This is a genomic window from Blautia sp. MCC269, from assembly GCF_018785655.1.
Taxonomy (GTDB): Bacteria; Bacillota; Clostridia; order Lachnospirales; family Lachnospiraceae; genus Blautia_A.
In genome coordinates this window covers 173,014-230,684 of record NZ_WQQE01000013.1, presented here as the reverse complement: position 1 = coordinate 230,684, position 57,671 = coordinate 173,014, and the positions used below count along the sequence as shown (strand labels likewise).

The 57,671-nt window shown below is 45.2% G+C and carries 48 protein-coding genes, 1 tRNA gene and 1 riboswitch (2 of these 50 only partly in view); of the genes, 8 read left to right on the top strand and 41 right to left on the bottom strand.

Annotated elements, in window-relative coordinates:
* The 12 genes from GPK88_RS05880 to GPK88_RS05825 all read right to left on the bottom strand — a co-directional run.
* Nucleotides 1–2,285, bottom strand: partial view of a C1 family peptidase gene (locus tag GPK88_RS05880; protein WP_215707590.1) — the 5' portion only. Its footprint begins 556 nt before the window's first position; 2,285 of the gene's 2,841 nt are visible here — the first part of the coding sequence; the start codon lies at nt 2,283–2,285; its stop codon lies off the left edge, out of view.
* A gap of 18 nt (nt 2,286–2,303) precedes the next feature.
* Nucleotides 2,304–3,026, bottom strand: coding sequence for a flagellar motor protein MotB (locus GPK88_RS05875; protein WP_215707589.1), 723 nt, complete (start codon nt 3,024–3,026; stop codon nt 2,304–2,306).
* A gap of 126 nt (nt 3,027–3,152) precedes the next feature.
* The gene (glf, locus tag GPK88_RS05870; protein WP_148444955.1) at nt 3,153–4,268 is read right to left on the bottom strand and encodes a UDP-galactopyranose mutase; all 1,116 of its coding nucleotides are present in this window, start codon (nt 4,266–4,268) and stop codon (nt 3,153–3,155) included.
* Nucleotides 4,269–4,435: 167 nt separating this feature from the next.
* Complete coding sequence (galE, locus tag GPK88_RS05865; protein ID WP_173761825.1) at nt 4,436–5,452, bottom strand: UDP-glucose 4-epimerase GalE; 1,017 nt, start codon at nt 5,450–5,452, stop codon at nt 4,436–4,438.
* 135 nt (nt 5,453–5,587) lie between these two features.
* Nucleotides 5,588–6,511, bottom strand: a complete 924-nt coding sequence (locus GPK88_RS05860; RefSeq protein ID WP_177290005.1) for a sugar phosphate nucleotidyltransferase — start codon at nt 6,509–6,511, stop codon at nt 5,588–5,590.
* 143 nt (nt 6,512–6,654) lie between these two features.
* Entirely contained in the window at nt 6,655–8,010 is a 1,356-nt protein-coding gene (locus GPK88_RS05855) for a sensor histidine kinase (RefSeq protein WP_215707588.1), read from the bottom strand.
* Nucleotides 8,007–8,681, bottom strand: coding sequence for a winged helix-turn-helix domain-containing protein (locus tag GPK88_RS05850; protein WP_215707587.1), 675 nt, complete (start codon nt 8,679–8,681; stop codon nt 8,007–8,009). The genes GPK88_RS05855 and GPK88_RS05850 overlap by 4 nt, the downstream gene beginning before the upstream one ends.
* A gap of 178 nt (nt 8,682–8,859) precedes the next feature.
* A complete protein-coding gene (locus GPK88_RS05845) occupies nt 8,860–10,680 on the bottom strand; it encodes a Na/Pi cotransporter family protein (RefSeq protein WP_215707586.1) in 1,821 nt (606 codons plus the stop codon).
* A 165-nt stretch (nt 10,681–10,845) separates the two neighbouring features.
* Nucleotides 10,846–11,346 carry a transcription elongation factor GreA gene (greA, locus tag GPK88_RS05840; RefSeq protein ID WP_215707585.1) on the bottom strand — a complete coding sequence of 167 codons (501 nt, stop codon included), beginning with the start codon at nt 11,344–11,346 and terminating at the stop codon, nt 10,846–10,848.
* A 125-nt stretch (nt 11,347–11,471) separates the two neighbouring features.
* Nucleotides 11,472–12,005, bottom strand: a complete 534-nt coding sequence (locus GPK88_RS05835; RefSeq protein ID WP_244092611.1) for a CarD family transcriptional regulator — start codon at nt 12,003–12,005, stop codon at nt 11,472–11,474.
* Between the two features lie 345 nt (nt 12,006–12,350).
* Entirely contained in the window at nt 12,351–15,290 is a 2,940-nt protein-coding gene (locus GPK88_RS05830; protein WP_215707584.1) for a translation factor GTPase family protein, read from the bottom strand.
* 35 nt (nt 15,291–15,325) lie between these two features.
* Entirely contained in the window at nt 15,326–16,882 is a 1,557-nt protein-coding gene (locus GPK88_RS05825) for an ABC-F family ATP-binding cassette domain-containing protein (RefSeq protein ID WP_118169371.1), read from the bottom strand.
* 225 nt (nt 16,883–17,107) lie between these two features.
* Here GPK88_RS05825 and GPK88_RS05820 point away from each other — a divergent pair, with 225 nt between their 5' ends.
* On the top strand, nt 17,108–17,449 hold the full coding sequence (locus GPK88_RS05820) for a VOC family protein (protein ID WP_148444960.1): 342 nt from the start codon (nt 17,108–17,110) through the stop codon (nt 17,447–17,449).
* A 145-nt stretch (nt 17,450–17,594) separates the two neighbouring features.
* Here the strand turns inward: GPK88_RS05820 and GPK88_RS05815 are convergent, their stop codons facing one another.
* The 21 genes from GPK88_RS05815 to GPK88_RS05715 all read right to left on the bottom strand — a co-directional run bounded on the left by GPK88_RS05815 (nt 17,595) and on the right by GPK88_RS05715 (nt 43,483).
* Nucleotides 17,595–18,983: a sodium-dependent transporter gene (locus GPK88_RS05815; protein WP_177291093.1), complete on the bottom strand. Its 1,389-nt coding sequence runs from the start codon at nt 18,981–18,983 to the stop codon at nt 17,595–17,597.
* A gap of 200 nt (nt 18,984–19,183) precedes the next feature.
* Nucleotides 19,184–19,576 carry a 30S ribosomal protein S9 gene (gene rpsI / locus GPK88_RS05810; protein WP_021977820.1) on the bottom strand — a complete coding sequence of 131 codons (393 nt, stop codon included), beginning with the start codon at nt 19,574–19,576 and terminating at the stop codon, nt 19,184–19,186.
* Between the two features lie 16 nt (nt 19,577–19,592).
* Nucleotides 19,593–20,021: a 50S ribosomal protein L13 gene (gene rplM / locus GPK88_RS05805; RefSeq protein ID WP_021650595.1), complete on the bottom strand. Its 429-nt coding sequence runs from the start codon at nt 20,019–20,021 to the stop codon at nt 19,593–19,595.
* Nucleotides 20,022–20,289: 268 nt separating this feature from the next.
* Nucleotides 20,290–21,609, bottom strand: a complete 1,320-nt coding sequence (locus tag GPK88_RS05800; protein ID WP_148444962.1) for an ATP-binding protein — start codon at nt 21,607–21,609, stop codon at nt 20,290–20,292.
* Nucleotides 21,606–22,334, bottom strand: coding sequence for a LytR/AlgR family response regulator transcription factor (locus tag GPK88_RS05795; protein ID WP_330384873.1), 729 nt, complete (start codon nt 22,332–22,334; stop codon nt 21,606–21,608). Before GPK88_RS05795 ends, GPK88_RS05800 begins: the two co-directional genes overlap by 4 nt.
* A gap of 83 nt (nt 22,335–22,417) precedes the next feature.
* Nucleotides 22,418–23,998, bottom strand: coding sequence for an MFS transporter (locus GPK88_RS05790; RefSeq protein ID WP_148444963.1), 1,581 nt, complete (start codon nt 23,996–23,998; stop codon nt 22,418–22,420).
* A gap of 13 nt (nt 23,999–24,011) precedes the next feature.
* The gene (locus GPK88_RS05785; protein WP_148444964.1) at nt 24,012–25,463 is read right to left on the bottom strand and encodes a family 43 glycosylhydrolase; all 1,452 of its coding nucleotides are present in this window, start codon (nt 25,461–25,463) and stop codon (nt 24,012–24,014) included.
* Between the two features lie 35 nt (nt 25,464–25,498).
* Nucleotides 25,499–25,918 (bottom strand): hypothetical protein, encoded by a 420-nt coding sequence (locus GPK88_RS05780; protein WP_148444965.1) that lies wholly within the window; start codon nt 25,916–25,918, stop codon nt 25,499–25,501.
* A gap of 12 nt (nt 25,919–25,930) precedes the next feature.
* Nucleotides 25,931–28,960 (bottom strand): glycoside hydrolase family 3 protein, encoded by a 3,030-nt coding sequence (locus tag GPK88_RS05775; RefSeq protein ID WP_173761817.1) that lies wholly within the window; start codon nt 28,958–28,960, stop codon nt 25,931–25,933.
* Nucleotides 28,961–29,186: 226 nt separating this feature from the next.
* Nucleotides 29,187–31,598: a glycoside hydrolase family 2 TIM barrel-domain containing protein gene (locus tag GPK88_RS05770; RefSeq protein ID WP_173761816.1), complete on the bottom strand. Its 2,412-nt coding sequence runs from the start codon at nt 31,596–31,598 to the stop codon at nt 29,187–29,189.
* Nucleotides 31,599–31,764: 166 nt separating this feature from the next.
* Nucleotides 31,765–33,099 carry an MATE family efflux transporter gene (locus GPK88_RS05765; protein WP_148444968.1) on the bottom strand — a complete coding sequence of 445 codons (1,335 nt, stop codon included), beginning with the start codon at nt 33,097–33,099 and terminating at the stop codon, nt 31,765–31,767.
* Between the two features lie 26 nt (nt 33,100–33,125).
* Nucleotides 33,126–33,863, bottom strand: coding sequence for a tRNA pseudouridine(38-40) synthase TruA (gene truA / locus GPK88_RS05760; protein WP_148444969.1), 738 nt, complete (start codon nt 33,861–33,863; stop codon nt 33,126–33,128).
* Nucleotides 33,864–33,884: 21 nt separating this feature from the next.
* Entirely contained in the window at nt 33,885–34,688 is an 804-nt protein-coding gene (locus GPK88_RS05755; protein WP_148444970.1) for an energy-coupling factor transporter transmembrane component T family protein, read from the bottom strand.
* Entirely contained in the window at nt 34,685–35,572 is an 888-nt protein-coding gene (locus tag GPK88_RS05750; RefSeq protein ID WP_173761815.1) for an energy-coupling factor transporter ATPase, read from the bottom strand. The genes GPK88_RS05755 and GPK88_RS05750 overlap by 4 nt, the downstream gene beginning before the upstream one ends.
* Entirely contained in the window at nt 35,557–36,408 is an 852-nt protein-coding gene (locus GPK88_RS05745; protein WP_148444972.1) for an energy-coupling factor transporter ATPase, read from the bottom strand. The genes GPK88_RS05750 and GPK88_RS05745 overlap by 16 nt, the downstream gene beginning before the upstream one ends.
* 13 nt (nt 36,409–36,421) lie before the next feature.
* Nucleotides 36,422–37,033, bottom strand: coding sequence for a ribosome biogenesis GTP-binding protein YihA/YsxC (yihA, locus tag GPK88_RS05740; protein WP_148444973.1), 612 nt, complete (start codon nt 37,031–37,033; stop codon nt 36,422–36,424).
* Between the two features lie 69 nt (nt 37,034–37,102).
* Complete coding sequence (gene lon, locus GPK88_RS05735) at nt 37,103–39,415, bottom strand: endopeptidase La (RefSeq protein ID WP_148445160.1); 2,313 nt, start codon at nt 39,413–39,415, stop codon at nt 37,103–37,105.
* Between the two features lie 17 nt (nt 39,416–39,432).
* Complete coding sequence (clpX, locus tag GPK88_RS05730; protein WP_173761814.1) at nt 39,433–40,746, bottom strand: ATP-dependent Clp protease ATP-binding subunit ClpX; 1,314 nt, start codon at nt 40,744–40,746, stop codon at nt 39,433–39,435.
* A gap of 111 nt (nt 40,747–40,857) precedes the next feature.
* Nucleotides 40,858–41,439: an ATP-dependent Clp endopeptidase proteolytic subunit ClpP gene (gene clpP / locus GPK88_RS05725; protein WP_015527365.1), complete on the bottom strand. Its 582-nt coding sequence runs from the start codon at nt 41,437–41,439 to the stop codon at nt 40,858–40,860.
* Between the two features lie 24 nt (nt 41,440–41,463).
* Nucleotides 41,464–42,750, bottom strand: coding sequence for a trigger factor (tig, locus tag GPK88_RS05720; RefSeq protein ID WP_173761813.1), 1,287 nt, complete (start codon nt 42,748–42,750; stop codon nt 41,464–41,466).
* Between the two features lie 166 nt (nt 42,751–42,916).
* Nucleotides 42,917–43,483, bottom strand: coding sequence for a DJ-1 family glyoxalase III (locus GPK88_RS05715; RefSeq protein WP_173761884.1), 567 nt, complete (start codon nt 43,481–43,483; stop codon nt 42,917–42,919).
* A 173-nt stretch (nt 43,484–43,656) separates the two neighbouring features.
* On the opposite strand from GPK88_RS05715, the gene GPK88_RS05710 reads away from it, so the two are divergent.
* The 3 genes from GPK88_RS05710 (at nt 43,657) to proC (ending at nt 45,091) form a co-directional block, all read left to right on the top strand.
* A complete protein-coding gene (locus GPK88_RS05710) occupies nt 43,657–44,109 on the top strand; it encodes a CYTH domain-containing protein (protein ID WP_148444977.1) in 453 nt (150 codons plus the stop codon).
* 46 nt (nt 44,110–44,155) lie between these two features.
* Nucleotides 44,156–44,226: transfer RNA gene (locus GPK88_RS05705), tRNA-Gly, on the top strand.
* Nucleotides 44,227–44,296: 70 nt separating this feature from the next.
* Complete coding sequence (proC, locus tag GPK88_RS05700) at nt 44,297–45,091, top strand: pyrroline-5-carboxylate reductase (RefSeq protein ID WP_148444978.1); 795 nt, start codon at nt 44,297–44,299, stop codon at nt 45,089–45,091.
* Between the two features lie 89 nt (nt 45,092–45,180).
* On the opposite strand, the gene GPK88_RS05695 is transcribed toward proC, so the two are convergent.
* The 8 genes from GPK88_RS05695 to GPK88_RS05660 all read right to left on the bottom strand — a co-directional run bounded on the left by GPK88_RS05695 (nt 45,181) and on the right by GPK88_RS05660 (nt 53,920).
* A complete protein-coding gene (locus tag GPK88_RS05695; protein WP_148444979.1) occupies nt 45,181–46,203 on the bottom strand; it encodes a threonine aldolase family protein in 1,023 nt (340 codons plus the stop codon).
* Nucleotides 46,204–46,232: 29 nt separating this feature from the next.
* Nucleotides 46,233–47,261 (bottom strand): LacI family DNA-binding transcriptional regulator, encoded by a 1,029-nt coding sequence (locus GPK88_RS05690; RefSeq protein WP_173761812.1) that lies wholly within the window; start codon nt 47,259–47,261, stop codon nt 46,233–46,235.
* 100 nt (nt 47,262–47,361) lie between these two features.
* Entirely contained in the window at nt 47,362–48,888 is a 1,527-nt protein-coding gene (locus GPK88_RS05685; protein WP_173761811.1) for a DUF5605 domain-containing protein, read from the bottom strand.
* A 42-nt stretch (nt 48,889–48,930) separates the two neighbouring features.
* The gene (locus tag GPK88_RS05680; protein ID WP_148444982.1) at nt 48,931–49,770 is read right to left on the bottom strand and encodes a carbohydrate ABC transporter permease; all 840 of its coding nucleotides are present in this window, start codon (nt 49,768–49,770) and stop codon (nt 48,931–48,933) included.
* A gap of 12 nt (nt 49,771–49,782) precedes the next feature.
* On the bottom strand, nt 49,783–50,655 hold the full coding sequence (locus GPK88_RS05675) for a carbohydrate ABC transporter permease (protein WP_173761810.1): 873 nt from the start codon (nt 50,653–50,655) through the stop codon (nt 49,783–49,785).
* 77 nt (nt 50,656–50,732) lie between these two features.
* Nucleotides 50,733–51,971 carry an ABC transporter substrate-binding protein gene (locus tag GPK88_RS05670; RefSeq protein WP_173771133.1) on the bottom strand — a complete coding sequence of 413 codons (1,239 nt, stop codon included), beginning with the start codon at nt 51,969–51,971 and terminating at the stop codon, nt 50,733–50,735.
* A 434-nt stretch (nt 51,972–52,405) separates the two neighbouring features.
* Nucleotides 52,406–53,428, bottom strand: coding sequence for an ABC transporter substrate-binding protein (locus GPK88_RS05665; protein WP_173761808.1), 1,023 nt, complete (start codon nt 53,426–53,428; stop codon nt 52,406–52,408).
* Between the two features lie 141 nt (nt 53,429–53,569).
* Nucleotides 53,570–53,920 (bottom strand): transporter substrate-binding domain-containing protein, encoded by a 351-nt coding sequence (locus tag GPK88_RS05660; protein ID WP_173761807.1) that lies wholly within the window; start codon nt 53,918–53,920, stop codon nt 53,570–53,572.
* A 149-nt stretch (nt 53,921–54,069) separates the two neighbouring features.
* Nucleotides 54,070–54,114: riboswitch (PreQ1 riboswitch) on the top strand.
* A gap of 117 nt (nt 54,115–54,231) precedes the next feature.
* Between GPK88_RS05660 and GPK88_RS05655 the strand changes: the two genes are divergently transcribed.
* The 4 genes from GPK88_RS05655 to GPK88_RS05640 form a co-directional block, all read left to right on the top strand.
* The gene (locus GPK88_RS05655; RefSeq protein ID WP_173761806.1) at nt 54,232–55,206 is read left to right on the top strand and encodes a nucleoside hydrolase; all 975 of its coding nucleotides are present in this window, start codon (nt 54,232–54,234) and stop codon (nt 55,204–55,206) included.
* Nucleotides 55,207–55,219: 13 nt separating this feature from the next.
* Nucleotides 55,220–55,780, top strand: coding sequence for an ECF transporter S component (locus GPK88_RS05650; RefSeq protein WP_173761805.1), 561 nt, complete (start codon nt 55,220–55,222; stop codon nt 55,778–55,780).
* The gene (locus GPK88_RS05645; protein ID WP_148444987.1) at nt 55,777–56,436 is read left to right on the top strand and encodes an SDR family NAD(P)-dependent oxidoreductase; all 660 of its coding nucleotides are present in this window, start codon (nt 55,777–55,779) and stop codon (nt 56,434–56,436) included. Before GPK88_RS05650 ends, GPK88_RS05645 begins: the two co-directional genes overlap by 4 nt.
* Before the next feature lie 92 nt (nt 56,437–56,528).
* A protein-coding gene (locus tag GPK88_RS05640) for a M20 family metallopeptidase (protein ID WP_148444988.1) crosses the window boundary here: on the top strand, nt 56,529–57,671 show its 5' portion. It continues 216 nt past the right edge of the window; only the first 1,143 of its 1,359 coding nucleotides appear in the window; the start codon lies at nt 56,529–56,531; its stop codon lies off the right edge, out of view.

Genomic DNA, 57,671 nt, shown 5'->3' with positions numbered 1-57,671 from the left:
TCCGCCTTTCCGGATACCGTTGTGGAAAAAGCTCCGTAAAGCGTTGTTTTTCCGGTATAGACATATGCTGCCCTGACACTATAAGCATATACGTTTCCAGTTTTTACTGTGGTATCTGTATAGCCTGGTGTATCGGATTTAATGGTTGCCAGTTTTACTTTTTTTCCACCGTTTTCTCCCCGGTAGATCACATACCGGTTGCAACCGGATACTGAATCCCAGGTTATTTTTATTTTGTTGTAGGCACTGTAGGAAACCTTCAGGCCTGTGGTCTGTTTCAGCTTCACAGTAATCTTGCAGGAAGCTTTGATTCCTTTGGCATTGTTGCCACTGCAGGATATGGTTGCCGTTCCCGGATGCTTCGCTGTAATGGTTCCTGTTACACTGACAGTTGCAACATTGGTATCCGAACTCTTCCAGCTGATTCCGGAAGCTGTCATTTCTGAATTTGTAACAGTAGCTGTAAGAGTTTCCATATCTCCTACATACATTTCCATGGATGTTTTGGAGAGCTGTATTTCGGCCTCGTTATTCAGAGTTCTGGTATGTGCCTTGATTCTTGGTGTCAACGGTCTGCTGTAGATAGAAGTATCATCCCAGCTATTATCGTCCGTATAATAAATAAATCCCTGGCCTTTCAGAACGAATGCCTCGAATTTACACCATCCATAATTTGCACTTGCTTCCACGCAGTACTGCACGATACTGTTTCCTGCGTTTGTCACCACAATGGAGTACAGACTGTTCTGTCGGATCACAACTTTCGGAATCTGAACCGTCATAACTCCAGCCATGGACTGTGTACAGGAAAACGGCGTTGCATAAGCCGGTGTTCCGCTGGTGGGATCACCGGAATCCTGAAGATCGGTATACACCTGTATGGTATAGGAATTGTTGCCTGACATCGCTGCGAGAGTTACTTCTCCAAGCTGTTCCGCCTTTCCGTTACCTGCAGTGGCTTTATAAATATTCGCAACTTTTTCCCCTTCGTACAGTTTCATACTTGTAAGACCGGAGGATCCGTCATAAAAATAGTTATTGGAGTATTCCGGATTCCGTGACGCAGTAGCAGAAACCAGTTCACAGAGAGAACCATCTTCATAGGACATATAAAAATATCCGTCTTTTCCCCAGTTCGCTCCCCAGCTGTTTTTTACAATCCATGCGCCATTGTTCTTCACATTGGAGGACGCATTGAAATTCTTTGCGGAATAATTATCATCCCATCCCACAACCGTAACCACATGATTCACATCATCGGTTTCTTCCGGATAAGAATATGCAGCTGTATTTGCATTATAATAAGCATTCTGTGCATTATACATCACAGCAACTGCCTTGTTGGCTGTCAGAAGACTTTTCAATGCGTTCACGGAGTAATCTGAAAAATATGCATTTTTCAAATATGCCACTGCATCATATTCCTTGGAGGCATCCGGAATTACTCCGGTTTTCTGGGTATGTGTGGAATCTGTTGCCAGGGGAACGTCTTCCTCCGTTGTCATTCCTGACCAGGTACTCAAAAATATGGATGCCAGGAGATCATTTCCCCCTTCATGATAGTCCACATTTCCATAATCATCGGTTCCGTAATGATGATTGACATCACCGGCAGTATTTCCCAACGGGTCATTGTTTCTGTTTGCAAAAAAATATGCCAGATGCTCCTCAGACAGATCGTAAGTGCCAGCTCCCTGTGTCAGCAGAGAGGTTTCCAGAACGGCGGCCATCGCAAATGCCCAGCACATTCCATATGGATTCTGATCTTTGACGGAGGTTACATACCCCTGCTGTGCCGCATTATAATAAGATGGATAGGAAACAGCTCTTCCCATAGGGATTTCCGAAGTATCGTTGCCAATCTCAACGGCTTTTGAATAGGCGGGCAGATTATCGAAGGGAGCCAGCTGTTCCTGCTCTTCTTCCTCTGTAAGAGGGCGTCCCTTGATATATTCGATTCCCTCTTCATCAGTTTCACTGTTTCCGTCTCCGAATGTATCATCCTGGGAATCAGAAAACTCTTCTGCTGTCCCCTCCTCGGAAAGCTCCAGATCGCTGTCCGGAGAAGGAGCTTCGATTTCGTCTGCTTCCTCTGTAATTTCCGTAACTTCACTTTCGGAAATATTCTCTTCTTCATCAGATTCCCCGGAAGATACCGCGGCAATACTTTCTTTTGTTTCTTCTGCATCAAAGTCTCCGGCCATAACCGGAACCTGACTTCCTATAACTGCCACACTCAGAAGCAGCGGCAGTAACTTTTTTCTTATGAGCTGTAAGTACTTCACCTGATCCTCCTGTATTCTCTAACGTTTTTTAAGATGGTATCCAAAAATTCCAATTACCGCAAGTACTGTTACCACTCCGATCCACAGGAACGGGCTGGAATACCAGTTTTTGTCCTCTTTAAAGGATGTTGCCGCTGTTCCATTTACAGGTTTGGATTCTTTCTGTGCGGCGTCTTCAGAAGGTACCGGTGAAATTTTTACTACCTGTTGTGTTACGGACGGTTCCTGTGTTACTGATGGAATCTGTGTCTCTGACGGAGTTTCTGTTGCTGATGAATTTTCTGTTGCCGATGGAGCCTCTGTTGCGGACGGAGTCTCTGTTGCGGACGGGGTCTCTGTTGCGGATGGGGTCTCTGTTGCGGATGGGGTCTGCTGTTCTTCTGCTGTTTCTTTTCCGGCCTGGGCAAGTTCTTCATCCTTGGACGGTCTCAGCTCATCAAGCGGCACATAACCATATCCGCCTTTATATTCTGTATATCCCCAGTTTTCTCCGTTCTTCTCCGTTTCTCCTTCTATATGAAGAACCGTTCCGTCTTCTATGGTTGTTCCGTTGAGTTTTTCACTTTTTGAATCTGTTTCCGGATAGATATCCACTCCCACTCCGCCGGAATCCACCGTCATATAATAATCCGTGGTTTCCGCCGGCAGTTCCGTTTTTGCGGATTTATCTGCATATACCGAAACACTTAAGCTAAGTATCAGTGCCCCGGCAGCAGCCAGCCTTATGAATCCTTTCATCATACTCCTCCATCTCCCAGTTGTACCTCTGTGTTTTTCTGATATGCAAAATCCCCCTATATTTCTTTTCTGATTTTGATGTGAAATATAAGAGGATTTTATCATTTGTTATGTTACCTGATCATGTTTTTATGCAAGCTGTTTCTCACACATATCCAGTGCGGAAGCGATAACCGCATCCATGTCATAATATTTGTACTCACCGAGACGTCCGCCAAAGATTACTTTCGGTTCCTTCTCAGCCAGCTCTTTATACTGTGCATAGAGCTGTCCGTTCTTCTCATCATTAACCGGATAATACGGCTCATCTCCAGGTTTCCACTCGGAGCTGTACTCACGGCTGATTACTGTCTTCGGAAGATCATTGCCTTCCTCATCTTTACCGAACTCGAACCATTTATGCTCAATGATACGTGTCCACGGTGTCTCAACGTCTGTGTAGTTTACTGCTGCATTGCCCTGGAAATTCGGTTTGTCAAGAGTCTCATTCTCAAAACGGACAGAACGGTACTCCAGTGTTCCAAGTTTGTAGTCAAAGTATGCGTCAATTGCACCTGTGTAGATGACCTTCTCAGCCATTGCGTCATATTCTGCCTTCTTCTCAAGATAATCCTCGTTCAGGCGAACTTCAATGCCATCCAGAAGGTTGGCTACCATCTTCGTATAACCGCCAACCGGAATTCCCTGATAAAGAGCATTAAAATAGTTATTATCAAAAGTCAGACGAACCGGAAGTCTCTTAATGATAAAGGAAGGAAGCTCTGTGCATGGACGGCCCCACTGCTTCTCTGTGTAACCCTTAATCAGTTTCTCATAGATATCGGTTCCCACAAGACTGATTGCCTGCTCTTCCAGGTTCTTCGGTTCTGTAATTCCGGCTGCCTTGCGCTGCTCCTCGATCTTATCCGCAGCTTCCTCCGGAGTTACAACTCCCCACATTTTATTGAAGGTGTACATATTAAACGGAAGGCTGTACAGCTCTCCATGATAGTTTGCAACCGGGCTGTTTGTAAAACGGTTGAACTCTGCAAACTGTGTGATATAATTCCAGACTTTCTTATTATTGGTGTGGAAAATATGTGCTCCGTATTTATGTACGTTGATTCCCTCAACCTTCTCTGTGTATACGTTTCCTGCAATATTCGGGCGTTTGTCGATCACGAGAACAGATTTGCCCGCCTTCTTCGCCTCATGAGCGAAGACAGCACCGTAGAGTCCGGCGCCTACGATAAGATAATCGTACATTTCGTTTTCTCCTTGTTATTTGATGTGATTATTCTAACACCTGTGCTGTATGTCTGGCAAGTATTCTTTTTTCACCCTTGAGGAAAGCAGACATTTACACAAAAAGATGGCAGACAACCCGGAAAGCTGTCTGCCATTATCTCACTTTTTTATGTATTTACCGATTTTTAATCCTCATATCCATTCGGATTCTGGCTCTGCCATTTCCAGGAGTCTGCACACATCTCGCGGATTCCGTTCTCTGCCTTCCAGCCAAGTTCTTTCTCAGCTTTGGATGCATCGGAGTAGCAGGTTGCGATATCTCCAGGGCGGCGTGCTTTGATCACGTATGGGATCTTAACGCCTGTAGCTGCCTCGAAGTTCTTAACGATATCGAGAACGCTGTAGCCTTTACCTGTTCCAAGGTTGTAAATGCTTAATCCGGATTTGTCTTCCAGTTTCTTGAGGGCTTTTACATGGCCTTTGGCAAGGTCTACTACGTGGATGTAGTCACGGACACCTGTTCCATCCGGTGTATCGTAATCGTTTCCGAATACGCCGAGCTCTTTCAGTTTGCCTACTGCAACCTGTGTGATGTATGGCATCAGGTTGTTCGGGATACCGTTCGGGTTCTCACCGATGGTTCCGCTCTTATGAGCACCGATCGGGTTGAAGTAACGAAGAAGAACTACATTCCACTCCGGATCTGCCTTCTGGATATCTGTAAGGATCTGTTCCAGCATGGATTTCGTCCAGCCATATGGGTTGGTGCACTGTCCTTTCGGGCACTCCTCTGTGATCGGGATGATTGCCGGATCTCCGTATACGGTCGCTGAGGAAGAGAAAATAATATTCTTGACATTATGTTTTCTCATCACATCCACAAGTGTCAGGGTTCCTGCGATATTATTCTCATAATATTCCCACGGTTTGGCAACGGATTCACCTACTGCTTTCAGTCCTGCGAAATGAATACAGGAGTCGATCTCTTCTTTGTCAAAAACTTCATTCATTGCGTCACGATCCAGGATGTCTGCTTTATAGAATTTCACCGGTTTGCCTGTGATCTTGGATACTCTGTCCAGAGCCTTCTCACTGGAATTACATAAATTGTCAACTACTACAACATCATATCCTGCATTCTGCAGTTCTACAACGGTATGACTTCCAATGTATCCTGCTCCACCTGTTACTAAAATTGCCATAGTTTTTCTCCTCCTCTATTGGATCTAACTGTTCCTGTTTATTTTAGCACTGTTCCACTGTTTCCACAATAGCTGAAACCCAGGTTTACTACCTGACTTTTCCCATATCTATCGAAGTTTCTCAGAAATTTCCGGTTAATCCCACAGTCCCTGCGGATAAAGTCCCTGATCTTTCAGTTTCTGGATTGCCGCAACTACTACCGGTTTGTCTTCTTTATAGGTGACTCCGTACCATTTATCCTGTGTGGTAAGGACTTTGACGGTTGCTTTCTTTTCCTTTAAAAGTTCATCCACTACAAACGGAAGGAAATATTCACATTTCAGAGGATTCTCAGGAATGCTCTTCTCAAGGAATACAGGGAAACGTTTTACCAGCTCTTTCATAAAACCGCCGGTAAAGCCCCACATGTTCATGGATACCGGTGTATCTCCCGGAAGGCTGGTCCATGTTTTTCCGTCGTCTTCTGTGTAGGCTGCTCCGCCATCACGTTTCTCGATATGAGTTCTCTCATTGATGTCCGCAAGGTATCCGTCTGAATCTGTCTCGCAGACACCACGGGATACATAGCCATTGTCTGTCAGTGTATTCTCCAGGCGATAGCCTACCATCATATACTGGGCTGGAACAGTATCTTCCTGTGCCTGGGTCAGAAAATCATATGCCATCTGAAAAGCATGTGTTCCATAATAATCATCTGCATTGATCACCACAAACGGGCCGTCAATAACCTCTGCACAGCTTAATACGGCATGTCCCGTTCCCCACGGTTTTACACGCCCTTCCGGGACCTTAAATCCTTCCGGAATATTATTCAGATCCTGATGGACATACACGATCTCCACCTTATCACTTAAACGGTCACCGATGGCATCGCGGAAATCCTGCTCGTTTTCTTTTTTTATGATAAATATTACTTTTTTAAAGCCTGCACGTACTGCATCATAAATGGAAAAGTCCATGATGATATGACCTTCCTGATCTACAGGATCGATCTGCTTCAGTCCGCCGTAGCGGCTTCCCATTCCTGCTGCCATTACTACCAGAACCGGCTCTTTCATAATCTTGTTCCTCCTGATATTTTAGAGATTCGGGGATTTCCCCCTTACATAGTTCAGGCCGGTCAGATTCTCATCCGGCCGGCCTTTGAACCTCGTTCTATTATACTACACTTCCTCTGGAAATCCTACTGCTTCTTTCCACTTTATGCCCGGGCCTGATCTTTTCCAGGAAAAACGATCTCCATTCTGGTTCCCTCACCCTGCTCACTTTCCACATGGATCTGTGCATGATGAAGGGTTGCGCCATGTTTTACAATGGAAAGTCCAAGTCCTGTTCCACCAGTCTGCCTGGAATGGCTTTTGTCCACCCTGTAAAAACGCTCAAAGATCCTGCCCTGTTCACTTTTTGGAATGCCGATTCCATCGTCTACCACACAGTAAAACGGATGTCCCTTACGGTTTCCGACCATGATACGCACATGCCCATTCTGTTCTGTATAACGGACCGCATTATCCGCAATGTTAAAAAACATTTCATACAGTACATGGCGGACGCCCTGGATTTTCTCGGAATTTCCAGTAAGTTCCAGGGATATATTTTTCTTTTCCGCAGGATGACGGAGATTGTTCTGTACATCTTCCGCAAGCTCATAAAGGTCCACTTCCTCAAAAGGAACTTCACTGTTGCTTTCATCCAGTCTGGACAGCTGTATGATATCTGCTACCAGATTGGACAGACGCACAGCCTCATGATAAATCCTTCCGGAAAATTCCTGTACATGATCTGCCGGAACCATTCCGTTCATCATCAGCTCCGCATATCCGGAAATGGACATCAGAGGCGTTTTCAGCTCATGGGATACATTGGCAGAAAACTCCTTCCGGATTTCTTCGGCTTCTTTCAGTTCTTTTACCTGCTGCCGGATCTGGCGGTTCTGATCGTCCACCCGCACAAGAAGGGGACGTAATTCTTCGTAGCACACATTTTTCAGCGGATGCTCCAGGTCCAGATCATTGATCGGCTTGATCAGCTCCCTGGTCTGCCTCTCCACAAACACAAACTCCAGGATCAGGACCAGCAGCATCAGAAATCCAAGAACCGCAAGGCTTGAAATCCAGGTGGTATATACAGAATCCACTGTCTTTCCCACTCTTAAAACATTTCCATTCTCCAGCCGTAACGCATAATAAAAAGTTTTTTTGGCATATGTTTCGGAATAACGGATACTTTCACTTTTCCCTTCTTTTTCCGCTTCCACAAACTCCGGACGGTTGCTGTGATTTTCCAGTTTTTCCGGAGAGGTCTTGGAATCAAAAAGTACGGTTCCATCTTTCTGGATCAGTGTCACGCGGCTGGAAGATACTGTCCGCAACCTTTTTGTGAGAAACGTATCTCCATATTCCTCCATGCCAAGGCAGATGTACCTGGCCTCCTCGCGGATGCCATTTTGCATGTAAGTATTGAATTTATTGTAAGTGACCACACTTGCAGCCAGAAATGTAATAAGGACAGCAATCACGATCATAATACTGGTATGGTTCAGGATCTTTTTTTTCATAAGTGATCTCCGATCCGGTATCCGACTCCACGTACAGTTTCGATCAGATTGCCTGCCTCACCCAGTTTCTGACGAAGAGTCCGCACGTGTACATCCACGGTTCTTGTCTCGCCGTCAAAATCATATCCCCAGATATGGCACAGGATCTGGTTTCTGGACATGACCAGGCCCTTATTCTCAAGAAGATACTCAAGAAGTTCAAATTCTTTTCTGGTAAGTTCTTTCAATTCACCCTGATAGCTGACTTCATGGCGTGCCACATTGACCCGAAGGCCTTTGCAGTGCAGTTCCCGCTCCTCACTCTGTCTTGCACAGCGCCGCAGGACTGCTTTTACACGGGCCACAAATTCCATCATTCCAAAAGGCTTGGTGATGTAATCATCTGCACCGCCCTCCAGTCCTTTTACCTTGTCAAATTCCGCTTCTTTGGCAGTGACCATGATCACCGGGATATCCCTGGTCCTGGTATCGCTTTTCAGCCGTTTCAGAATATTATATCCATCTTCTCCCGGGAGCATAATGTCCAGAAGGATCAGTTCCGGCAGGCTTTTTTTCATCGCTGCGTCAAACTCCACTCCTGTCTCAAACCCTTCTGCCTCGAATCCGGTTGTCTCCAGGGTATAGACAAGAAGCTCCCGGATGTTTCGTTCATCTTCCACACAGTAGATCATTCCACATCCCTCTCCGTTCGTTACACCGGCTGTTTTTTTGTCAGCCGTATTTTTATTTTTTCTGTTTTCAGTATAACTATTTTCCTTTTACTGCACAAGCCCTGGTTCTCCACACTTTTGCGGATAGCCAGGGCATATGAAAGCCGACATTTCTATCAGCCTTTTATGATTCTGTTTTTTATGCACCAGCGGTTACTGTTTTATCCTTTGCTATTTCTTCGGATAATGTTGGAAGCTGATACTGTCTGCGAATCAGCTCCAGTTCCCGGTAGAATGTTTCATCCGGGCTGTGCTTGATCTGTTTCAGGTGCTGATGCGTATCAAAGGAATCTTCATGCACCTGGGTTACACAGACGCCGATGTTGGAACAGTGGTCTGCCACCCTCTCCAGGCTGGTAGTCACATCAGAAAGGATAAATCCCATTTCAATGGTACATTCTCCTGCGCGAAGTCGCTGGATATGACGGTATTTCAGCTCCTTGCTCAGCTCATCGATCACTTCTTCCAGAGGTTCGATCTCACGGGCCAGCTGTACATCCTGATTTTCGTAAACCTTATAGGCGATATCCACGATATCCTCCACCGCATGTTCCATGACACGAAGTTCCTCCAGAGCTTTTTCGGAGAACTTCAGTCCTTTTTCATGAAGCTCCTGGGCAGATTCCATAATATTCACGCCGTGATCGGAAATTCTCTCAAAATCACCGATACAGTGAAGCATAATGGAAATGCTGTGGCTGTCATGCACAGAAAGATCTTTCTGGTTCAGTTTTACAAGATAGGTTCCAAGCTCATCCTCGTAACGGTCCACCTTTTTTTCCGATTCTTCAACTGCCTTCTTTCCGTCTGCACTGAAATGCTTCAGGAGATCCAGAGCTGTAAACAGAGTTCTGTGGGAATCCTCTGCCATTTTTTTTGCGGCATTTCGGCTCTGCTCAACTGCAAATGAAGGCTTTTCCAGAAAACGGCTCTCCAGGATCATGAAATCCGGATCTGCTGCCACAGCTGTCTCGGTTTCTTCTTTTTTGTCCCGGATGGTAAGACAGGCAAGTTTCTCCAGTAATTTTCCAAAAGGAAGCAGCACCAGTGTTGCTGTAACATTAAAGGCACTGTGCAGGATCGCGATTCCCGCCGGTGTTGCAGCCTGTGGCATAAATGAAAAATGCACTGCCGCATTTACCGTATAGAATACTGCCATAAAAAGCACAGTTCCGATCAGGTTAAAATACAGATGGATCATTGCCGCACGTTTGGCATTTACATTCGCACCAATGGCAGAAAGAATAGCTGTGATACAGGTTCCGATATTCTGTCCCATGATGATCGGAAGCGCTGCACTGAACGGTACCATTCCGGTAAGGCAAAGTGCCTGCAGGATACCGACAGATGCGGAAGATGACTGAATGATCGCAGTAAGCACCGCACCGGCCACAACTCCCAGCAGAGGATTTGAAAATTTCACAAGCATTCCGGTAAATTCCGGCACATCTGCCAGTGGCTCAACGGCTCCGCTCATAGCGCTCATTCCATACATCAGAATTGCAAATCCTACAAAAATAGTTCCCACATCTTTTTTCTTCTGGCTCTTTGTAAACATGATCAGGATTACGCCAACCAGAGCAAGAATCGGTGAAAATGATGTTGGTTTGAAAAGGCGGATAATAAAATTATCACTCTGGATTCCGGTAAGACTTAAGATCCAGGAGGTTACTGTGGTACCGATGTTGGCACCCATGATAATTCCCACTACCTGGGAAAGTTTCATGATCCCTGAGTTTACAAAACCTACAACCATAACTGTGGTTGCTGATGAAGACTGGATCACAGCAGTTACGCCCATTCCCAGAAGAACCGCTCTGATCGGGCTGGATGTAAGAGTTTCCAAAATACGTTCCAGTTTTCCACCTGCGACTTTCGCAAGTCCGTCTCCCATTAAGTTCATTCCATAAAGGAAAATGGCAAGGCCGCCAAGCAATGCCAGTACGCTGAAAAAGTCCATAATACTCTCCTTCACTTTCTCTTTTTGATATGTTTGATTTCCTTTTTTCTCATTTCAACGTTTTTCATAATAGCGGCACTTTGTAAAGTTTTCCCCACCGGAATGTAAAATCTATGTAAAAAAATAAGGCAAAAGACCTGATTATAGGTCTTCTGCCTTCGATTCTCAAAATCCGCGAATCTCCTCATCCTCGGAGCCGGTTTTATCAATGGATTTAATCACAAGGTAATAACTGTAGTCATCATTAACCTTCACCTCAACCCGGTCACCAACACGATGTCCCCGAAGCGCTTTTCCAATAGGGGATTCAATGCTGACTCGGTTCTCCATGGAATTTCCACGGATGGAAGTGACCAGCTTGTACTTTTCTATTTCATTGTCTTCTTCAAAAAGCACTTCTACGATATCGTCCATTCCCACCTCGTCAGATCTGGAATCATCGGATACAATGGATGCTGTCTTCAGCATTCTCTCCAGATAACGGATACGGCTCTCGTTCTGGTTTTTATGTTTCTTGGCTGCATAGTACTCAAAGTTCTCACTTAAGTCTCCCTGGGCACGTGCTTCCTTAACTGCCTCGATGGCTTCCTTACGGACTACCAGTTTGCGGTGTTCGATCTCCTGCTCTATTTTTTCAACATCCTTGCGGGTAAGCTGTTCTCTCATTCTTCTGGCATCTCCTTTTCTTTACAGCATTCAGGCCAATCCTGCATCCATTTCCTGTAGTTTTTCAGAATGTAGGATTTCCCGAAAGGTTACCGGAAATACCATAGCAGATACGCCTCGCTTTGTCAAACAGCGCAGGCCTGTTCTTCTGTTTCTCTGTGCTGACGCATCCGCTGTTCAATATAACCTGCCATATGTTCTTTGGGAATATCCAGTAGCATGGAAAATTCAGAATAGAGATGATCCTCTGCCAGTTTCAGATACCGTTCATCTGTAGCGGTTGTTTTTTTGCCATGAGATAATCTGGCCTGTTTGCGAATATAGATTGTCTTGATGATCCGGAGAAGATCTCTGCATTCGCAGGTGCGGATACAGTTCTTGTAGCTGTCTTCCCTGAACTTTTCGTTCTCAATACTCAGTGTCTCTATAGAAGGAATTTCGTCGATCAGTTTCTCTGCTTCTTCTTTCGTGATGATTCCACGGAGAACCTGTTTCCCGCCTTCTACCGGTGTAAAGATCTTTCCTTCCGTCTCCCCTCCCGGCCTTAATACGTAATAAAGTCTCTCCGAGGAGGAACCGTCCATCTTCATTGTAGTAACTCCCGTCACCTGGCAGATTCCGGTACGGCCATACACAACATATTCGCCTGTTTCAAACATTTTTCCACATCCTTTCATTTTTTTGCTTTTTCTTCTGTTATCGTGGCGTCTTATTGTGCTCTGTAAGCATTTCAATGTCCTTGAATTGCTCTAATGAAAACTCCCTGCCATGGTATATATCCAGACAAGGAGCTTCTCACTGAGGATTCTGTCCTTATTTTACTACTTTTCCCATTTATTTGCAAAAGAATTCAAAAAGTTTTTTTATTTTTGTGAAATATGCTCATAATAGGAAGTTTATACTTTTTGTGCAGTTTTTACAGCCTGTAACCGGTATTTTTTCGAAAAGAAAAGACTGTACACCTTTTTATTTTTCGGTGTACAATCTTTTCTTTCTGGTATCTGTTATAATTCTTCTTTTTTCTTTCTTCCCAGACGGATATCTTCCATATGAGACTTTAATTCCGGGGTCATGCTGTCAAAGAGATATGTTTTGCTGCTGTCCCGGTGTTCCTGCCATTCTTCCCTCATCTGCTGTTTTGCGGATGCGATCTCCTCTTTAAAACCGCGGGCTGAAATTCTGGCAGCTCCCTGTCCCATGATGATGATCTGTTCCAGGCCATCGGATGTGGCAACTGTCACATTATGTTTGCGTCCGATTTTATGGACAGTACGTTCGATGTACTGATCTGCAGTTTCCGCTTCTCTGGTATAAACCACATGGATGTTATGGTACTGGAAGGTTTCTTCCGGATGGCCTTCCACACGGTAAGCGTCAAATACCAGGATCAGGATGCAGCCTTTGATGCCCTGATAATCGCTTAAGATGTCCATTAAACGGGTCTGGGCCGCATGAAAATCTGCCTGAGCCAGATCTCTTAAATCTTCCCATGCAAAAATAATGTTGCATCCATCTACCAAAAGATAGTCGTCTCTGTGGATGGCAGGATTGCTGTTTCTCCAGGCACCCTGACTGGTTTTCCCCGGAAGTTCCGAAGATTGAGAGCGTTTTCCACTGTTTCCGGAAAAGCTGCTGCCACTTTCCAGATTTCCGAAGCTCCTGCTGTTACTGTTATATTTCTTCGATTTCACAGGGCCAAAGGTTTTCTCAAAGATTGCCTTCAGCTCTTTTTCTTCTTCGTAGCTTCCATACATCGAAGTATATTTCCCACGGGAGTTGTTTCCTGTCCCATAACTGGTACTGTACGTATCTTTTCCCTGCCCGGAATATCCTCTGCCGGAAGCTCCCGTACTACTGTCACCGGACTCCTCATACGCATCGTCCCAGTCCTGGATCTCTGCACCATCCAGATGCATATATTCCTCTACCTCATACCACGGAACCACAAAACCTGCTCCGTGGGCACAGAATACCGATCCTGTAGGATTATCCAGATCCCTCTCGGAGTCATAGCCAATCTCCTGGGCAATCTGCTCCTGATCCTGGCATGGTTCATAGCCTTTCAACGTACAGGTGAGATGGCCTTTTCCTCTTGTGTAGGAAATCACCTGGCTCTGGTAATCCCGCATTTTTGCAACCGGCGCGCTGCCTGTGATTACAGCCAGCTCTCCCTCTGTTTCCGGTCCCTGGAAGCTTCCCTGCATCCGCTGGATATCAGTCATGGCACGGCCTACATTTTCGGCCGGAAGTTCCAGCCGGAAACTGTAGTATGGCTCCAGAAGGACGGTTTTCGCCTTTTTCAGGCCCTGACGCACTGCCCGGTAAGTTGCCTGACGGAAATCTCCGCCCTCTGTATGCTTCTGGTGTGCCCGACCAGTAAGAAGTGTGATCTGCATATCTGTGATCGGTGATCCGGTAAGTACACCAAGATGCTCTTTTTCTTCCAGATGGGTGAGGATCAGGCGCTGCCAGTTCCGATCCAGCTGGTCTTCACTTGCCGCTGTAAAAAACTGCAATCCGCTTCCTCTCTCCCCCGGTTCCAGAAGAAGATGCACTTCCGCATAATGACGCAATGGTTCAAAATGGCCTACGCCTTCCACCGGTGCGGCAATGGTTTCTTTATATACAATATTTCCGGTTCCGAATTCCACAGCTACATGAAAACGTTCCCAGATGAGATGTTTCAGAATCTCTATCTGTACCTCACCCATGAGCATGGCATGGATTTCTCCCAGCTGCTCATCCCACATAATATGAAGCTGTGGTTCTTCCTCTTCCAGCTCTTTCAGGCTTTTCAGCATCTTGTGGGCATCGTAGCCCTCCGGAAGGATGATCTGATAGTTCAGCACCGGCTCCAGAACCGGCATGACAGACTCCCGCTCAACACCCAGGCCCTCTCCCGGATAGGTTTCGGTAAGGCCTGTTACCGCACAGACGGTTCCTGCCTCCGCTTCTTTGAGCATCTCAAACTTCGCACCGGAATAAATGCGGATCTGATCCACTTTTTCCTCCCAGATCTCTTCGTCCGGAATTCCTTTTCTCCCTGCATTGGTAAGGGTTTCTTTTACTTTCAGGCTTCCACCTGTGATCTTCATGTAAGTGAGGCGGTTGCCCTGGTCATCCCTGGCAATCTTGAAAACCTTTGCCCCGAATTCAGATGGGTAAACCGGTGCCGCCATGTAGGTTTCCATACCGCGGATGAACGCATCCACGCCTTCCATTTTCAGGGCAGAACCAAAGAAACAGGGAAAAAGCTTCCGCTCCAGGATCAGTCTGGCCACATCTTTTTTCACGATAATGCCAGTGTCAAGAAATTGCTCCATAAGCGCCTCTTCACACACGGCAATATTTTCCAGAAATTCATCTGTTCCATGAACTTCGCCAGCTTTATCCACCGTACCTTTGATATCTGAGTCCTCTTCTGCACCACAACAGTCCAGTTCTCCACGGAAATCCACACAGTTTTCACTCAGTTTTTTCTTCAGCTCCTCAAGAAGGCTCTCCCGGTTGGTTCCATCCTGGTCCATTTTGTTCACAAAAAGAAACGTTGGGATCTGATACTGGTTCAGAAGTCTCCACAAGGTCTGTGTATGGCCCTGCACACCATCCGCTCCGTTGATCACCAGAATCGCATAATCCAGTACCTGCAGGGTGCGCTCCATCTCTGCGGAAAAATCCACATGCCCCGGCGTATCCAGCAATGTCACTTCCATATCTCCCATGGAAAAAACTGCCTGTTTGGAAAAAATGGTAATGCCCCGTTCCCGTTCCAGTTCATACGTATCCAGATATGCATCTTTATGATCCACACGTCCGATCTTCCGGATTCTTCCGCATTTAAAAAGCAGCCCCTCCGATAAAGTTGTCTTTCCTGCATCTACATGGGCCAGCACACCCAGGCTTATATGTTTCTGTTCTTGTATCTTCTGAGGTTTTTCACCCATGAAATACCCCTTTCTTTTCTATCGTAATTACATCATCAGAAAATCTTTGTTGTCCACTTGCTCATATCCCAGACTTCATTTACCACATCCTGATAAAATTCCGGCTCATGGCAGATGAGAAGGATACTTCCGCGATATTCCCGGAGAGCTTTTTTCAGCTCGTCTTTTGCATCCACATCCAGATGGTTGGTTGGCTCATCCAGAAGAAGAATGTTGGTATCACGATTTACCAGTTTGCAGAGACGGACCTTGGCCTGCTCACCACCGCTTAAGACACGGACCTGACTTTCGATGTGTTTGGTTGTAAGGCCGCATTTTGCCAGTGCAGAACGTACCTCATACTGGGAGAATGACGGAAATTCCTGCCACAGTTCTTCGATACAGGTGGTCTTGTTCTCGCCTTTTACTTCCTGCTCAAAATATCCGATTTCGAGATTTTCTCCCTGTTCCACACTTCCTGAGATCGGTTTGTTCAGGCCAAGAAGGCTTCGTAACAGTGTCGTTTTACCGATACCATTGGTTCCTACCAGTGCGATCTTCTGTCCACGTTCCATGGTAAAATTCAGCGGTTTGGAAAGTGGTTCATCATATCCGATGACCAGATCATGTGTTTCAAAGAGCATTTTTCCCGGTGTGCGTCCATAGCGGAAATTGAACTCCGGCTTCGGCTTCTCTGCTGCCAGCTCGATCACATCCATCTTGTCCAGTTTTTTCTGGCGGGACATGGCCATGTTTCTTGTGGAAACACGGGCTTTGTTTCTTGCCACAAAGTCTTTTAGCTCACTGATCTCCTGCTGCTGTTTCCGGTAGGCCGCCTCCAGCTGTGCCTTCTTAACCGCGTAGACTTCCTGGAAGTGGTCGTAGTCTCCTACATAACGGTTCAGTTCCTGATTTTCCATGTGATAGATGATATTAACCACAGAATTCAGGAACGGAATATCGTGGGAGATAAGGATAAAAGCATTCTCATAATCCAGGAGATATCTTTTCAGCCATGCAATGTGTTCCTCATCCAGATAGTTGGTTGGCTCATCCAGAAGCAGGATATCCGGCTTCTCAAGAAGCAGTTTTGCAAGGAGTACCTTGGTTCTCTGTCCGCCACTTAAGTCTGTAACGTCACGGTCCAGTCCCAGATCCAGAAGTCCCAGTGCTCTGGCAACCTCCTCTACTTTTGCATCAATGGCGTAAAAATCGTGAAGTGTCAGTTCATCCTGAATGGTTCCAAGTTCTTCCATCAGCGCATCCATCTCGTCAGGATCTGCCGTTCCCAGTTTGTCGCAGATCTCGTTCATGCGCTCTTCTTTTTTGAGAAGGGGATCAAAAGCGGATTTCAGCACCTGTCCGATGGTCATGCCTTTTTCCAGCACTGCATGCTGGTCCAGATAGCCTGCGTGGACATTTTTTGCCCATTCTACTTTTCCTTCATCCGGCATCAGTTTTCCGGTTACGATGCTCATAAATGTGGACTTTCCTTCGCCGTTGGCTCCTACAAGCCCAATGTGTTCTCCCTTCAGAAGCCGGAAAGATACGTCTTCAAAAATCGCTCTGTCTCCAAATCCGTGAGTCAGGTGTTCTACATTTAAAATACTCATTTGTTATATTCCTTTATTGTTGTGATTTTTGTGTTATATTTTGTTTTCCTTTATATAATGCTATAGTATTATACTTGATATTCTTCTCTGCTGTAAAGCCAAATCTCCGTATCCTCTGCGTTCGTATAACAATCTTTTTTTCCTTGCCAGTTATCACAAAATCGCTTATTCTTATAACAGATAAAAAATCGCATATACATCATATATAAAGGAGGCACAATTTTTATGGCAAAGATCGATCATGCAGCGATCCGTACTTCTTCCTATGAAGATGCACAGAAATTTTTTGAGGATGTTTTTGACATGCATATGTGGCGGGAAATTGGGGAAAAACCGGAGCGCAAATGCTGGTTCCGGGAAGGTATCCAGCTCTGCGAAGTTTCCAACATCAACACAGAGGCAGAGAACGGATATGACCACATTTCCATCGCCGTTGATTCTGTGGAAGAAACCATGGAAAAGATCAAATCTTATCCGGTAAAAACCATCAATGACCACTGGTTTTCTCTTCCGGATGGAACACGGATCGAACTGAAACTGCTGGCTAACTGGAAGGTGAATGACTGATATAGCACAGTAAATCAATATATGGACGCACCGAAACCAACTTTCCCTGCCTACAGCGTAATTATCTGTGGCATAAAAAAGGATCAGATGAGAATGATTTCATTCAACATTCATTCTCACCTGATCTTTTTTATAGCTTTATTTTTTACATACTGATGATTCCAAGCACGTTTGCAATGGAACTTAACAGTACAATGATCAGACAGACAGGTGCCAGATACTTGATAAAGAACTTGTATAGCCCTTTTCTGCGGAATTTCGAAGACTGTTCGATCTCCGCCGCGATCCTGTCATATCCCACAACACGTGTTACCAGGAAACAGGTGGCAAGTGCTGCCAGAGGCATCATCACGGAGTTTGTCATAAAGTCAAAGAAATCCAGGAAATTCATTCCGAAGATCTTCAGGAAATCCAGCACCCCATATCCCATGGAAGATGCAGTTCCGAACACAAACATGATCACTGCCATCAGGATACAGCATTTCGCACGGCCCCAGTGAAGCTCATCCATAAAGGTAGATACGCTTGTCTCCATCAGAGAAACCGCACTGGTCAGTGCCGCAAGAAGAACCAGCACGAAAAACAGGATTCCTGCGCCGGTTCCCACTCCCATAGTTGCAAAAACCTTCGGCAGCGTGATAAACATCAGTGAAGGACCAGCCTGCAGTGTATCCGGATTTCCGCCTGAGAAAGCAAACACTGCCGGAATGATCATCAGGCCGGCAAGGATTGCAATACCTGTGTCAAAAATCTCCACCTGTGTGGTGGACTGTTCCATATCCAACTTCTTATGCATATAGGAACCATAGGTATATAAGATACCCATTGCAATAGAAAGTGAATAAAACATCTGCCCCATGGCTGCCACAACTGTCATCCAGGAGAAATTCTTAAAGTTCGGGATCAGGAAATATTTTACTCCTGCCATGGCATCTGGACGTGTCATCGAATAGATGGCAACGATCACAGCCAGAACTACCAGAACCGGCATCATGATTTTTGACATAAGCTCCACGCCGTTCTTTACACCGCCGAGGATAATGGCAAATACCAGCACAGCAAACACCAGAAACCAGGCTTCCACCTGCCAGGAATCCGCAATAAAACTTCCGAAATAACCATCTTCGGAAACCTTCTGCACATTTCCCTTTAAATACTCTACCAGATACTTGATAACCCATCCGCCGATGGTGCTGTAATACGGCACGATCAGCATCGGAATCACCGCATTCAGCCATCCACCGATCTTAAACGGTGCGCTTTTTCCAAAATGTTCAAATGCTCCGACCGGACTCTTACGGGTCATTCTTCCCAGCGCTGTCTCCGACATGATCAGCACATATCCAAATGACACAGTCAGCAGGATATAAACCAGCAGGAACATTCCTCCGCCGTACTTCGCCGCCAGGTAAGGAAAACGCCAGATATTTCCCAAACCTACCGCAGATCCGGCAACAGCCAGCACATAACCGATCTTCCCGGAAAAACGTCCCCGCTGATGATGGCTGTGACCGGATTTCTTCACTTCACTCATCCATAAAACCCTCCTTAAATTCCTGTGTAAAAAAAACTCCCACAGGATCGCGCCTATGGGAAGTCCGTATGATAATATAGTATCAAAAAATGGGGGAAATGTCAAAAGAAAGGATAATGTCCTTTTCTTACATATAAAAAAACCCCGGAACCAAAAGGTTCCCGGGGTTTGATGTTCTGATATTCGATATATCGGTCTGATTATCGTTTGGAGAACTGCGGAGCTCTACGAGCAGCTTTGAGACCGTATTTCTTACGCTCTTTCATACGTGGATCACGTGTAAGGAATCCAGCAGCTTTAAGAGCTGGTCTGTAGTCGTTGTCTGCCTCGAGAAGGGCTCTGGAAAGACCGTGACGGATTGCTCCAGCCTGTCCTGTGTATCCACCGCCGCGAACATTAACGATCACGTCGAATTTACCCTCTGTCTCTGTTAAAGCCAGTGGCTGACGAACGATAACTTTCAGAGTCTCAAGTCCGAAGTACTCATCGATGTCTCTTTTATTGATAGTGATTTTACCTGTTCCAGGTACCAGGTAAACTCTTGCGATTGATTTCTTTCTTCTTCCTGTTCCGTAGAATTTTGCGCTAGCCAATGTTTTCTACCTCCTATTAAAATGTTAAAACTTCAGGCTTCTGAGCCTCATGTTTGTGCTCTGGTCCTGCGTATACGAAAAGTTTCTTGTTCATAGCTCTTCCAAGAGGTCCTTTCGGAAGCATTCCCTTAACTGCGAGCTCGATAACCTTCTCAGGTTTCTTTGCTAACATTTCTTTTAATGTGGTTTCTTTCATTCCACCAACATAGTCGGAGTGGTTATAATAAATCTTCTGCTCAAGCTTCTTGCCTGTAACTTTGATCTTATCAGCGTTTACAACGATTACATAATCTCCTGTGTCAACGTGCGGTGTAAACTGAGGTTTGTTCTTTCCTCTTAAAACACTTGCAACACCGGATGCCAGACGTCCCAGAGTGCAACCCTCTGCGTCAACTACATACCATTTTCTTTCGATTTTATCCGGATTAGCCATATAAGTCTGCATGGTCCTACCTCCTGTTATTTATCAACGATAATGTTTCTCAAACCGCGGTACTTCCGCGAAAAAAAGTAAATGGAAACGCGGGTGCAAAATAAATCGCGGAAATGTCCGAAACCGCTGATAAAATGCCATCGCTGGGGCTATTGGCTCAAGCATCTTCGCACTACGTCACATTGAGTTATTATATTATAAGGGATTCTGCATGTCAACTGTTTTTTCGTGTAATTTTCAACAAAATTTTCAATGTTATTACGGTTTGCTTTTCTGACTTTTATGCCTTCTTCCCACTGATCGGAATCAGTATCTTCAGTTCAAACCAGTTATCTCTCTGACAGGCTACTGTAGATCCACCATATTTTTCCACAGTCGCGCAGATACTCTTCATTCCATAACCGTGAAGCCTCTTATCCTTCTTGGTAGTCACCGGCATTCCATTACGAAACCGGATCTTTTCATCGCAGTAATTTTCTGTCCGGATTCGCACGAACTGTTTTTCCCTGGAAACATAAAGCCAGATAAGACGTTTCTCCTTCTCTTTCTGCCTGCTGACACTCTCAATGGCATTGTCCAGCATATTTCCAAACAACGCACTGATATCCATGTCATCCATGAACGAAAGACTCTGACCTTCTATAATCACCTTCAGTTCGATCTCCCGTTTCTGACATACCATGGATTTATTGGTAAGTACCGCATCCAGAATCCGGTTTCCTGTCTTGTTCTGCGTCTCATAGACCTTGATCTCATGCTCCATTTTGTCCAGATAATCTCTGGATTTCCCTGCATCTGCCTGGCTTCTCAGAAGATTGATCTGATGCTTCAGGTCATGATATTTCTGATTGACCACATCTATGCTCTCCCTGGAAAGCTGATAATTCTTATACTGCATCTCCATGATATTACGAAGAGCATCTTTTTCCAGACGGAGCTGCATCTCTTTTACCTGGATGTGATAAGCATACAGCACGGCCATTCCACTTAAGTCCACCAATGTACGAATAATAAAAATATCCATGGCAAAGCGTCCGCTGAATAGTCCGTTCTGATCCAGATAACTTAAATTGCTCATGCCGAAAACAGCAGCCGCAACGATCACGACAACCAGCAGCTCCCGCCTGGTCACATTCAGCTCTTCGATATCTTTTTTGAGATAACACTCAATAAGAAAAAGCAACCCGAATAATCCCAGATAAACCACTGCCATGATCACCCACTGCCACCCAAAGCTGCATCCTGTCAACTCATGGATATAATAAAAGACCTGCCAGCACAGAGAAGCTCCAAATTCTCCGTTTATAAATGCTTTCACACAGAAAAATCCGGCCTCCCTCACTGTGAAACAGTTGCACAGATAAATATACCCGTACATCAATCCGATAATCACCACCATAGCCGGAAGAAACAATGCCTTACCAACTCCGTGGGTCCATGTCATAAATAACAAAAGGAGGGCAAACTGAATGCAGCTTACCACTCCCAGCTTCCATCCTTTTCGTTTCTTCTCATTGGAGCCTGCGATCACAAGCCCGGACATGGCATAAGCTATGGCATAGTAATAACCAGGTGTATTCAACACCTCTCCTGCATTCATTTGCCCACCTCATTCAGATATTCATTTAATGCGTCAAGAAATGGTTTCCGTCTGCTGCGGCTGACCTGGATCACATCGCCGTTTACGCACACATCACTTCCCACATAATTCTCCACGTATTCCAGATTCACAAGATAACACCGGTTGCACCGGAAAAACTTTACAGGATCAAACTGGCTGTCTGCGTCCTTCATAGTTCCCTTGGTGCTGTATTCCCCCTCTGTTGTGTGGTAGATCAGAAGATGATCCTGTACCTCCACATAGCAGATCTTCGACACATCCAGCTTCTGTTTTCCGCCTTTCAGGGAAATGGTGATATATTCCCTGGCAGATGTTTTTACACGGGAAAGTGCTCTTCCCATACTCTCCGAGAAAGAGAACCAGGAAATCGGCTTCAACATATAATCCAGCGCATTTACCTTATATCCCTGTATGGCATACTGAGGTGCATTGGTGATAAAAATGATCTCCACATCCTTATCCAGCTCCCGGATTTTCTCTGCTGCCTTCATTCCGTTCATAAAAGTCATCTCGATATCCATCAGAAGCAAATCATAGTCTGCAGAATATCCTGTGACAATATCCTCGCCATCCTGGAATTCCTCTATGGAAAATTTCAGTTTCTGTTCTTTTTCGTATCTGTGGAGACAGTCCAGAAGTGCTCTTCTGTCCTGCTCACTGTCTTCCACTACCGCAATGCGGACCATCGCTGCCTTCACCCCCATGAAAACTACTTTTCACATGAGTTCAGTATACCAAGAAAGCCTCTTTGAAACAACAGAAAAATCCGTCATATCCGACGCAAACTTTATTCTTCCCAGGTTCCGCCAGCTGCAAGTACTGCAGCTTTCTGATTCTCTTTGATGATCCTGTGATCTTCCTCGATATGCTTCTCCACATCCAGTCTGCTCATCATAAATACGATGATGGCAAAAGTGATCACTTCCATTCCAAGAAACGCAAAAGCAAGTACATTCTCTACTCCGCCCATCTGACGGTATACCACCTGTCCCGTATAATCTGCCACATTATTGATAATGGTAAGTGTGGACGAATCACAGGCAACACCGGTATTGGTATATCCTGCAAATGTAAGAAGTCCGTTGATAATTCCCGTACAGATTCCAGTAAGACCTACCATGATTGATCCATAAACAGACATGGTAAAACCATCACTTCGGAAACCGTTTTTTGCTTCCAGGTGATCCAGCACATCGGAAAGAAGTGCCATGGTCACATACATGGCCGGGATACTTCCAATGCCCTTCAGGACCATGCCTACACACACCAGAATAAAGCTGTGCACATCAATAAAACATACCAGGCCTCCAACAACAGAAAAACAAAGTCCCAGCACAACTGCACGTTTTTTTCCAAGCTTATTGGCAATAGGCCATGCCACAAACATTCCAATGGCAGTAGGGATTCCTCCGATCAGTCCAAGGGTTGACATCAGAGTTCCTGACGTCTGTTCCGGATTGGCAGAATTAATCACGCTGTCAAACATCCATCTGGCATAAAAACTCATGGAGCTGTTTTTTACCAGCTGTCCCATCTGGAAAAGCAGGAAATAGAGAATGATGATCCACCAGTATTTGTTACGGATGCATCCCTGCACCTGTTTCTTTAACGGAATTTTTTCTTCCTTTATATTCAGGTTGATATTTTCTTCTGTGATACGCTCTCTTGTAAAATAATATTCCAAGAGAATGCCAACGAAGCAGAACAGACACAGTACAATGGAAATGATCCTCCAGTGTGCATAGCTTGCCTCAACATTAATCTCGCCATTCTCTGCAACAAAAAGATAACTCTGCAGAAGAACCGGTACCACAATACTTGCTCCGATCCCTGCGGAAGCTACCATAGCTGCATTGGAAAAAGTTGCAAGCATGCCTCTCTGTGAAGAATCCCTGGTAGACAGCGCGACCATGGAACTGTGTGCTGTGTAAAAACATGGATAGGCAAGCGCATAGTACAGGTTATAGGACACTGCGATCCAGATCATCTGAATACCCCCGCTCTGTCCGGTCGGAGTCATAAACAGAAGGATCACAGCAACTACTACCATCGGCGCAGACAACAGCATGTATGGCCTTGCCTTTCCCTGAGAAGTTCTTGTATTATCAATCCATCTTCCAATCAGGAGATTTCCAAGTACAACGAAGATCACGGATATCACCGGCAGCATAGTCGCAAACACACCAAATCTTGTCCAGCCAAGAACATCCACATAATAACGGTTCAGATAAGCACCGAAAATGGAATTCGCAAGCATGGCACAAAATGGTGCCAGGAAATATCCGATGATCATCTCAGGTATCTTTACATTATCTGATTTTATTTTTGTACGAAAAATCGGGTTTTCCACAATTTTTGTGATTTTCATAAGATATTTCCTCCTACTTCAGATCAAATGAGTGGAAATCAAAAGAACCTTTTCCTTCATAGCAGAAAAACAATGCTTCTTTTTTTCCAAGTCCGGTAAGTTTCGCAGAAAATTCTTTCCGCTCTCTGGATACCTTTACCGGGATCTCTGCTGCCGGCTTCTCATTTTCCCTGGTTCTTATATAAACCGTTCCACTGGCATTTCCACAGATATTGATACGAATTTCCTTTGTTTCAGATAAATCAAAATATTTATATCCCGCTACTGATCCATCACACATATGTGCCACATACTGATCCTCACCGGATTCTCTGTCTCTGCCCTTCTGGGTAAGATAAGGATGACCAGCCTTCGGATGCTTCAGCATGCTTAAAAAACGGGTGCCTTTTTTTCCATATACATTGCAGGCAATATAGGAGGGATAATGTCCAGTCCCATTTAACGGACTTCCATTTAATCCGCAGGAAGTCATCTCAGCCTGACAGAATTTTCCATCTTTAAACTGGATTTCCTCTGCACATGCCTGTCTGGAAGACTGCTTACGGTTGCTGTGTCTGTGATAAAAAACGTAATATTTTCCATTGATCTCAATCAGGCTTCCATGCGTATTGCCTGTGGAGTTTTTCGCATGGTTTACATCATTTACCCCAGGAAGTCCGATATCACCGTTGCTGACCAGAATTCCTCCGTACTGAAAACCGCCGGTCGGGTGGTCGCTGACTGCATAGCAGAGCTCATGACTGTTCAGGGAACTGTAAATAAAATAGTAGGTTCCGTTAAATTTCCGCATGGAGCTTGCCTCAAGAAATGCATGTCCTTCATATGGAGTTCCTTTGGACTCCTTCTCTCCTGCCACGCCAATGTAACCAGGACCTTTTTTTACGGTGAGCATATCTGACGGATCCAGCTCAAAGCACATCGGTCCATGCTCTGTAGGTTTGGATCCATCCAGAAGAATCGGATTTCCCTGCAGCGCAAAACCGGTATAAAGATAAAGCTTTCCATCATCATCCATAAAAATCGCCGGATCAAACTGGAATGGCTCCCCTTTTTTTCCAATTGGAGTATTGTCTTTATAGTGTACGTAGCCGTAGAACTCATAATGACCTGCAGGTTTGTCACAGACCGCAACCGAGATCATCTTGGTTCCACCCATAAAATAATAAAGGTAAAAACGACCATCAGGCCCCTGCACCATATCCGGTGCAGCGAGGCCATTGGTCAGACGGATTCGCGGTGCCGCGGGATCCTGCTCTCTCTTATAGATACATCCTTCATATTTCCAGTTGCCCAGGTCATCCACCGGCGCTGACCAGCAGACGTAATCACCCAGACAGAAATTCAGTCCGTTAAACAGGTCATGGGAACCGTAAATATAAATTCTTCCGTCTACGATATGCGGTTCCGCATCCGGTACATATTCGTAGCTTGGCAGATACGGGTTGAATGCCTGTTTTGTTTTCATCAAAATTCCTCCATATAATATACAATTCTGTTTCTTTACGCTTCCATTTTTCTTCTGTTCAGGAAACCGGAAATAATCGCAATCACAAGTGCCAGTACATAAGCTACAACAGCCACCTCAAAAGAAACGGTCAGCTTTGCGAGACCTACGCTGACGCTCTGAATATAAGATGCTGCGTTTTTTGCAAAAATGGCAGTTGCAACAGCTTCCAGAATCGCATAAACAATTGTCATGTTATCCCACATGGGGCGGTATCCCTTTGCCAGTGTCAGAATCATCTCCATAAGTCCTGCCACAACAGCGATTACGGTAAATACAATAATTACAGCTTCCAGATTATTTTTTTCAGTGCCATACATAATATATCCGATCAGTGCAACCACAAGGGCAATCACAGAAAGTCCTGATACATAAATGCCGGCTGCTGCTTTTCCAAAAAATTCCTTGATGCTCATCCATTCTTCCTCCTACTGCTCTTTTCTGATCTTACGTGCCTTACGGATGTAAAGTGCCAGACACAGAACTGTCAGTACACCGAAGAGTACATCCACACCGATCAGGCCTTTCTGCCATACAGTAAGTACATAATCTACACTTGTGCTGTCTGTTACACCATTCATAAGGTTGCTGTTTACATACGCATACAGTGTGTAATGAAGAGATTCTTTGATCCGATTCTGGATGGCAAGATCATTCTTCACAGTCTTTGCATTCAGATCACTGTAGGAATCCAGGCTTGTATTAAGAAGAAGATCTGTTCCTGCAAGAAGTCCCTCTTCCCATCTCTGATAATCCTCAGAGGAAAGCATATCGGTATTCTCCCAGCCTTTGAATCCCCATTCATTTCTCACAAGTTCTGCGCTCAGACCTTCGCTCATTCCAACCCATGTACAGCCGATACGGTTGTATGCGTTCATAAGACCCTGGGCCTGTCCTTTTACAAAGCTGATCTGGAAACCACGGAGTTCGTTTTCACGGAGTGCCTGCTCATTTCCAAATGTAGCAACACCACTTCTGTTTACTTCCTGGTTGTTAAATGCAAAGTGCTTCGGTGCAAGGATGCATCCTTTCTCCTGCGCTTTCAGGATCTCGGAAGCTCCCAGCTCTCCTGTCAGGACACTGTCCTCGGAAAAATACTCCTGGTTTCTTCCACAGTACGGTGTACGGTGCAGGTTCAGTCCTGGTGCATAAATGGTTGTGATATTGCTCCACAGAGAATCCTCCGCAAAAATATCTCCCTGCTCCGCTGCAAGATCTTTATTGAAAGTTGCCGCAAGTGTAGGCTCTGTCGGAAATGTTCCGCATTCATAAGATGCATTCTCATCCTTGGAAGAAACATAACATGGATCCCCGGACTCGCTTGCTTTCCAGTAAGTAGAAAGTGTTTTTCCACCAAATGCATCCAGAATTCCATTCGGTCCATCTGCATCACAGCCACCTACCAGGTCAATGGAAGCGATCGGCTCAATACCGGATCCACCAAGCTGGATAAAATTGCATGCCTCGTCCAGGCTGATCTGGCTGAGCAGCTGATCCCATTTCTCATCGTCATAATCAAGGCCTTTCAGATCAATAATGTGAAGATCACCATCCTGTCCCCATTTTACCTCAGAGGTGTCATCGTCTTTGGAAACCGTATAGGTATCTCCTTTGATCAGCTTCTGCATATCTTCAGTAGCTTCAACACTGTCATAAGCTTTCGGCCAGGTTGCCTCCCAGTCATTTCTGGAAAGATAGGTAACTGTTCCATCCTTAAAATTATTAAGATCTGCCTCTTCAAACTGGTTCGTAATCTCATTTCCTGTTGCAGAAGACATTGCATAAGTAGTTGTATCAAGACTGTCCTCTTTATAGGACACTGCCAGATCTTTATTTCCATCTGCATCCATACCATCTGCAGTTGTATAACCTTTTGCCGCAAGGATATTATTCAGTGCATCATGTGCGCCGTTTCCAACTGCGAAATAATAGTCACCTGCGTCCATAATATAGGTCTTTGCTGTTGTATAATCATAGCTTGCAAAATATTCCTTCGGAGCTATAACTTCCACAGTTTCGGACTCACCCGGTTTCAGCTCTTTTGTTTTCTCAAAACCAACCAGCTGAACGGAAGCTTTTTCCACATTGTTTTCTTTGTCATAGTCTGTATAAGGAGTTTGTGCATAAAGCTGTACTACATCTTTGCCCGCCACATCTCCTGTATTTTTCACCTCAACGGAAACAGTTACGGAATCGCCCTCATAATCGAAGTTTTTGATATTCTGCTCAAATGTTGTGTAGGAAAGTCCGTAGCCGAATCCATAGGAAACTTCCTCATCATAGTTCCAGGTACCATTATCATTGGAAGCTCCTGCCGCACTGTCTGCATTTCCCTGTTTCAGAACCGTGTCTTCATATCTTGTTTCATAATATTTATACCCTGTATAAATGCCTTCGCTCTCTACCAGATAGTTGGAGCCACTGTAATTGGATGCCCCAAAATTGTCTTCTGTGGCATTTGTGAACGTATAGCTTCCGAAGTTTACCATAGCCGGTGAGGAAACAGAGCTTACTGCATAAGTATCTGGCAGATGTCCGGAAGGACTTACCTCGCCTGTGAGAACGGATGCAACTCCCTGAAGTCCTACAGTTCCAGGTTCACCGATCCAGAGAATACTGTCGATATCTTTATCCTCCTTCAGTTCCTCGATCTCCATAGGATTGTCAGAGTTGATAAGAACAATAACCTTGTCAAAATTCTTCTTTGCTTCATTAATCATGTCTCGCTCTACATCCTGAAGTCCAAGTGCCAGATGTGTTCCGTCACCATCCTGCACATTATCTGTGCTGGTTCCGAAATCATCGGCCTCACTGCCCTGGCGTCCGATCACAACAACTGCCGCATCATTATAATCACTGTAGCTCCCACGCTCGGTATCTGTGTATTTCTCAACAGGAACTTCACCTGTACGGATCGTCTGAGCTTCCATCTCGGCACCTGTAAAACCAAACCATGTTGGTGCAAGTGCCATACGCTTGTAATCTTTACTCATCTTCTCATAGAAGCTCCACATAGTAGGATTTACCTGAATTCCCGCATTTTCAAAGCAGTCCTTGAAACTTAAATCCTGTTTTGCAGGGGAACTGCTTCCTACTGTTCCGCCATATACAGGCGCATAACTTGTCATTCCAAAAAGAGTTACCTTTGGAGAATTTTTAAGAGGAAGTGCCTGGTTATCATTTTTCAGAAGCACCGTTCCTTCTTCCTGGATCTTTGTCATAACATCATTTCTGGCATTGATAAGATCTGTTGTGTTGTCATAATCCGACTTGTAATAATAGGCATCATCGCTGTCGCTGGTCTCACCGGAAACGGAAATATTCGTTGTTCCCAGATATTCATTGATCTTTGATGCCCATGCATTGGCAATGGTCGTTGTTCCAAGTGCCACTACCAGCAGCGAGGATGTGAGGCCTGTAAGACCACGCAGAGCCCTTGTGGATCGTTTGTTCTTCATCTTCTCTTTCCTCCCGAAGTTCTGTTTATCAGTTGTATGGAGTATAGCATTGAATTTTCACTCTTTTGCATTTTTACCGCCAACGGTAATTTTTTGAACGTAATCGGAATCAGATTTTTGTATAGTTTTACCATGTATTATTAATATTGCACATATTTTTTGTATAGTTTTTATGCAATTTTCACAAGTATAAAGTAGGCACGTTCCGTAGTCTGCCTGTGGATCTTTATCTTTGCATCGGGACGATACAGCTGTATGTATTCTTCTCATCCTCAACACGTACCACTGCATTGCCGCTTTCTCTCATACGTATCACAGCCATAGCTTCTCCGTAATACGTCTTTGTGGTATCCTGTGCATAATTTCCTTCCACATACGCACAGGCGCTGCCAAGGCCTTCCAGAGTTCCGTTCTCTACAGAAACCTTTAGCTCATGTTTTTCCATGGGTTTCCAGTTTCCCTGACTGTCCGTATACTGCAGCGGAATAAAAACAAGTTCTCCCGGTTTTGCTGTTTTCGTTTCCGGATGAATCGACAGCATCGTATCTTTTTCTGCTGTTTTCAATGTCTGTCGTCCCAGCTCACATCCGTTTTCACTGTAAGAGATTGCTGTGATCTCACCGTCATGATAGGTTACATTAAATTTTGTCCTGCATTTTTTTACTTTTTTCCGGCCTGCAGTTTTTCCGTTGATTTTAAGTTCCACCTCTGCTGCCCGGGCAAAAACTTCCACTTCTGCACTCTCACCATCACAGCCACGCCAGGACCAGCTCTCCACAGCTTTCGTAAGTGCCCATCCTGTAAGCTGAAGTTTTTCTTTCTGATATACAGGCTTCACCGCAATAAAAGGCCCCTTTGCCTGTTCAAACGCGACTCTTGTGTAAGCAGCCTCGGCTCTTGGTTTTCCAAGAAGATCAATACGTCCGTTATTTCCTGTCATTCTGGTATGCGGCTCCAAACCTTTATAATCACTGTACTCTGCCGCACCATCACCGGTTTCGCCGATATAATCCCATCCGGCCCATACAAAATCTCCGATAATCCGGTTATTCTTTTTTGCAATCTCCCAGAAATCATAGGCATCCTTACAGAAGGTCTCACTTCCCAGAATCAGACGTTTCGGATATTTTCTTAAATCATGTTTATAACGGAAGATCCCGTAATTATATCCTGCAACATCCATGGCTGCATAGGCATCTTTTGTCTTCCAGTCACATGGAGGAAGGGTAGCTCCCATTTTCATGAAATAATCTCCTGCAAGGCATGCCAGTGTATTATAGAATTCACTTCCTACCGGCTTTTTCTTTTTTGAAGCATCTTTTGCCGCATTTTCTGCTGTTTTTTCCGCCTTATCATCACTGTATACACCAAGACCGATGGAACTTAAGAAATTAAAGAAAATGTTAATTCCACAGGTAACCGGTCTTGTGCCATCCAGGCTGTGAAGATATTCAGTCATACATCTGGTAAAAGCAATTCCCTTTTTCTGTGCTGTCTCGGCAACTTCATTTCCTGTAGAATACATAATCACAGACGGATGGTTGAAATCCTTTTCCACCATATCTTTAAGATCCTGTTTCCACCAGTCCTTCAGTTCTGTGGCATAATCATATTTTGTCTTGTGAATATACCAGACATCCACATACTCATCCATCATCAGCATTCCCTGACGGTCACAGGCATCCAGAAATGCTCTGGAGCACGGATAATGAGAAGAACGGATGGCATTGTATCCGTTCTCCTTCAGAATACGTACCTTTCTCTCTTCTGCTTCCGGAAATGTACATGCTCCAAGAAGTCCGTTGTCGTGATGAACACAGGCTCCCCGGAGAATCACCCGCTTTCCGTTTATGGTCATTCCCTCCCGTTCATTCCAGTGAAGGGTGCGCACTCCAAAATGCTCTGTCACCTGGTCGTTTCCAAATGCTGCATTTAAGGTATACAGATGTGGAGAATCCGGACTCCAGCGCTTCACATCCGGGATTTCCAGAAGGAATACTGCTTTCTGCTCCTGGCCATTACTTTTGGAAACTATTCTCTTTTCCGATATTTTTTCTATCGCAGCCACGATCTGTTCTCCATCCAGAATCTGAACTTTCACAGTCCCTGGAATTGATGTTTTCACCTCCACCTGAATCTGCGCCGGCTCCAGACTGACCGTCTGAATGCGGATTCCATTTACCGGAATGTGTTCTTTTTCTCCCAGATAGAGATTTACCGGACGGTAAATTCCTGTTCCGGAATACCACCGGCTGTTGGGCTGATCTGCATTTCTGGCAATCACGCGGATCGTATTCTCTGCTCCGTACTGTAGAAATTCATTCAGCTCCACATAAAAGTTTGTGTATCCATAGGGGCGAAATGCCGCTTTTTTTTCATTAATATAAATTTCCGCATCATGATATACACCTTCAAACTCCAGAACTGCTTTTTTATCCACATCTTCTGCCGGGACAAAAAATCTCTTTGTGTATTCATAATCGCCGCCAATATACCAGCCGATATTTCCTTCTCCCTGACTTTCTTCGCTGCGCTGCTCACTGCGCATGGCATCATGAGGCAGCGTTACTTTTTTCTCCGGTTCTTCTCTTGTCAGACATCTGCAGATCCAGTTTTTGTTAAAATCTCTTTTTTCCATCTTTTATCCCTTTTCTCTCATACAATAAAAAACCGGGCAGCACATTCTTCTGTGTTGTCCGGCTGCGTTCTCTCTGTAATAAACTATAACTGCTGCATTCCGAAAATGCAAACACAGTTGACGGTCAAAACCTGACCGTTCACGGAGAGACGATTTTAGTTATTAATTATATAAATCCTTTTTTTCGTACCTTCCGGTAAACCAGGATCTGATACAGCACAACGCTGATCCATCCGATTCCTGTGGCAAAGGCGACAGCCTCAAGTCCCATTCTGCCGATGAGCAGATAAGACAGAACCACTCGAATGGATATATGCAGCGTGCTTCCAATCACCGGGACGGAAATCTTTCCGATTCCACGGAAGAATCCCACCCCTGCGTTTCCGATGAAATTCAGGATATAAAAGACAGATACCACATTCATATACAATACGGCATTTTTCATTACGGTTTCTGACGGATTCCCCATGAGAAGCTGTACCGCGCCTCTTGTCAGGGTTGCCTGCAGGACAGACAGAATGATGACAAATACGATCATCAGCCCAAGCCCCTGATGAAATCCTTTTAGCGCTCTCTTTTTATCTCCTGCGCCACGGTTCTGGGCCACGAATACAGAGATTGCTGTGGAACCGCTGTCTCCGAAGGAATTGGAAAATCCTTCAATTCTGGTGGTCGCCGTATATGCGGAAATGATCTCTGTTCCACCGGAGTTTACCGCTCCCTGGACCAGCATCTTTCCAATGTAGATACTGGACTGATGAAGGGCAGACACCGCCCCGAAATTGGCTGTCCGCTTCAGAAGCGGCAGATCCATTCCCATATCCTTCCGGCTGAAGAAAAAAATTGGATGTTTTTTCCTCATGATCCACAGACACACTCCTGCAGAAAAAAGCTGGGCGATCACAGTAGCCAGTGCAGTTCCGGCAGTTCCCATATGTAATCCCAGCACAAAGGCAACATCCAGTGCCAGATTCATGCACATGGCAATAAAAAGGGTCCATAACGGTGTTTCCGTATCCCCGGCAGCTCGAAGCACCGCAGAGCACCAGTTATAGAGAAAGGTGGCAGGAAGTCCGATAAAAATGATCCGAAGATATGCCACAACATAAGGCTCTACCTCCAGCGGTGTCTGGATCAGGCCCAGCACCGGATACAGAACCAGAAGGCTTACAATACTCAAAACAATGGTAAAGCCCCCTCCCGCACTCAGCGAAAGGAAGCTTTCTTTTCGAAGTTTTTCATAATTTTTCTGCCCGTAGAGTTCTGCAAAAATAATGGACATTCCATTACATCCACCATTGAGAATAAAGATAAACAGATTCATGATGCTGCCCGCAACACCAATGCCCGCAAAGGCCTCCGTTCCCACATATCTTCCCACGATAAAAGAATCTATGGTGTTGTAAAACTGCTGCAGGATATTTCCAAGTACCAGAGGAATGGTCAGCGCGATCAGTTCCCTCCGGATATTCCCATGCAGCAGATCCTGTGTATTTTTCATTTCAGTGCCTCTTTTTCATACCTTTTTCAGAAAAACTCAATTCCCATCAGTGTCAACCCCTGTGCCGGAGCTGTGGGGCCTGCTGCAGCCCGGTCACAGGCTTTGAGGATTTTGTCCATCCGTTCCGGAGGATACTGCCCGTTTCCGATCTCAATCAGGGTACCGGAAATAATACGCACCATATTGTAAAGGAATCCGGTTCCGGAAACACGGATGGTCACCATATCCCCGTCTCTCCACACATCCATGGAAGTGATGGTACGGATGGTTGTCTTCACCTGAGCGCCGGAGCCGCAGAAACTGGCAAAATCATGGCGCCCGATCAAATAAGAAGTTGCCTCCTTCATCTTTTCCACATCCAGCTTGTAATGGTAAAAATACGAATACAGTCTTTCTGTGGGAACCGGGAATTTCCGGTTCAGGATACGGTACTCATATGTTTTTTCACTGTCACAGTAGCGGGGATGGAAATCCGGCTCCACCTCCTCAGAAAGCTGGATACGGATATCTTCCGGAAGTCTCTGGTTCAGTGCATAGGAAAACTTTTCTCCGGGGATCCTGGACTCGGTATCAAAAACCGCCACATTTCCAAGGGCATGTACCCCTGCATCTGTACGGCTGGCACCGATAGTCTCTATCTTTTCTCCAAGCAGTTCACTTAAGGTATCGTTTAATACACCCTGGATGGTCGTTCCGTTTGGCTGTGTCTGCCAGCCGGAATAATGCGTTCCATCGTAAGCCACTACAAGTCCTACTCGTTTCATAAAATACTATACCTCCTGTGGTTACAGTCCCACTACACGGAACACCACTCCAACTGCAAGATATGCCACAAGGATTACAAATGCAATGTAATCTCTCTTCTCATAATGCAGCGGTTTCATCTGAGTTCTGTGATCGCCGCCGTGGTAACATCTGGCTTCCATAGCCATGGCAAGGTCATTGGCACGGCGGAACGCAGAAATAAACAGCGGAACAAGAAGGGGTACCATGTTTTTTGCCTTCTGGATCAGGTTTCCGTTTTCGAAATCCGCGCCTCTGGCGATCTGTGCCTTCATGATCTTATCGGTCTCCTCAAGAAGGATCGGGATAAAACGAAGGGCAATGGACATCATCATGGCGATCTCATGAACCGGTACACGGATCTTGTTCAGTGGGCGGAGAAGTCTCTCCAGACCGTCGGTAAGGTGATTCGGTGTGGTGGTCAGTGTCATGATAGATGATCCGATCACAAGATAAACAAGACGGATTGCCATTCTTCCTGCAAGAACAAGGCCTTCCTTTGTAACCTTGATGATTCCGAAACGCCACAGCACTTCACCAGGCGTCAGGATAATGTTGAACACAACGGTGATCAGAAGGATCATCACGATGGCCTTCAGACCTTTGAACATGAATTTCACAGGAACTTTGGAGATTGCGATCATGGCTACCAGAAATACGGTTGCCACCGCATATCCAAGAAATGTATGGAACAGGAACACGGAAATCAGAAATCCCAGAGTTCCCAGAAATTTGGTCCGTGGATCCAGTCTGTGAAGAACGGATTTGGCCGGATAATACTGGCCGATAGTAATATCTCTGATCATTTTTCCGCTCCTCCTTTTTTCAGTAATGGAGAATCTGCTGCTTTCAGCGCGACAAGAATGCTGTTTCTGGCTTCCTCCACTGTCGTGGCATCTGCATCCACATTCATTCCGTGTTCCTTCAGAGCATGCATGATATAAGTGATCTGCGGTGCTGCAAGTCCCATGGTTTCCAGTTCTTTATAATGGGAAAAAACCTTCTTGGGTTCATCATCGAATACCGCTTCTCCATGGTTCATAACAATGAGACGCTCCACATATTTTGCAATGTCTTCCATGCTGTGGGACACCAGAACAATGGTGATTCCTCTCACTTTATGAAGTTCCGCGATCTGGTCCAGGATATCGTCCCTGCCTTTCGGGTCAAGGCCTGCTGTTGGCTCGTCCAGGATCAGGATCTTCGGGTTCATGGCAAGTACACCTGCGATAGCTACTCGTTTTTTCTGACCGCCGGAAAGCTCGAATGGAGATTTTTTGAAATTGGACTCTTTTACTCCAACCTGTGTCAGTGCCTGTTTTGCCTCTTTCTCTGCTTCCTCCCTGGAAAGTCCCTGGTTCATAGGACCAAAGCATACATCGGAAAGCACATCGTTTTCAAAGAGCTGATGCTCCGGATACTGGAACACCAGGCCGACTTCGCTTCGGAGCTGCTTCCGGTCGTATTTTTCTGCCCACACATCTTCTCCGTTATACAGAATCTGGCCGGATGTGGGCTGTACCAAAGCGTTCAGATGCTGGATCAACGTGGATTTTCCGCTTCCTGTGTGTCCGATGATTCCGATAAACTGGCCATCCGGGATCACAAGGCTGACATCTTTCAGCGCATGGCTCTCATAGGCTGTCCCGGGGCTGTAGGTATAGGTTACATTTTTTAATTCGATTGACATAATGCGCTCACCAGCTCCTCTGTAGTCAGTATTCCATCCGGAACATCCACGCCGGATTTCTTCAGTTCATATGCAAGAAGTGTCACCTGCGGTACATCCAGACCATATTTCTTCAGGGTATCCACCTGGGAAAAAATCTCCTTCGGATTTCCCTGCATTACAACATTTCCGCTGTCCATGACATAGACACGGTCTGCATGGATCACTTCCTCCATATAATGAGTGATCAGGATAACGGTTACTTTTTCCTTACGGTTCAGTTCCCGCACGGCCTCCAGAACTTCTTTTCGTCCGTTGGGGTCCAGCATGGCGGTTGGCTCATCCAGAATGATACACCGCGGACGCATGGCCATCACACCTGCAATGGCTACACGCTGTTTCTGACCGCCGGAAAGTTTGTTTGGTGACTGATAGCGATAAGCTGTCATGCCGACTTTTTCCAGACTGTCATCCACACGTTTCCAGATATCGTCTGTAGGAATTCCCATGTTTTCCGGGCCAAATCCCACATCTTCTTCTACCACTGTTCCTATGATCTGGTTGTCCGGATTCTGAAATACCATTCCCGCCTTCTGGCGTACTTTCCAGAGTTTGGTCTCTCTGGCAGTATCGATCCCGTCCACCAGCATGGTTCCCTCTGTTGGGATCAGAAGCGCATTCATATGCTTCGCCAGTGTGGATTTTCCGGAGCCGTTATGTCCCAGAACTGCCACAAATTCTCCTGCTTCAATGTCCAGGTTTACATCATTGACTGCACGCTGCATGTCTACCACATTGCCATCGTCATCATATCTCTGATAGTCAAATCCCAGCTTGAGCGCCTTGATAATTCCCATCTTTTTGTTCTCCTTAATCCTCTGTAGCTGCCGGTTCAGCAAGTCCGGTCAACTCGTCGATCAGTGCCCATATCTCGTCTCTTCCCTGCTTGGTCTCCGCTGAAAACGGAAGGATCTTTCCTTCTTTCGGAAGGCCCAGTCCGGTACGGATCTCCTTGAGGCTTTTTGCCACCTGGCTGCGTTTCAGCTTGTCAAGTTTGGTTGCGATGATCACCGGTTCATATCCGTTGTGGCAGATCCAGTCATACATCTGCTTGTCATTGGCAGAAGGTTTGTGGCGGATATCCACCAGAAGAAAAACTGCCCGGAGCTCTTTGGAATTATGAAGATAGCCCTCGATCATTTTTCCCCATTTTTCCTTCTCTGCCGCGGAGACTTTGGCGTAGCCGTAGCCTGGCAGGTCTACGAGATACATTGCTTCATTGATATTGTAAAAATTGATGGTCTGTGTTTTTCCAGGCTGTGCGCTGGTTCTTGCCAGAGCCTTGCGGTTCATCAGACCATTGATCAGGGAGGATTTCCCTACATTTGATTTTCCCGCAAAAGCTACCTCCGGCCTTCCTGTGTCCGGGATCTTGCTTGTGATTCCGCAGACAATATCCAGTGATACGTTTTTGATTACCATTCGTTGTTCCTCCCTTTTCTCGGAAAAGCCCTGTCCTGAAAAACAGGGCAGGGTTTTTTCTGTTTTTGTCTATGCAAGAGCTTCACCAAGAACTTCTTTCATGTTGTCCACAAACTGGATATTCAGCCCCTGGATAATCTCTTTATCCATCTCCTCAATATCCGGACGGTTTTTTTCCGGAACAAGGACTTCTTTTATCTTTGCGTATTTGGCTGCAAGCAGCTTCTCTTTCAGTCCGCCAATTGGAAGCACGCGGCCTCTTAAGGTAATTTCACCGGTCATGGCAAGATCTGCCCGCACCGGTTTTTCGATAATTGCGGACATCATGGCAGTTGCCATGGTTATACCTGCAGACGGGCCATCTTTTGGAACGGCACCTTCCGGGATATGTACATGCATATCATGTTTCTGGAAAAATTCCGGATCGATCTTATACTGATCTTCTACGGAACGGATATAACTGATACCGGCCTGAGCAGATTCTTTCATTACATCGCCCAGCTGTCCGGTGAGAAGCAGTTCTCCTTTTCCAGGCATGATGTTGACCTCAATCTGAAGGGTATCACCGCCTACCTGTGTCCAGGCAAGACCACGTGCGATTCCGATCTCATCTTTCTCATTGGCCATCAGATAGTTGTAGCGTTCTTTTCCAAGGAATTTGGAAATATTTCTGGATGTGACCACAACTTTATCCTTGCCCTCTTCCATAAGGGCACGTGCTGTCTTCCGGCAGATACGTCCGATATTCCGCTCCAGGGAACGGACTCCCGCTTCCTTGGTATAGTTGTTGATCAGCTTGCCGAGAGCTGCCGGCTGGATCACCAGTTTTCCTTCCGGAATCCCATTGATCTCCATCTGTTTCGGAATGAGATGTTCCCTTGCGATATGTTCCTTCTCATTCTCCGTATATCCTGGAATTTCCATCAGTTCCATACGGTCAAGAAGAGGCCTTGGAATCCCCTGTACATCATTGGCTGTTGCGATAAACAGTACCTCGGAAAGATCCTGAGGAATCTCTACATAATGATCGTTAAACTTACTGTTCTGCTCCGGATCAAGGACTTCCAGAAGTGCCGCGGAGGTATCTCCCTTATAGTCACTGCTGGTTTTGTCGATCTCGTCAAGAAGCATCAGCGGATTGCTGACTCCGACTTCTTTCAGTGCTACCGTGATCCTTCCAGGCATGGCGCCCACGTAAGTTTTTCTGTGTCCACGGATTTCCGCCTCATCACGAACACCACCAAGACAGATACGGACGTATTTCTTGTTCATGGCTTCCGCCACAGAACGTGCGATGGAAGTTTTTCCGGTTCCGGGAGGCCCCACCAGACAGAGGATCGGGCTCTTTCCCTTATGGGTCAGTTTCCGGACCGCAAGAAATTCCATGATGCGCTCTTTAACCTCTTTCAGTCCGTAGTGGCCTTCTTCCAGCACTTTCCATGCATTCTCAAGATCCTCGGAATCCTCGGATTTCTTATTCCACGGAAGCGCAAGAACGGTTTCCAGATAGCCTCTCTGCACGGTTGCTTCTGCGGCACTGGCTGCCATTCCTTTAAAACGGCTGATCTCCTTGGAGATCTTCTCTTTTACCTCATCGGATGCATCCAACTCTTTCAGCTGTTTCTTAAACTCCTCGATATCATCTGCGGTATTATCCTCACCCAGCTCCTCACGGATGGTTTTGAGCTGTTCACGGAGGATATACTCTCTCTGATTTTTATCAATGTGGGATTTCACCTTGCGCTGGAGATCTTTTGTGATATGAATCACTTCGATCTCACTGCCAAGAAGTGCACCCAGGATCTCATAACGGTCATTCAGAGACACTGCTTCCAGAAGTTTCTGCTTGTTCTGATAGGACATCGGAAGATTCACAGAAATCTGGTCGATGGTCTCCCTAACATCTTCGATCATCATAATCTGTGTTACCAGATCCTTGCTTACTTTTCCGCTTTCTCTGCAATATCTCTGGAAAAGTTCCCGGATGCTGCGAAGCATGGCGTCCTTGACCGGCTCCGGATAATCCTCTTCCTGTGCGGTAACGATCTCACATTCCGCTTTCAGGTAGGGTTCTTCCTGCTCAAGACTCAGGACTTCCGCCCGGTCCAGTCCCTCTACCAGAACCCGGTAAAGATCCTGCGGAAGTTTCACTACCTGCTTAATATAGGCAACGGTACCTACCTGATACAGATCGGTAAGTCCCGGTGTTTCCACCTCAGGATCTTTCTGTGTCAGCAGAAAAACCTTCTGGTCATGAAGCATGGCTGCTTCCACGGCACGGATGGATTTCTCTCTGCTCACATCAAAATGTACGATCATCTCCGGAAGGACCGTAGTCCCCCTGAGAGCGATCATTGGCAATATATTGACCTGATTTGTCATGAATGTCATTCCCTTCATCAAGCTGTTTCCGGCTTGCCTTTCTTTCTCGAACGGGATGTTTTGTGTCCTGCTTTCTTGGCAGGAGTTTTGGCCTCCCCGTGGATGATCTCCGGCTCTCCGGTTCCCTCCACTGCCTCTTTTGTGACGATACATTTGCGGATGGTATCGTCAGAAGGTGTCTTGTACATCAGATCCATCAGGGTATGCTCCATGATGGCACGAAGTCCTCTGGCACCTGTTTTTCTCTCAAGAGATTTCCGGGCAACTGTCTCAAGTGCCTCATCCTGGAACTCAAGCTCCACACCGTCCAGCTCAAAAAGCTTATCATACTGCTTGGTAAGGGAATTCTTAGGCTCTTTTAAGATGCGGATCAGTGCCTCTTCATCCAGAGAATCCAGTGTCACAACAACCGGAACTCGTCCGATAAACTCCGGAATCAGACCAAATTTGATAAAGTCTTCCGGCATAACTTCCTTCAGAACTTCTCCTACATTGCGGTCTTCCTTCTCGGAAACCTCTGCTCCGAAGCCGATGGATTTGGTATCCTGTCTGGCCTCAATGATTTTCTCCAATCCGTCAAAAGCACCACCGCAAATGAACAGAATATTGGTAGTATCAATCTGGAGAAACTCCTGGTGTGGATGTTTTCTTCCGCCCTGTGGAGGCACACTTGCAACGGTTCCTTCCAGAATTTTCAGAAGTGCCTGCTGTACGCCCTCACCGGACACATCTCTGGTAATGGATGTATTCTCGGATTTTCTTGTGATCTTGTCGATCTCATCAATATAAATGATTCCGTACTGTGCACGTTCAATATCATAATCTGCCGCCTGAATAATCTTCAGAAGAATATTCTCAACATCCTCGCCAACATAGCCTGCCTCTGTGAGAGTAGTGGCATCTGCGATGGCAAAAGGAACATTCAGAAGTCTTGCCAGTGTCTGTGCAAGAAGCGTCTTACCGGAACCTGTAGGACCAAGCATCAGGATATTACTCTTCTGCAGCTCAACGTCCAGATTTCTGGAAGCAAGAATTCTCTTGTAATGATTGTAAACAGCCACAGAAAGTGCCTTCTTGGCATCGTCCTGACCAATGACATATTCATCCAGGATACTGTGGATCTCTTCCGGTTTCAGAAGGTTGATCCCTGTTTCGTAATCTGCTTCATGATCATACATATTGAATTCTTCTTCCATGATCTCGGAACAGATACCGATACATTCATCACAAATATATGCCCCATCCGGACCTGCGATCAGTTTTCGTACCTGATCCTGGGTCTTATGGCAAAAGGAGCATCTTACCTTTCCTTCTCTTACTTTATCTGCCATATCTTTTTGTTTCCTTTCTAAACGTAAATGTCCGTCTCTCGCAGACATTTAAAATTCCTTTTTAAAGCAAGATAAGACTCCTGTGTCTTTACAGGAGTCTTTTCTTACGCATTATTTGTGGATGACAACACCATCGATCAGGCCATATGCCTTCGCTTCTTCCGCGGTCATATAATTATCACGGTCAGTATCCTTCTCCACAATCTCAAGAGGCTGTCCGGTATTCGCAGAAAGAATCTCGTTCAGCTTCTTTTTGGTTTTTGCGATCTGGTCAGCTACGATCTGGATCTCTGTAGCCTGCCCCTGTGCACCGCCTGACGGCTGGTGAATCATGATCGTTGAATTCGGCAGTGCGTATCTCTTGCCTTTGGCACCGGAGGACAGGAGAAAAGCTCCCATGCTGGCTGCCATTCCAAGGCAGATAGTAGATACATCGCACTTGATATACTGCATTGTATCGTAGATTGCCATTCCGGCAGTTACAGAACCGCCCGGGCTGTTAATATAAAGCTGAATATCCTTGGAAGGATCTTCCGCTTCCAGGAAGAGAAGCTGTGCAACGATCAGGTTCGCGCTGACATCGTTTACCTCTTCTCCAAGGAAAATGATTCGGTCCTTAAGAAGTCTTGAATAGATATCGTAACTTCTTTCTCCTCTGCTGGTCTGCTCAATGACGTAAGGTACTAAACTCATTTTGCCCTCCATTTCCGAGGTTTATTACGCCTCTACAGCTGCATCGGCAACTAATGTAACAGCTTTCTGAACAGCCATATCTTTCTTCATCTGCTCCATCTCGTTCTCACCGATGAGTTCTTTTAATTTGTCTGCTTCCATCTTGTACATCTCTGCCATCTTGGAGATCTCTTCGTTAACCTCTTCCTCTGTTGGCTGGATGTTCTCTACCTCAGCGATCTTCTCAAGAACAAGTCTTGTCTGGATTCTCTTAAGAGCCTGTGGCTTCATGTCTTCCATCATCTTGTCAACGCTCTGGCCTGTGAACTGGAAGTACTGCTCCATGGAAAGACCCTGGGACTGCATTCTTCTTGCGAAGTCGTCAAGCATCTGACGTGTCTGTGTCTCGATCATTGCCTCCGGAATATCCATCTGGGCATTCTCGATTACTTTATCTACTGCTGCGTCCTCTTTAGCACGGCGAGCATCTTCTGCTTTCTTCTCTGTCAGGTTCTTCTTAACGTCTTCTTTGTACTCAGCAAGTGTATCAAACTCAGATACATCTTTAGCGAAATCATCGTCAAGCTCCGGAAGCTCTTTTGCTTCGATCTTTTTAACGTCGCACTGGAATACAGCTTCTTTACCAGCGAGCTCTTTTGCCTGATACTCTTCTGGGAATGTTACTTTAACTTCTACGTGATCACCTGTGTTGGCACCAACAAGCTGCTCCTCGAATCCCGGGATGAATGTGTTGGAACCAAGTGTCAGCGGATAGTCTGTTCCTTTACCGCCCTCAAATGCCTCTCCGTCTACGAAGCCCTCGAAATCGATAGTTGCTGTGTCGCCGTTCTCAGCTGCACGATCCTCAACTGTGATTGTTCTGGAGTTCTTCTCCTGCTCTTTCTTAAGCTCTGCCTCAACTTCCTCGTCTGTTACTTCTGTCTCAGACTTCGGAACCTCAAGTCCTTTATAGTCGCCAAGAGTTACCTCTGGTTTGGTAGCTACTTCTGCTGTAAAGATAAATGGTTTGCCAGGCTCAACCTGTGTTACATCGATCTTAGGCTGGGAAACGATCTCAAGATCACACTCAGCAAGTGCTTTGCTGTAATGCTCAGGAATCAGAGCGTTAGCAGCATCCTCAAGGAATACACCCTTGCCGTACATCTGCTCGATCATTTTTCTAGGAGCTTTTCCTTTACGGAATCCCGGAATGGAAATTCTGCCTTTCGCTTTCTGATATGCATTCTGCATTGCTTTGTCAAGATCCTCGGCGGAAACCTCGATTGTAAGTTTCGCCATGTTTTTCTCCATTTTTTCCACCTGTAAACTCATGTTTCTTGTTCCTCCTTAATTATATCGAGTAAATACCTTATATAAATAGTTAACACTCGCATTTTATATATTTACAGTCATTTCTGTAGTATAGCATAATCCCTGTAAAAACGCCAGTATTTTTTTCATCATACATCGCTCTTATCAGGCTGTAAATTCCCTGTTTTTAATAAAAAATCTCCGTTGAATATACCACAGACTCTGCGATTTCCTCTGCTTTCGCTCTTCCTTCCAGCTGACGGATCAGAGAAAGGCTGAAATCAATAGCAGTTCCAAGGCCTCTGCTGGTGGTTACATTTCCATCTACCACAACCGGTTCCAGGGATGTTTTTGCGCTTGTAAGCTGCTCCATCACAGATGGATAGGAAGTAGCATTTCTGCCCTTCAGGAAGCCAAGTCTCTCGAATACTCCCGGTGCGGCACAGATAGCAGCCACTTTTCCGCCTTTCTGGTAAAAACCGGTGAGAAGATCTGTCAGCGGTTTGTATTCCTCGAGATATTTTGTTCCAGGCATTCCTCCCGGGATTACCAGCATGTCCGCATCAGAGAAATCACATTCTCCGAATGTACGGTCTGTAAGGAGGTGGATTCCATGGGAAGTTTTAATCTCTTTTGTCTCTTTAATAGACACTGTCTGAATATCAATTCCGGCTCTCCGCATCAGATCTACCACTGTCAGTCCTTCGATATCTTCAAAACCATCTGCGAAAAAAATATATACTTTGCTCATAATGTTTTCCGTCCTTTCTTTTTATATTATTCCGGTACTGTCCGGAGGTTTTTTCACTCCCTTTCATAATGCTTTTTTCTATAAAAAATGTCAAGAAAATTTGCAGAGTAAGTCCGTTGCAAATTATATTTTTTTCATGTAAACTGAGGGCAGTATATTTGCAGGAGGAATCGGTTATGGAAATTGAACGTAAATTTCTTATTGAAAAAGAAAATCTGCCGGAAAACCTGGCTTCTTATCCCTGTCATCGAATCGAGCAGGGTTATCTCTGTACCTCGCCGGTAGTCCGCATCCGCAGACAGGACGATGACTATTTTCTCACTTATAAATCCAAAGGACTGATGGCACGCGAGGAGTACAATCTTCCACTCACAGCAGAGGCCTATGAACACCTGAAGCCCAAGGCAGACGGAATCCTCATCACAAAAGACCGTTATGTAATCCCGGAAAAAGACGGGCTTTTTATTGAACTGGATGTGTTCCACGGAAAATATGAGGGCGTTCTTCTGGCTGAAGTAGAATTTCCCACAGAGGACGCAGCCAACGCCTACACTGCACCGGACTGGTTCGGAGAAGATGTAACCTATTCTACAAAATATCATAACAGCACCATGAGCCAGGGCTGGTAAATCACACTTGTATTTCTTATTTCCAGTGCTATAATTAGTGATGCAGGCAGATATAGTTCATTGGTAGAACATCAGCTTCCCAAGCTGAGGAGGCGGGTTCGATTCCCGTTATCTGCTTTCATTGCCAAAGAGGGCACGCGAGTCAGGCGTGTCTTTTTTTATAAATGATTTTAAGGAGGATTTTATTATGAAGATTGGATTTATCGGATGCGGAAATATGGGTTCTGCCATGATCGGCGGCATTCTCCGCCAGGGAATTTTTTCCAAAGAGGAGATCATCGTTTCCAACCTTACCCCAGAGGGAAAAGCCCGCAGTGAAAAAAATCTCGGCGTTGTGACCACTCTGGATAACAACGAAGTAGTCAGATCCGCAAAAACTGTCGTTCTTGCCGTAAAGCCTCAGTTTTATGAGGAAGTTCTGAGTGAAGTCCACGACAGCCTCACCAAAGATCACACCATCATCGGCATCGCCCCTGGCAAGACCCTTGCATGGCTGGAAGAAAAAGCTGGTCTGCCTCTGAAAGTTGTCCGTTTTATGCCTAACACTCCTGCACAGGTTGGCGAAGGCATGACTGCCGTATGTGCCAACGAAAGAGTTTCTCAGGACGAACTGGCTGAAATCCTTAAGATCACAGACAGCTTCGGCTGTACCGAAGTAATCCCGGAACGTCTGATGGATGCCGCAGGCGCTGTAGGCGGCTGTGCACCGGCTTATGTGTTTATGTTTATCGAAGCTATGGCAGATGCCGCTGTAAGCCAGGGAATGCCCCGTAAACAGGCTTACAAATTCGCTTCCCAGACCGTACTTGGCAGTGCGAAGATGGTTCTGGAAACCGGACGTCATCCAGGTGACCTGAAAGATATGGTCTGCTCACCGGCAGGAACTACTATCGAAGGAGTTCGTACCCTGGAGAAGAATGGTTTCCGCAGTGCTGTGTTTGAGGCGCTTACTGCTGCTGCGGAAAAAGGCAAAAAATTATAATATCTGACACAGTTACAGATAGCAAAAACTCCGTGTCAGTCTGCTCTCATGCAGGCTTCACGGAGTTTTTCATCTCATGTCTGAAGGAGTTACAACAGCTCAATCAACGCATCAATATCTTCCATCTTCGTTCCCCAACTTGTGGCAAAACGGATCACAGTATGATCTTCATCATATTTCTCCCAGAAATCAAACTGAACTTTTTTGCCCAGTTCTTCTTTCTTTTTATTTTCCAGAACTACAAACTGCTGGTTTGTAGGAGAATCCAGATATAACTGATAGCCTTTTTCCTGAAGGGCTTTTTTCAGTTTCATAGCCGTTTCAATGGCATTTTTGCTGATCTTTGTATACAGATCATCGGTAAACAGCGTATCAAACTGAATTCCCAGAAGACGGCCTTTTGCCAGAAGGGCTCCCTGCTGTTTCACCATGGTCATAAAATGTTTCGGAGCTTTTTTCGTAAAGACAACTGCCTCACCGCAGAGTGCTCCTACCTTGGTTCCGCCGATATAAAATACATCGGTGTATCCGGCGATATCTTCCAGTGTCACATCGGTTTCCGGGCTTGCCAGGCCATAGCCAAGTCTTGCTCCGTCCAGAAACAGCGGAAGATTGTATTTATGGCATACTTCTGAAATTTCTTCCAGTTCTTTCTTCGTATAAAGAGTTCCGTACTCTGTGGGATGGGAAATATAAACCATTCCCGGAAATACCATATGATCGTGGCTTTCATCCCCGTAAAAGGTTTCCACATAGTCTGTGATGCTTTCTGCTTTGATCTTCCCGTTTTCTGCCGGAAGTGTCAGTACCTTATGTCCTGTATATTCAATAGCTCCTGCCTCATGACAGCTTACATGTCCGGTCTGTGCCGCAAGAACACCTTCATAACGGTTCAGGACAGAACCTATGATCGTGGCATTGGTCTGGGTTCCTCCCACCAGGAAAAACACCTCTGCATCCGGGCAGCCACAGGCTTTACGGATCTTCTCCTTGGCAGAATCACAGTATTTGTCCGTGCCATAGCCTGAAAGCTTCTCCATATTGGTTTCCAGAAGCTTCTGGAGGATCGCCGGATGAGCTCCCTCGCAATAATCGTTTACAAAAAATAACATTTTATTTTCTCCTCATCTGTATTTCCATTTTATTTGACCGTCTGTCCCGGAATGATCTTACAGGTAGAAAACGATTTGAATTTACAGGAAATCGCTCCCTTCATCTCCTGTTCCAGGAAAAGCATGGCTACATGCGCACGTTCCAGATGCTCCATCCGAAGTGTGGTAAGAAGGATATCTCCGGTAAGATAATCCGGGATCTCATCCACACCCAGAAGAGAAATGTCTTCCGGAACCGAAATCTTCTTCTGCCGTAACGCACGCATCACTCCAATGGATATCTGATAATTTTCCATGATAAAGGCATCCGGCAGTGCATGAGTATCCAGATATTTCAGTGTTGCCTCACATACCTCACTGGTAGTTTCTCCCAGCGAGTAAATAGACTCTTTCTCCAGCGGCAGGCCATTCTTCCGAAGTCCTGCACGGAATCCTGCACGACGTTGCTGAAAATTAAAGATATTCTGGGTATTGGCCAGATATTTGATATTCCGGCAGCCTCTGGAAACCAGATAATCCACACAATCCCTGATTCCTTCCACCCCACCGAAGGTAACGCAATGATATTCATTTCCAAGATCATTATCATAAATCACCATTGGCTTTCGGATCGCCCGAAACGGTGGAAACTGATCCGGCTGCATCTCCGTTGCATACAGGATCACACCTGCCACATTTTCCTCATTGGCCTCACGCACTACGCGCTCCACATCTTCTTTTTTTGTGGAAGAAGCATAGGTCACACTGATGATACAGCCCATTCTTCTGGCTTCCTGTTCAAATATCGTCAGACTATCCGGGCATACATCCAATTCAAAATTCTTGACGAATCTGAGAGCATTATCAATAAAAAGTACCTTGATGATATTTTTATTCTCTAATTCCTGCTTGTTTTTTTCTTCTTTTTGTCGTTCTGCTTCTCCTGTAACCTCTTCAATATAATCAAAAATCCTTCGTCGGGTTTTCTCACTGACTCCTGGTTTATTGTTTAAAACCAGGGATACCGTTGCCTTGGAAAGATTAAGATTTCTTGCTATATCTGCTGCCTTTATCTTCATTCTGATCCCTCTTGATTTAAACTTCTCCTTGATTCTAAACACTTTTGGTTTTCCTGTCAACATAAAGCAGGGAGCCGCCTCTCCGGCAGCTCCCCATAAATCACTTAACCTCGCGCACACGCACAGCCATATACTCTCTTCCCGGCAGGTCGATCCGGAACTTGCCTTTAAAGGTTCCTTTTTTCTCGATGGTCATGTTCCATGTATCGATTACTTCTACCTCAAACTCTGTTTCATCATCAATATGATACTCACGGAATGACGGACGCATAAAGCTGTAATAGAAAATATAGTACTTAATATCCTGAAGACTGTTGTCTACAGATGCCCCAACCTCATCCCACTGATTTTCAAGAGGACGAAGACCTGGTGCAGGAGTCTCCTCCATGATCTTCTGAAGGAACTTAAATCTCTCAGGGCTCTCTCCATGAAGCTTGCCTCCATGGGACCACCAGAGAATTCCCTCATCATTCATATAAGTCTCGCCGTGTCCCGGATAAGCTCCTCGACAGAATGCTTCCCAGAAACGTCTTGTCATTTCTTTTCCGCTGATATTTCCCCATCCGTGCTGGATATTTCCCTCGTAAGCAATCTCATCCAGAACTACCGGTTTCTTATAGCGGATACGCCACTCATTTACCATCTCAGAAGATTTGTAAAGATCCTGTCTCTGGATGCTGCAGTGAGTGATCCACGGTCTTGTATAATCATAAAAGCTCTTGCAGTTGTGGATGGAGCGAAGGTGATTGTAAACATCTTTTTCCTGGATGATAGATGCGTAACGCTCCCAGTCCTCTGTTGTCTTTTTCGGGAAAAGATCGTACTCATTGGCAAGGGACCACCATACGTTTCTGTATGCACTGACTCTGGCAATGAGATATTTCCAGTAAAGATCATCGCACTCCGCACTCATCTCGCTGAATCCCCAGCGGTCATATGGATGCATTACAATGATATCTGCCTGGATTCCAAGATCCATCAGTTTTTTCACACAGTCATCAATGTGCTGGAAATGTTTTACGTTGAATCTCTTGTAATCGAAGTTATTGCCTTCTGCACAGCCAACATATTCCTGGAAATTCTCAGATGTCAGTACAGAACTGTCCATCGGAGTTCCTTCATATGGATAGCTGATCGGCTCGTTCAGGTTATAATCATAGTGTTTCGGGAATACACAGAAACGGATCTTGTTGAATGCACTATCTGCCAGTGTCTCCAGTGTCTGTTTCTGAAGTTCCTCGCTCTGAAGTTCCCATACATAGCAGGTTGTTCCGATAGAATAGTATGGTTTTCCATCTTCATATGCCATATGGTAAGTGTAGGATACACGAACCGGGCCGTGGTTTCCCTCTGTTGCCGGTGTTACATGGAATGCACCTGTATACACCTCATCAGAAAAGCTTCCTTTGATTTCAAATGTATAATCGCCTTCAAAAGATGGCATGAAACGTACGCGATAGATTCCGTCTCCATCATAAAAACCGTCTATTGTTTTTGTCTCTTCTTTGCCTTTAAAGGTTCCCTGAATTGCATAATCCGTAAACGGATTGCCCTCGTGTTTACCTGGCATCTCTGCTTCAAAAGTTCCCCACTTTTCCACAGATTCTGTATATTTACAAGTACTCATAATTCGCCCTCTTTCTTTCTGTAATCAAGCCGTCTGCCCGTATCAGGATTTAACTGCTCCGGCCATACCTTCTACAAAATATCTCTGGAAGATCAGGTATACAATCATAACCGGGATAACGGAAACAAGTACACCTGCACACAGATAACCATAATCGGTTCCGTGCTCACCAACGAATGTCATGATACCAACCGGTACTGTCTTCATTGTGTTATCGTTGATGATAACACTGGCCAGAAGGTACTCATTCCAAGTGGAAAGGAAGTCTGTGATAAACAGTGTTGCAATCGCCGGTTTTGCGATCGGAAGGATAATCTTGTAAAAGAGCTGCCATTTGTTACATCCGTCAATACATGCAGCTTCATCAATATCTTTCGGAATTCCTAGCATGAAACCTCGCATGATCAGGATACAGTAGGAAATACCAAATCCGATATAAACATAGAATAATCCGAAATATGTATTCAGAAGATTCAGTTTGCTGTAGATAATGTTGATCGGTACCAGTGCTGTCTGCATTGGAAGCATCATACCAATAAGAAAGAATACAAAAATCCCCACACGATGTTTGATGTTCAGTCGTGTCAGCGCGAAGGATGCCATCGCTCCTACGAAGATACCAAGCGGTACTTTCAGGCAGGAAATGATCAGGTCATTTTTCATATAGTTGAAAAGATTTCCTTTTGTGATGGCATTTGTAAAGTTGTCCCATGCAATCTCTGCAGGAAGCTGGAACAGACTTAGACCGCTCATGAAATCTTTTTTATGTTTCAGTGCTGTTGCAACAAGTGTAAAAATCGGTACAATCCAGATCAGCGCCAGAATGATCAGAAGCACATACAGCAGTACTTTTTTTGTAATTTTTTTACTTTTTCCGTCCATTGTCTGCACCTCCTACTTTTCTTTTGCTGTAAAGGAAATATATGGAATGATTACCACAAGCATCATAACTACCATGACACATGCAACTGCGGTTCCCATACCTACATTATTATACTGGAATGTCTGAGAATACATATAAGTTGCCAGAACCTGTGTGGAGTTGTTCGGACCACCGCCGGTAAGACCCTGTACAATATCGTAAACCTTCATAGCAGCTACAATCAGTGTTGCAAGAACCATAACGAATGTCTCTTTCATAAGAGGTACCGTAACACTGAAAAATTTACGAACCGGGCCTGCACCATCAATGGTAGCTGCCTCGAGAACGTCCGGGGATACTGCCTGAAGACCTGCCAGGAAAAGAATCATCGGCTGGCCGATTCCCTGCCACAGTGCTGCCGCAAAAATTGCATACAGGCTGACCTTCGGATCAGAAATCCATGTCTGTTTGAAATTGATTCCAAGTGCTTTGAAAAACTGATTGATAAATCCGATATTCGGATTATAGATCCATCTCCAGATGATCGCTACCGCGATAGGTGCGATGACACATGGGAAATAAAAGAATGCGCGGAATACGGTACGTCCGCGGAACTGTTTATTAAGAATTACCGCAAAACCAAGGGAAACCGTCATCAGAAGTACAATTGTAAGTACGATCCAGATCAGGTTATTCTTCAATGCGATCATAAATGTTGCATCGTTTGTAAACAGATTGATATAGTTTGCCAGACCTACAAATTCCTTTTCCGCAACACCGTTCCATTTAAACAGACTGATAAACAGTGAGTAAAATACCGGTATTACAATAACGGAAAGATAGATCACTGCTGCCGGTATCAGAAACGCATATGCGCCGAAATCAACTTTGCTTTTTTTCTTCATTCCGGATTACCTCCACTTTTACTGAAAAAACGGCCAAAGTCTGCGCCCTGGCCGCTCCGTTATGCTTTTATACTTGATTATTTAGCCTGATATTCCTCGATTGCTTTCTGGATATTAGATGCTGCTTCCTCTGGTGTCATCTCATCGTTAGCAACTGCATCCTGTGCATTGAAGAGAACGTCTGCAACCTCTGTCGGGAATGCCTGGTCAGTGATTGTAAATGTTCCGTTTGTATTGGATGTCTCAAGCATACCATCTACGTTAACCTGATCTGCCGGAGCTTTTTTGCCCTGTTTTGGAAGTGGTAAGTTGTAGTACTCACCGTACTGGTCAACGCTGTCATCGCTGTAGTAGTAATCCATGAACTTCACGCATGCATCCAGTTCCTCATCGGAAAGGTTCTTGTTGAACTGTGTCATCTCTGCGAAAGCAGACATACGGTTGCTGTCACCGGATGGGAATGCAAATACGCCATAGTCGTTCGGATCAAGGTCATTCTGGATCATAGTTCCGTCATACCACTGTCCCTGAAGATCCATTGCACATTCTCCTGTGCCCATTGCCATGATTGTATCGTTCGGGTCAAGGGTAAGGAAGCCATCTGGGAAGTATCCTGCATCAACCCACTCTTTATATTTTGTGAATGCCTGTACAACTGCTTCACAGTCCCAGCTCTCTTCGAATGTATTCAGCTTGTCATGGAGCTCAGCGCCTGCATAATGCTCAACAAGAAGCTCAAGCCATCTCATTACATGCCATCCGTTAAGACCTGCAGTATCCATTGGTGTATATCCGTTATCTTTCAGAGTCTTAAGAGCTGCCTCGAATTCATCGAATGTAGTCGGAACTTCGATTCCGCAATCATCAAAGATCTGTTTGCTGTAGTAAACACCAAGTGCATTGTAGCTTGTCGGATATCCGGAAAGCTTGTTATCGAATGTACAGAGGTCTAAAGCAGCTTCTGTAAACTCATCGTTCCATCCGTTGTCCTTTGCATACTGTGTAAGATCATATGTTTTGTCGTTGTCTACATAGAAGCTTCCAAGGCTACCGCCCCAGTTAAACCACATACTTGGAAGTGTATCGGAAGAAGCTGCAACTTTGCAGGCATCCTTGATTCCGTCTGTGTCATAGAAAGATGCTGTTACTTTAATATCCGGGTTTGCTTCGTTGAATGCCTCTACGATCGGCTCAACTGCGTTCTGTCTTGTGTTCAGTGTCCAGAAAGAAACTTCTGTTGCTGCGCTTACAGAAGAAGCCATTCCGAATACCATTGTTCCTGCAAGTACTGCTGCCATTACTTTTTTAAAATTCATGTCATGTCCTCCTTTAAACTTTTTATAAATTTGTTTAGTTGTTTGTTTGGTATGTCTCGTTTTTCGTTAAACAAAAGATAGCACATTATTTAGTTGTTTTCAACTGTTTTTTACTATTTCTACATTTATGATAATTTTACATAGTATTTTTTGTTTATTTTTCACTATAAACTTGTTGTTATATATTTAGTTTATATAAACTTTTTTTGAATTTTTAGCAATAATTACGCATTCATTGTGTTTAGTAGATGTTTTTTATCCATCCGTGAAGTACTCTTTTTTGATCTTTTTCCCTAACATTTTTAGACATTTTATAACATTCTCTGACATAGATTTTTTCTCACGCTCTATTTTATGTATACAAAAGCCTGCGATTTTTGCAAAAACCGCAGGCTTTTCTAGCAATATTTAAACTCTTTTTAAACTTTTATAATTTAACTTTCACACGCTCTCTGTGCATACTCTGTCTGCACCAGTTTTTCATACTCTGCACGTGTGTTCAGCTCTCCTGCATCTTCCAGAATATCCTGTAGAAGCTCAAAGCTGTCTTTTTCAAAAATCAGATTTTCTTTCCATGTATCCTGATCATAATAACGTTCTACAATAGTAGTAATCGTGTCGAGATCGGTTCCCTTAAACTGTGGTGCGATCACCTCCGCAATTTCCTCCGGCGTGTGGCTCTGAACGTAGTCCATTCCTTTCTGAAGTGCATTGGTAAATTTCTGGATGATCTCCGGATTCTCTTTCATATAACTTTCTTTTGCGCTGTAGGATGTGTAAGGCACATATCCGGATGCTTCCCCAAGAGACGCTACCACATAACCTGCCCCTTCTTTTTCCAGGATTGTGGCAGATGGTTCAAACTCTACCGTATATGCCGCAGAATCATCCCCTGTGAAAGCCGCTGCCGTAGAACCAAAATCGATACTCTGGTCGATGGTCAGATCTTTCTGTGGGTCGATGCCATTTTTCTTCAGAATATATTCAAATACCATTTCCGGCATGCCACCTTTTCGTCCACCGAGAACTTTCTTTCCTTCCAGATCTTCCCATTTGAAATCAGGCATCTCCTCCCTAGCCACAAGGAAGTTTCCGGCCCGCTGGGTAAGCTGGGCAAAGTTTACTGCCGGGTCGGTGGCGCCTTCCTGGTATGCATAGATCGATGCTTCCGCTCCCATGAAACCGATATCTGCCTCACCGGAAATCAGAGCTGTCAGAACTTTATCTGCGCCAAAACCAGTTACCAGTGTCAAGTCCAGACCTTCCTCTGCAAAATATCCCTCTTCAATCGCCACATACTGCGGCGCATAGAAAATCGAATGCGCTACCTCATTTAATGTAACCTTCGTAATCTTCTCCTCTGCCCCGTCCTTCTTAGCAGCAAAAGCCGTCATCGGCAGCGCGGTCACCGCCAAAACCACTGCTGCCGTCAGTGAAATCCATTTTTTATTTTTCATGCAGATACTCCTTTAAGAAACTTCTGCTGTTAGGATATGCATAAAGGTCCTAAAAGGTTCAAATTCAAAGGTATTATCCGTTTTCTCAGTCTCTTCTGCCCTGTTTGGACTGGATCTTGGAAGGAACTGTCTCACATTCATTTACGGATTTGCATAATCTTCCGCGATCCAGTAACTGCCGTAAACAGGAAAAATCGTATCAACTTCTCCCTGCAAAAGAGCAGTTTCCATCTCATCATATAATTCCGGACTTTTTTTGCTGACTGCAAAATAGTATGGGGAATATCCGATCTTCACAATGGAATTCCAGAGATATTTGGAAATTTCTTTCTCCGCAACCGTTGTGGAAACAATGGCATCCAGCTTACCGCTGTTCATGTCTGCATATCTCTGCTCACTGCTCTCATAAAGCTCGACCTGGCATTTCACATTGTTTTTCTCACACCACTCCTGAAAAAGATCTACCTGCACACTGCCTTTATTGATTCCCACTCTGGCATTCTCAAGCGTAGAAAGATCGGTTGATTTCCATGATGCAATGCCGGGTTATCCTGCGTCAACATAATTTCCGTTAAGAAATCCTGCTGTGCTTTTTTTCTCAAAAATATTGTCACGTCATGAATCATATGTTAAAATATGCAACGAAACTGGTTCGAAAACCTCCCAGTATAAAAAACTAGGCAAAGTAAAAAAAGAATTTCCGGCTGCACGTAATAAGCAGCCTTTTTGCTGATGCTTTTGTTTATTGGAGGTGATAAACAAAAGCATTTTTTTTGCTTTGACATAAGTTGGAAAGGAACAAAATGAACAAACGAAAAATTATCATTGACTGTGACCCGGGAATCGATGACAGCCTTGCGATTATGCTGGCTCTAAAATCACCGGAAGTCGAAGTGCTTGGAATCACCATTGTCTGCGGAAATTCCCCGGTGAAAATGGGATTCGAAAACGCAAAAAAAATCCTAGCGCATATGAACCGGCTGGATATACCGGTTTATATCGGCGAAAACAAGCCTCTGAAACGTGACTATGTAAACGCTCTGGACACTCACGGTGCAGATGGTCTTGGCGAAAGCTTTCTGCCCAGGGTGCTTGGATATCAGCAAGAAATCGGTGCCGTAGATTTTCTGGCCGATGTGCTGAAAAAAGAAAAAGTCTCCGTAATCGCACTCGGACCGATGACCAATCTTGCCAAACTGATTCAGAAAGACCCGGAAGCTTTTGACCAGATCGAGGAACTGGTATCTATGGGCGGTTCCTTCAAAAGCCACGGAAACTGCTCTCCTGTTGCAGAGTACAACTACTGGTGCGATCCGGATGCTGCCGCACTGGTCTATGACACCCTTTACAAGAATGGAAAAATGATACACATGATCGGTCTTGATGTGACAAGAAAGATCGTTCTCACTCCTACTATTCTGGAATACATCTGCCGCCTGGATAAGGAAACCGGTGAATTTATCCGAAAGATCACGAAATTTTATTTTGACTTCCACTGGGAATGGGAGCATATCATTGGCTGTGTGATCAATGATCCACTGGCAGTGGCATACTTCCTGAATCCGGATATCTGCCAGGGTTTTGATTCCTATGTACAGATTGAAACCGGAGGCATTACTCTCGGACAGTCCGTTGTGGATTCCATGAATTTTTATCGGAAAACTCCAAATACAAAAGTACTGACCGAAGTAGACGTATACGCATTCTTCCAGCTGTTCCTCTCCAGGATTCTTGGCCTGGAACCGGAAAAACTAGATATTTTGCAGGATTTAATATAAGGAGTGACTGAATATGAAAACAGAAAAAATAAACGTACAGAAAATCTGCCTGATTGCTTTCGCCATCTGCATTAATTTCGTAGGCGGACAGATCGCGCTTTTTCTGAAACTCCCCATTTATCTCGACAGTATCGGTACTGTATTTATTGCTTCCATTCTTGGACCGTTTTATGGCATGCTTCCTAATCTCATCAGCGGATTATTGATGGGAATGACTGTGGATATTTATTCTCTGTATTATGCTCCGGTGGGAATTGTTCTCGGTTTTGTGACCGGTCTTGTATACCGGAAATTCCAGCCAAAAAAATGGCAGATTTTTCCGGCAGCTGTTGCAATCACCCTTCCATCAACCCTGATCAGCTCCTGCATCACCGCGTTTTTATTTGGCGGAATCACCTCTTCTGGTTCCTCCATTCTTGTACAGCTTCTTTCCAAAACACCTCTTGGAATGGTCGGAAGCTGTTTTGTGGTCCAGTTTGTCACCGATTACATTGACCGTGTTCTCTGTCTTGCACTGGCTGCTGTTATGATCGGTGCCTTACGCAAAAATATGAAAGAGAGTTTTATCCGATGAAAGTTCTTATTACAGGTACCAGCTCCGGAATTGGAAAAGGATGCGCGAAGTTTTTTCTGAAAAAAGGCCATGAAGTCTATGGATTTGATAAAAATGCTGCTACGATCGCGCTGCCTGGATATACCCATTTCTGCCTGGATATCCGGAATAAGGATTCCTACCCGGAACTCCCTCCTGTGGATATCCTGATCAACAATGCTGGAACGCAGGACGGAAATGACATTGACGTAAACTTAAAAGGAACCATTTCCATTACCGAACATTACGGAATCCACCCTGATATTTACTCTATTGTGATGATCGGCTCAGCAAGCGGACATACCGGCTCCGAATTCCCGGAATATGCAGCCAGCAAGGGTGGCGTTCTGGCCTATGCCAAAAATGTGGCAATGCGGATTGCGCCTTACCAGGCCACCTGCAACAGTCTGGATTTCGGCGGCGTCATGACCGAGCTGAACCGTCCGGTCATGGAGGACAAAAAACTCTGGGATCAGATCATGGATCTGACTCCTATGAAGCGGTGGATGACTGTGGAAGAAGCTGCGGAATGGATTTATTTTATCTCTGTAAAAAACCGCTTCTGCACCGGTCAGAATATTCTCATCGACGGCCTGGAAGCCGGAAACTGCAACTTTATCTGGCCGGATGAAACATAAAAATCTCTTCTGCTGTCTTTTCTGATTTGTGTTATAATAGACCTCATAATATTCAGCGTTTCAAAAAACGCCGTAAACAGGAGGAAATCACTATGGACATCAAAGAGGAAATCCATTCATTATCAGAAGAAATGCTCACAAACCTTGGCAGACTGGTTGCCATCGACTCCCAGCTTGGCACACCTGCCGAAGGAAAACCTTTCGGTGAAGGCCCTGCAAAAGCTCTGGAAGAGGGTCTTAAGATTGCCGAAGAACTTGGCTTCAAAACCGTAAACCTGGATAACTACTGCGGCTATGCAGAAATGGGTGAGGGCGATGAAATCGTTGGAATCGCCGGACATCTGGATATTGTGCCAGTCGGTGGTGACTGGACTTACGATCCTTTTAAACTTACCCGTGAGGGCGACCATGTATACGGACGTGGAACCACCGATGACAAGGGGCCCGTCTTGGAAGCACTCTACGCCATGAAACTTCTCCGTGACCACGGCGTAAAGCTAAACAAAAGAGTACGTCTGATCATGGGCTGCAACGAGGAGACCGGTTCCAAATGTATGGAACATTATAACCAGGTAGCAGAAGAACTCTCCTGTGGTTTTACCCCGGATGCCAGCTTCCCATGTATCCACGGTGAAAAAGGCCGTGCATTTATGATGGCCTATTCCAAAAATACCCGGATCATTTCTGTAAATGGTGGATTTGTAGCAAACGCAATGTGCGACACCTGCACAACCGTAATCCCTGCAGATACCGGCCTGAAAGAGAAACTGGAATCCGCCTTATCCCAGAGCAAGCTCCAGGAATACAAAGTAACCGAAGAAAACGGAGAACTGACCATCTACGCAAAAGGCGTTCCTGCCCATGCCAGCACACCGGCCCTTGGTGTCAATGCCGCAGGCGTAACCTTTGAGTGCCTTGCAAAAGCCGGATTTGAAGATGATTTTGTAGAATTCTATAATTCCCATCTCGGCACCGCCTGCGATGGTTCCGGTATCGGACTGAAATTTGCAGACGAGTACGGCGAGCTGACTTTCTGCAACGGAGTTGTAAAAACCGAAAACGGTGTAATTTCCTGTACCATTGATATCCGTGTTCCTGTAACACTGAAAGAAGAAGATGTACGCAGAATGTGCGAAGGTAAACTGGAAGACAAAAACGGCCGCATTGAAATCGTTGAGATCGGCGCTCCGCTGTTCTTCCCGAAAGAATCTCCGCTTGTAAATGCCCTGTACAAA

Coding starts and splice junctions, on each gene's coding strand:
- GPK88_RS05745 (WP_148444972.1), bottom strand. CDS start 36,408: ATGGGAATTATCAAGGCGCTCAAGCTGGGATTTGACTATCAGAGATAT.
- proC (WP_148444978.1), top strand. CDS start 44,297: ATGAAGATTGGATTTATCGGATGCGGAAATATGGGTTCTGCCATGATC.
- GPK88_RS05845 (WP_215707586.1), bottom strand. CDS start 10,680: ATGGACTTTTTCAGCGTACTGGCATTGCTTGGCGGCCTTGCCATTTTC.
- GPK88_RS05860 (WP_177290005.1), bottom strand. CDS start 6,511: ATGAAAGAGCCGGTTCTGGTAGTAATGGCAGCAGGAATGGGAAGCCGC.
- GPK88_RS05850 (WP_215707587.1), bottom strand. CDS start 8,681: ATGATCTACTGTGTGGAAGATGAACGAAACATCCGGGAGCTTCTTGTC.
- GPK88_RS05875 (WP_215707589.1), bottom strand. CDS start 3,026: ATGATGAAAGGATTCATAAGGCTGGCTGCTGCCGGGGCACTGATACTT.
- GPK88_RS05790 (WP_148444963.1), bottom strand. CDS start 23,998: ATGAAAATCACAAAAATTGTGGAAAACCCGATTTTTCGTACAAAAATA.
- GPK88_RS05830 (WP_215707584.1), bottom strand. CDS start 15,290: ATGGGTGAAAAACCTCAGAAGATACAAGAACAGAAACATATAAGCCTG.
- GPK88_RS05645 (WP_148444987.1), top strand. CDS start 55,777: ATGAAAGTTCTTATTACAGGTACCAGCTCCGGAATTGGAAAAGGATGC.
- clpX (WP_173761814.1), bottom strand. CDS start 40,746: ATGGCAGATAAAGTAAGAGAAGGAAAGGTAAGATGCTCCTTTTGCCAT.
- truA (WP_148444969.1), bottom strand. CDS start 33,863: ATGAAACGAGTAGGACTTGTAGTGGCTTACGATGGAACGCATTATTCC.
- GPK88_RS05775 (WP_173761817.1), bottom strand. CDS start 28,960: ATGAAGAACAAACGATCCACAAGGGCTCTGCGTGGTCTTACAGGCCTC.
- GPK88_RS05680 (WP_148444982.1), bottom strand. CDS start 49,770: ATGGACGGAAAAAGTAAAAAAATTACAAAAAAAGTACTGCTGTATGTG.
- yihA (WP_148444973.1), bottom strand. CDS start 37,033: ATGGTAATCAAAAACGTATCACTGGATATTGTCTGCGGAATCACAAGC.
- galE (WP_173761825.1), bottom strand. CDS start 5,452: ATGGCAATTTTAGTAACAGGTGGAGCAGGATACATTGGAAGTCATACC.
- GPK88_RS05785 (WP_148444964.1), bottom strand. CDS start 25,463: ATGAAAACAAAACAGGCATTCAACCCGTATCTGCCAAGCTACGAATAT.
- GPK88_RS05750 (WP_173761815.1), bottom strand. CDS start 35,572: ATGTCAATCGAATTAAAAAATGTAACCTATACCTACAGCCCCGGGACA.
- glf (WP_148444955.1), bottom strand. CDS start 4,268: ATGTACGATTATCTTATCGTAGGCGCCGGACTCTACGGTGCTGTCTTC.
- GPK88_RS05780 (WP_148444965.1), bottom strand. CDS start 25,918: ATGAGCATCAAGGAATTTTTTGGAAAAGCAGCAGCCGGCATTTATGTA.
- GPK88_RS05670 (WP_173771133.1), bottom strand. CDS start 51,971: ATGAATTTTAAAAAAGTAATGGCAGCAGTACTTGCAGGAACAATGGTA.
- GPK88_RS05695 (WP_148444979.1), bottom strand. CDS start 46,203: ATGTTATTTTTTGTAAACGATTATTGCGAGGGAGCTCATCCGGCGATC.
- GPK88_RS05820 (WP_148444960.1), top strand. CDS start 17,108: ATGGCAAAGATCGATCATGCAGCGATCCGTACTTCTTCCTATGAAGAT.
- GPK88_RS05710 (WP_148444977.1), top strand. CDS start 43,657: ATGGAAATTGAACGTAAATTTCTTATTGAAAAAGAAAATCTGCCGGAA.
- GPK88_RS05855 (WP_215707588.1), bottom strand. CDS start 8,010: ATGAAAAAAAAGATCCTGAACCATACCAGTATTATGATCGTGATTGCT.
- rplM (WP_021650595.1), bottom strand. CDS start 20,021: ATGCAGACTTATATGGCTAATCCGGATAAAATCGAAAGAAAATGGTAT.
- clpP (WP_015527365.1), bottom strand. CDS start 41,439: ATGAGTTTAGTACCTTACGTCATTGAGCAGACCAGCAGAGGAGAAAGA.
- GPK88_RS05835 (WP_244092611.1), bottom strand. CDS start 12,005: ATGTTTGAAACAGGCGAATATGTTGTGTATGGCCGTACCGGAATCTGC.
- greA (WP_215707585.1), bottom strand. CDS start 11,346: ATGAGAGAACAGCTTACCCGCAAGGATGTTGAAAAAATAGAGCAGGAG.
- GPK88_RS05650 (WP_173761805.1), top strand. CDS start 55,220: ATGAAAACAGAAAAAATAAACGTACAGAAAATCTGCCTGATTGCTTTC.
- GPK88_RS05655 (WP_173761806.1), top strand. CDS start 54,232: ATGAACAAACGAAAAATTATCATTGACTGTGACCCGGGAATCGATGAC.
- GPK88_RS05665 (WP_173761808.1), bottom strand. CDS start 53,428: ATGAAAAATAAAAAATGGATTTCACTGACGGCAGCAGTGGTTTTGGCG.
- GPK88_RS05755 (WP_148444970.1), bottom strand. CDS start 34,688: ATGATCAGAGATATTACTATCGGCCAGTATTATCCGGCCAAATCCGTT.
- GPK88_RS05675 (WP_173761810.1), bottom strand. CDS start 50,655: ATGAAGAAAAAAAGCAAAGTTGATTTCGGCGCATATGCGTTTCTGATA.
- tig (WP_173761813.1), bottom strand. CDS start 42,750: ATGAGTTTACAGGTGGAAAAAATGGAGAAAAACATGGCGAAACTTACA.
- GPK88_RS05800 (WP_148444962.1), bottom strand. CDS start 21,609: ATGAATGCAGGAGAGGTGTTGAATACACCTGGTTATTACTATGCCATA.
- GPK88_RS05685 (WP_173761811.1), bottom strand. CDS start 48,888: ATGAGTACTTGTAAATATACAGAATCTGTGGAAAAGTGGGGAACTTTT.
- GPK88_RS05795 (WP_330384873.1), bottom strand. CDS start 22,334: ATGGGGGTGAAGGCAGCGATGGTCCGCATTGCGGTAGTGGAAGACAGT.
- GPK88_RS05815 (WP_177291093.1), bottom strand. CDS start 18,983: ATGAGTGAAGTGAAGAAATCCGGTCACAGCCATCATCAGCGGGGACGT.
- GPK88_RS05690 (WP_173761812.1), bottom strand. CDS start 47,261: ATGAAGATAAAGGCAGCAGATATAGCAAGAAATCTTAATCTTTCCAAG.
- GPK88_RS05825 (WP_118169371.1), bottom strand. CDS start 16,882: ATGAGTATTTTAAATGTAGAACACCTGACTCACGGATTTGGAGACAGA.
- GPK88_RS05765 (WP_148444968.1), bottom strand. CDS start 33,099: ATGAAAAATACACAGGATCTGCTGCATGGGAATATCCGGAGGGAACTG.
- lon (WP_148445160.1), bottom strand. CDS start 39,415: ATGACAAATCAGGTCAATATATTGCCAATGATCGCTCTCAGGGGGACT.
- GPK88_RS05770 (WP_173761816.1), bottom strand. CDS start 31,598: ATGGAAAAAAGAGATTTTAACAAAAACTGGATCTGCAGATGTCTGACA.